Annotated in this window: 33 protein-coding genes; 12 read left to right on the forward strand and 21 right to left on the reverse strand. The window is 61.9% G+C overall.

Features of this window, described 5'->3' with window-relative positions; all coding sequences use genetic code 11:
- Positions 1 to 92: 92 nt before the first annotated feature.
- The 3 genes from ACX80E_RS13680 to ACX80E_RS13690 are packed head-to-tail and all read right to left on the reverse strand — an operon-like array spanning position 93 to position 7315.
- Positions 93 to 4967, reverse strand: a complete 4875-nt coding sequence (locus tag ACX80E_RS13680; protein ID WP_459302554.1) for an NAD-glutamate dehydrogenase — start codon at positions 4965 to 4967, stop codon at positions 93 to 95.
- Positions 4968 to 5024: 57 nt separating this feature from the next.
- The gene (locus tag ACX80E_RS13685; protein WP_459302555.1) at positions 5025 to 6668 is read right to left on the reverse strand and encodes an AAA family ATPase; all 1644 of its coding nucleotides are present in this window, start codon (positions 6666 to 6668) and stop codon (positions 5025 to 5027) included.
- A 5-nt stretch (positions 6669 to 6673) separates the two neighbouring features.
- Positions 6674 to 7315: a hypothetical protein gene (locus ACX80E_RS13690; RefSeq protein WP_459302556.1), complete on the reverse strand. Its 642-nt coding sequence runs from the start codon at positions 7313 to 7315 to the stop codon at positions 6674 to 6676.
- Positions 7316 to 7564: 249 nt separating this feature from the next.
- On the opposite strand from ACX80E_RS13690, the gene ACX80E_RS13695 reads away from it, so the two are divergent.
- A complete protein-coding gene (locus tag ACX80E_RS13695; RefSeq protein ID WP_459302557.1) occupies positions 7565 to 7786 on the forward strand; it encodes a helix-turn-helix domain-containing protein in 222 nt (73 codons plus the stop codon).
- 19 nt (positions 7787 to 7805) lie between these two features.
- Here ACX80E_RS13695 and ACX80E_RS13700 read toward each other — a convergent pair whose 3' ends face one another.
- Positions 7806 to 8366 carry a hypothetical protein gene (locus ACX80E_RS13700; RefSeq protein WP_459302558.1) on the reverse strand — a complete coding sequence of 187 codons (561 nt, stop codon included), beginning with the start codon at positions 8364 to 8366 and terminating at the stop codon, positions 7806 to 7808.
- Between the two features lie 155 nt (positions 8367 to 8521).
- On the opposite strand from ACX80E_RS13700, the gene ACX80E_RS13705 reads away from it, so the two are divergent.
- On the forward strand, positions 8522 to 9319 hold the full coding sequence (locus ACX80E_RS13705; protein WP_459302559.1) for a LysM peptidoglycan-binding domain-containing protein: 798 nt from the start codon (positions 8522 to 8524) through the stop codon (positions 9317 to 9319).
- Positions 9320 to 9433: 114 nt separating this feature from the next.
- A complete protein-coding gene (locus ACX80E_RS13710) occupies positions 9434 to 10009 on the forward strand; it encodes an Rv3235 family protein (protein ID WP_459302560.1) in 576 nt (191 codons plus the stop codon).
- A gap of 74 nt (positions 10010 to 10083) precedes the next feature.
- Here ACX80E_RS13710 and secA read toward each other — a convergent pair whose 3' ends face one another.
- The 7 genes from secA to mtrA all read right to left on the reverse strand — a co-directional run bounded on the left by secA (position 10084) and on the right by mtrA (position 20399).
- Positions 10084 to 12837: a preprotein translocase subunit SecA gene (gene secA / locus ACX80E_RS13715; protein ID WP_459302561.1), complete on the reverse strand. Its 2754-nt coding sequence runs from the start codon at positions 12835 to 12837 to the stop codon at positions 10084 to 10086.
- Between the two features lie 75 nt (positions 12838 to 12912).
- Positions 12913 to 14139 (reverse strand): winged helix-turn-helix domain-containing protein, encoded by a 1227-nt coding sequence (locus tag ACX80E_RS13720; protein WP_459302562.1) that lies wholly within the window; start codon positions 14137 to 14139, stop codon positions 12913 to 12915.
- Between the two features lie 72 nt (positions 14140 to 14211).
- Positions 14212 to 14907, reverse strand: coding sequence for a ribosome hibernation-promoting factor, HPF/YfiA family (gene hpf / locus ACX80E_RS13725; RefSeq protein WP_459302563.1), 696 nt, complete (start codon positions 14905 to 14907; stop codon positions 14212 to 14214).
- 154 nt (positions 14908 to 15061) lie between these two features.
- Positions 15062 to 15928 carry a ComF family protein gene (locus ACX80E_RS13730; RefSeq protein WP_459302564.1) on the reverse strand — a complete coding sequence of 289 codons (867 nt, stop codon included), beginning with the start codon at positions 15926 to 15928 and terminating at the stop codon, positions 15062 to 15064.
- Positions 15929 to 16052: 124 nt separating this feature from the next.
- On the reverse strand, positions 16053 to 17807 hold the full coding sequence (locus ACX80E_RS13735) for an LpqB family beta-propeller domain-containing protein (RefSeq protein WP_459302565.1): 1755 nt from the start codon (positions 17805 to 17807) through the stop codon (positions 16053 to 16055).
- The gene (mtrB, locus tag ACX80E_RS13740; RefSeq protein WP_459302567.1) at positions 17804 to 19690 is read right to left on the reverse strand and encodes an MtrAB system histidine kinase MtrB; all 1887 of its coding nucleotides are present in this window, start codon (positions 19688 to 19690) and stop codon (positions 17804 to 17806) included. Before mtrB ends, ACX80E_RS13735 begins: the two co-directional genes overlap by 4 nt.
- Positions 19691 to 19724: 34 nt before the next feature.
- The gene (gene mtrA, locus ACX80E_RS13745) at positions 19725 to 20399 is read right to left on the reverse strand and encodes an MtrAB system response regulator MtrA (protein ID WP_459302568.1); all 675 of its coding nucleotides are present in this window, start codon (positions 20397 to 20399) and stop codon (positions 19725 to 19727) included.
- Positions 20400 to 20791: 392 nt separating this feature from the next.
- Between mtrA and ACX80E_RS13750 the strand changes: the two genes are divergently transcribed.
- The 5 genes from ACX80E_RS13750 (at position 20792) to ACX80E_RS13770 (ending at position 26490) form a co-directional block, all read left to right on the forward strand.
- Complete coding sequence (locus ACX80E_RS13750) at positions 20792 to 22153, forward strand: hypothetical protein (protein ID WP_459302569.1); 1362 nt, start codon at positions 20792 to 20794, stop codon at positions 22151 to 22153.
- Positions 22154 to 22165: 12 nt separating this feature from the next.
- The gene (locus ACX80E_RS13755) at positions 22166 to 22834 is read left to right on the forward strand and encodes a DUF4129 domain-containing protein (protein WP_459302570.1); all 669 of its coding nucleotides are present in this window, start codon (positions 22166 to 22168) and stop codon (positions 22832 to 22834) included.
- Entirely contained in the window at positions 22831 to 24051 is a 1221-nt protein-coding gene (locus tag ACX80E_RS13760; protein WP_459302571.1) for a DUF4350 domain-containing protein, read from the forward strand. Before ACX80E_RS13755 ends, ACX80E_RS13760 begins: the two co-directional genes overlap by 4 nt.
- A gap of 179 nt (positions 24052 to 24230) precedes the next feature.
- On the forward strand, positions 24231 to 25181 hold the full coding sequence (locus ACX80E_RS13765) for an AAA family ATPase (RefSeq protein WP_459302589.1): 951 nt from the start codon (positions 24231 to 24233) through the stop codon (positions 25179 to 25181).
- A gap of 16 nt (positions 25182 to 25197) precedes the next feature.
- A complete protein-coding gene (locus ACX80E_RS13770; protein ID WP_459302572.1) occupies positions 25198 to 26490 on the forward strand; it encodes a DUF58 domain-containing protein in 1293 nt (430 codons plus the stop codon).
- Here ACX80E_RS13770 and ACX80E_RS13775 read toward each other — a convergent pair.
- The 9 genes from ACX80E_RS13775 to ACX80E_RS13815 all read right to left on the reverse strand — a co-directional run bounded on the left by ACX80E_RS13775 (position 26487) and on the right by ACX80E_RS13815 (position 36903).
- Positions 26487 to 27620 carry a uroporphyrinogen decarboxylase/cobalamine-independent methonine synthase family protein gene (locus ACX80E_RS13775; protein ID WP_459302573.1) on the reverse strand — a complete coding sequence of 378 codons (1134 nt, stop codon included), beginning with the start codon at positions 27618 to 27620 and terminating at the stop codon, positions 26487 to 26489. The genes ACX80E_RS13770 and ACX80E_RS13775 overlap by 4 nt on opposite strands.
- On the reverse strand, positions 27617 to 28111 hold the full coding sequence (locus ACX80E_RS13780; protein WP_459302574.1) for a chorismate mutase: 495 nt from the start codon (positions 28109 to 28111) through the stop codon (positions 27617 to 27619). Before ACX80E_RS13780 ends, ACX80E_RS13775 begins: the two co-directional genes overlap by 4 nt.
- Positions 28112 to 28178: 67 nt before the next feature.
- Entirely contained in the window at positions 28179 to 29876 is a 1698-nt protein-coding gene (locus ACX80E_RS13785; protein ID WP_459302576.1) for a dipeptide ABC transporter ATP-binding protein, read from the reverse strand.
- The gene (locus ACX80E_RS13790; RefSeq protein ID WP_459302577.1) at positions 29873 to 30811 is read right to left on the reverse strand and encodes an ABC transporter permease; all 939 of its coding nucleotides are present in this window, start codon (positions 30809 to 30811) and stop codon (positions 29873 to 29875) included. Before ACX80E_RS13790 ends, ACX80E_RS13785 begins: the two co-directional genes overlap by 4 nt.
- A 1-nt stretch (position 30812) precedes the next feature.
- Positions 30813 to 31907 carry an ABC transporter permease gene (locus tag ACX80E_RS13795; RefSeq protein ID WP_459302579.1) on the reverse strand — a complete coding sequence of 365 codons (1095 nt, stop codon included), beginning with the start codon at positions 31905 to 31907 and terminating at the stop codon, positions 30813 to 30815.
- A 120-nt stretch (positions 31908 to 32027) separates the two neighbouring features.
- Positions 32028 to 33662 (reverse strand): ABC transporter substrate-binding protein, encoded by a 1635-nt coding sequence (locus ACX80E_RS13800; protein ID WP_459302580.1) that lies wholly within the window; start codon positions 33660 to 33662, stop codon positions 32028 to 32030.
- A gap of 135 nt (positions 33663 to 33797) precedes the next feature.
- Positions 33798 to 34415, reverse strand: coding sequence for a TIGR03086 family metal-binding protein (locus tag ACX80E_RS13805; RefSeq protein ID WP_459302581.1), 618 nt, complete (start codon positions 34413 to 34415; stop codon positions 33798 to 33800).
- A 70-nt stretch (positions 34416 to 34485) separates the two neighbouring features.
- Positions 34486 to 35625 carry a tRNA 2-thiouridine(34) synthase MnmA gene (gene mnmA / locus ACX80E_RS13810; protein ID WP_459302582.1) on the reverse strand — a complete coding sequence of 380 codons (1140 nt, stop codon included), beginning with the start codon at positions 35623 to 35625 and terminating at the stop codon, positions 34486 to 34488.
- Positions 35626 to 35682: 57 nt separating this feature from the next.
- The gene (locus ACX80E_RS13815) at positions 35683 to 36903 is read right to left on the reverse strand and encodes a cysteine desulfurase family protein (RefSeq protein WP_459302583.1); all 1221 of its coding nucleotides are present in this window, start codon (positions 36901 to 36903) and stop codon (positions 35683 to 35685) included.
- A gap of 96 nt (positions 36904 to 36999) precedes the next feature.
- Here ACX80E_RS13815 and ACX80E_RS13820 point away from each other — a divergent pair, with 96 nt between their 5' ends.
- From ACX80E_RS13820 to ACX80E_RS13835, 4 genes are all read left to right on the forward strand, one after another.
- Positions 37000 to 38499, forward strand: coding sequence for a S8 family serine peptidase (locus tag ACX80E_RS13820; protein ID WP_459302584.1), 1500 nt, complete (start codon positions 37000 to 37002; stop codon positions 38497 to 38499).
- A gap of 151 nt (positions 38500 to 38650) precedes the next feature.
- The gene (locus tag ACX80E_RS13825; protein ID WP_459302585.1) at positions 38651 to 39922 is read left to right on the forward strand and encodes an NAD(P)/FAD-dependent oxidoreductase; all 1272 of its coding nucleotides are present in this window, start codon (positions 38651 to 38653) and stop codon (positions 39920 to 39922) included.
- 2 nt (positions 39923 to 39924) lie between these two features.
- Complete coding sequence (folP, locus tag ACX80E_RS13830) at positions 39925 to 40890, forward strand: dihydropteroate synthase (protein ID WP_459302586.1); 966 nt, start codon at positions 39925 to 39927, stop codon at positions 40888 to 40890.
- A 2-nt stretch (positions 40891 to 40892) separates the two neighbouring features.
- Positions 40893 to 41675, forward strand: a complete 783-nt coding sequence (locus ACX80E_RS13835) for a pyrimidine reductase family protein (protein WP_459302587.1) — start codon at positions 40893 to 40895, stop codon at positions 41673 to 41675.
- Between the two features lie 53 nt (positions 41676 to 41728).
- On the opposite strand, the gene ACX80E_RS13840 is transcribed toward ACX80E_RS13835, so the two are convergent.
- Positions 41729 to 42103 (reverse strand): IS30 family transposase (locus ACX80E_RS13840; RefSeq protein ID WP_459302588.1); only part of this gene is annotated, 375 nt, incomplete at its 5' end.

Raw genomic sequence — 42103 nt, forward strand, 5'->3', positions numbered from 1 at the left:
AAAGGGGGGGGGGGGGGGCTCCGAAAGGGGGGGGGGTTGTCCCTTCTCCCAACGCGGGGGGCACAGCACTGACGGTTGGACCGACGCGGTCTTTAGCGCCGCACGATCGAACGCAAGAGCCTCAATGCTACCGACAATGACGCCATATCGTCTTGTTCAAGTTCATTGACTTCTTCAAACATCCGAATAGCCCGGGTCAGTTGTTCCTGGTTTTGCGCTTCCCAGGCCTGGATCCGCTCCATGTAGGGAGTGCCACTCTCCGTGCTGGCCATGACGTTGCTGGTCATGTCCGCCGTTGTCGCGTAGAGGTCATCACGCAAGGCGGCGCGGGCCAGGGCCTGCCACCTGTCGTTGCGTGGCAACGCCGTGATGCGTTCGAGCAAGGCATCAATCGTGTACCTGTTGTACAACGCGTAGTACACGCTGGCCACAGCATCTTCGGGTTCCGTCAGGAACTCGCTGACCTTGGCCACATCGAGCAGCGCGAACGTCTCAAAGAGTTCGGCCCAGCGCCTGCCCAAGTCTGCCGGCATGTCAAAGGCCGCGGCACGGTCACGCCACGTCTGCACACGTTCCACATCAACACCTTGGAAGTAGTCGCCCATGTGCGTTCCCAGGGTGCTCACCACGGGCTTGAAACGGTTGACGACATCCTCGATATTGTGCGCCGTGATGCCTTCGTTGACCAGCCACCGGACGGCACGGTCCAGCAGGCGGCGCCTGTCCAGGTGTATCGCTGCCCACTGCTCGGTGGAAAAGCTCGGCGGCAATTCCCGCAGCGCATTGCTCATGGTGGCAAAGTCGAAGATCTCATGCAAGGCAACGAAGGCTTTCGCGACAACTACTTCCGTGGCTGAGGATTCCTCCATGGCGCGGAAGGCGAAGGTGATGCCACCCAAATTGACCATGTCGTTGGCCACCACTGTGGCAATGATTTCCTTGCGCAGCGGGTGCGTGTCCAGCTCGGCATCAAACCGTGCCGCCACTTCGGCAGGGAAGTAGCTGCGCAGCGTCTTCTTGAACCAAGGGTCATCAGCTAGATCGCTGTTGCTCAGCGCCTTGGCCAATTCCATCTTGGCGTAGGCCAGCAAAACAGCAAGCTCCGGAGAGGTCAGCCCCTGCCCGGTTGCCAACCGTTCGTGCAATTGGGCGTTGCTGGGCAAAGCCTCAAGCTCGCGGTCCAGCCCCGCATGCACGTCGAGCCAATCCATGAAGCGTTCAAAACTGGGGCTCCACTCCACCACACGCTGGCGGTCATTGAGCAGGACAATGTTCTGTTCAATGTTGTCTTCCAATACCAGATGCCCGATTTCGTCCGTCATGGACATCAGGAATTCAGTGCGCTCGGCCGGATCCAGTTTCCCTGCCGCCACCATGCGGTCAACAAAGATCTTGATGTTGACCTCGTGGTCGGAGCAATCAACGCCGGCAGAGTTGTCGATGGCGTCGGAGTTGAGGATGACACCGTGCAAGGCTGCCTCCACGCGTCCCCGCTGGGTCATGCCCAGGTTGCCACCCTCACCGATGACCTTGACCCGCAGATCTGCACCGTCAACACGGATGGGATCGTTGGCTTTGTCTCCCACGTCGGCATGGGTTTCGGTGCTGGCCTTGATATAGGTGCCAATGCCGCCGTTGTACAGCAGATCAGTGGGGGCCAGCAAGATGGCGCGCAGCAATTCCGGCGGGCTGAGTTTTACCGTGCCCTCGGGCAGGCCAAGCGCCAGGCACACCTGCTCGGTGATGGGGATTGACTTCAGCGTGCGTGAGTACACCCCACCGCCGTCGCTGATCAGCTCGGGGTTGTAGTCCTGCCAGGACGATCGGGGCAAGTCGTAGAGCCGCTGGCGTTCCTGGAAGGAACTGCCCGCATCAGGGTTGGGGTCAAGGAAAATGTCCCTGTGGTCAAAGGCCGCCACGAGCCGCACGTGGGGGGTGCGCAGCAGGCCGTTGCCAAACACGTCACCTGACATGTCTCCGACACCAACTGCCGTGAACTCCTGTGTTTGGGTGTCGACGCCGAACTCGCTGAAGTGCCGCTTGACCGACTCCCAGGCGCCGCGGGCGGTGATGCCCATGGCCTTGTGGTCGTAGCCCACCGAACCACCCGAGGCGAATGCGTCGCCCAGCCAGAAATTGTATTCGGCCGAGATGGCGTTGGCTGTGTCGGAGAAGGACGCCGTACCCTTGTCCGCCGCCACCACCAGGTAGGTGTCATCGGCGTCGTGGCGCACAACGTTGTGCGGCGGAACCACCACTTCACCGGCGACGGAGGTCACCAAGTTATCGGTGACATCCAGCAAGCCGCGGATGAAGGTTTTGTAGCTTTCCTGGCCTTCCACCATCCAGGCGCCACGGTCGATTGCCGGGTTGGGCAGTTGTTTGGCGAAGAATCCGCCCTTGGCGCCGGTGGGCACAATCACCGCGTTTTTGACTGTCTGCGCTTTCACCAGACCGAGCACTTCCGTGCGGAAGTCCTCACGGCGATCGGACCAGCGCAGGCCGCCACGGGCCACCTTGCCGAAGCGTAGGTGCGTGCCTTCCACGCGCGGGGAGTAAACCCAGATTTCGAACATGGGCCGTGGCGCCGGCAGGCCCTCAATGGTGGCCGGATTGAGCTTCATGCTCAAGAAATCACGGTTCCGGTAGTGGTTGGTGCGCAGGGTCGAATCGACCAAGTTGGTGAACGTGCGCAAAACACGGTCCGCATCCAGGGTTGGCACGTTCTCCAGCGCCGTGTTGAGCCTGGCGTGGATCTCCGTCAGCATGGCCGGGCGGGCTGCCTGGTCAATGGCTGGGTTGAAGCGGGCCTCAAACAACTCCACCAGGCCGCGTGTCACGTCGACGTTTTGCAAAAGGGTGGCGGCAATGAAGCCGTAGGAGTTGGCACTGCCCATCTGGCGCATGTATTTGGCGTAGGCGCGCAGAATCACGATTTGTCGCCATTGCATGCCCTCGGTCAGCACCAAACGGTCAAAGGGATCAGATTCGCTCTGGCCGGTGATGGCCGCCCCAAAGGCCGCCGTGAGCAGTTCCGCTGTTGCCCGCGGGTCCACCCCTGCCGGGTACTTCAGGCCCAAGTCGTAGAGGAAGAAGTCACGCTTATCAGCTGTTTCAATCTCAAAGGGCCGTTCGTCAAGGACTTCCAGCCCAAGGTTGTGGAAGAACGGCAAGATCTTGGTGAGGCTTTTAGGGTGTGCCATGAAGAGTTTGACGCGGGCGTCTTCCTCCAACAATTCCTCAGTTCCAGCGGGCAGGTACACCCGCATGCCGGGTGCACACAGGTCAGGGCTCAGGCCGGCGGCGACAACGTCCTTGTAGTTGGCGTCGAATTCCTCGAAGCTGGCAATGTCCGAGAGAGCGTCTTCCACCTCAAAGTCGATGCGGTAGCTGGCCGGGAAGGCGTCTGACCACTGCGGCACCAAGCGGTCAGCAACCTCCTGCGGCTGCGATTCGCGCAGCACCTGGGCAACACCTTCGGGCCAGGACCGTGCCGCGCGCACCAGGCGTTGTTCCAACTCAGCAACGTGCAGGTCCTCCGGCACCAGGTACGCCTTGGGCAACCTGATGCGGAAGAACAAACGGGCCAGCGCCGATTCGCTCATGCGCGCCTCAAAGTCAATGGCGACGGCGCTGAAGGTTCGGGTGAGTTCTTGCTCAATGCGGTGGCGCACAGCAGTCGTGTACCTGTCACGCGGGATATATACCAGCGCGGACATGAACCTGCCGTAGATGTCCGGGCGCAGGAACAACCGTGTTCGACGGCGTTCGGCCAGACGCAGGATGCCGTTGGCGATTACAATCAGGTCCGGGACCTCGATCTGGAACAGTTCATCGCGAGGGTAGGTTTCCAGCACGGCAAAAAGGTCCTTGCCGGAGTGGGAGTTGGGCGGGAAACCAAAGTGCCGGAGTACGGCATCCACTTTTTCGCGCACGACCGGGATGTTGCGGACAGAACCGGTGTAGACGGCTGAGGAGAACAACCCAATGAAGCGCTGCTCACCGTTGACGTTTCCCTGGGAGTCGAAGGACTTGATGCCAATGTAATCAAGGTACGCGCCGCGGTGCACGGTTGATCGGGAGTTGGCCTTGGTGATGACCAGGACTCGCTTTTCACGGGCCTTGCGCTGACCGGTGGTGGTCAGGTGCTGCACGGAAACGTGGTTGGCATCCTCGCGCAACAACCCCAAACCGCTGCCTTCACGGTTGACCAGGACATCTTCGCCATCTTGTTTGGTGAGGTCGTACTCGCGGTAACCCAAGAAGGTGAAGTTGTCGGCCTCCATCCAGTGCAGCAAATCTTCGGCCTCGCGAAGATCCGCCAGGGACTCCCCTGCCAACACTGTTGCCAAGATTTCGGCCCGGCTCAGCGCCTTTTCCCGCATGGCCGGCCAGTCCTCAACGGCCGATCGCACATTTGCCAACACTTTTGCCAGGCCGGCGAGCAGTTCCTGCTTGGCGGCGTCATCGGTTTTGGGGATTTCAATCGCTATCCACGACTCCAAGTACGAGGAGTTGTCCCCGTCCCCGAGAAGATGGGAAATATTGGGCATGGCGGAGGTGTCGCCGCTGGCAATGCCGGTGTGGGTGGGGACTTTTGTCACCGAAGCGAGCGCATGGCTGACCCTATCGCGTGACACCACAAAAACGGGGTGAGTGACCAGATGGATGGCCAGCTTCTGCCGTACCAGTTCGGCACTGACGGAGTCCACAAGGAAGGGCATGTCATCGGTAACGATGTACACAACACTGGCATCGTGCTCGTCAAGGACTTCCACGTTGGCATGGCTGGGTGCCCGCTGGGCCGCGAGGGCCTGGTGCGCGAGAGCCCGTGCCGCCAAAACAGCCGGCTCGTAGCGAGCAGCGTCCTCGGCTGAAAGCTGCACAAAGTAGTCATCAAAAAATGACTTGCCGCCAACCCGCGTCGAATCCTGCACAGGTTCGGGGCTGGATGAGTGCGATGACATAAAATAACGCCTCCGTGAAAGAGAAAAGACCGCCTCTTTGCGACCCTACAACTGAGCCTATCGCTGAACTTCGTGCTCTGCTGTGGCGTTTCTTACAGCACTTTCCGGGTTTCGCTGGGCAGCTGCACAACTGATGCCACGAATGGCCTCACGCAAGGGCGCATCAGGAGCAATCTCTTGCAAAAGCCTCCCCTCCAACAGTGCCTTGTCTGTCAGCTCCGGCTCCCACGGCAGGAAATGCTTGATGGCAAAGGGCGGACCAAAACGTTCCCAGGCCTGAGCAAGGGCTTTCTCCGGCGCACCTCCCACAGCCCTGCGGCGTACCTTGTTGACCACCACACGAACGTCGGCCGCGGGGCAATGCTGGGCCAGCTCCGCCAGTCCCCGAATCAGGCGCGGAATACCCACCGGGTCACTATTGCCCAATGCGTAGATGATGTCCGCCTCACTCAACACCGTCAAGGTGGCAGCGTTGCGCCGCGGCGCCACCGTGTCATAGCTGAGTTCTTCGTCGTTCTCCAGTGAAAAACCGCAGTCCACAATGACCAGCTCAGCCATTTCTTGAGCCAGGAAAAGCACCCGTTCCACGGCAGCAGCCCGCAATTCCGGCCACCTGTCCGCGCGGGTAAGCCCCGTCAAAAGTGAAAAAGTGCCACCGGAAAACACCACAGCAGTGGAAATCTTGGACAGCTGCGCAACGCTTAGCTGCCCTTGATCGGCCGCCCTGCAGGCTTGTGCAAAGGAGGCAGACTCATCCAGCAACCCCAACGCCGCAGCAATACTTGCCCCGAAACTGTCGGCGTCTATCAGCAGCACTGAGCGCCCCGACGCTGCTTGTTCAGCGGCTAAGTTGATGGCCACAGTTGTCCGCCCCGGTGAGCCGATGGGACCCCACACGGCCACAAGAGTGCTGCCGCCCCGCGGAGGCGAGGCGGGCGAACCCGACGCCTCGGTGGCAGTTCTGTGGTGGCTGCTGCGCTGCGGGGTTGTCTCCCGGTGCAACCGGGCCCTGACTTTGGCGGCGATCCCCCCACTGGCCCGTCGGGGATGGCTACCCGGTGACGCCGACGGGCCGGCGTGGGGCTGGGGCTTGTTTCCAGCACCTCGCGTGGGCGGCTGGCTGGATTCAGCAGGTTGGTTATCCCGGGGGTTCGCCGGTGACGGGCCGGCACCATCGGGGTGCGCCTTCCCGCCGGTCTCTGGAGACTCCACACTAAGTACTTCGGAAGCTTCCTGTGCAGCGCCGCCACCGGAGTCATCGATGGCGTCATCAGCCGGGGCGGACGCTGTGGCGCTGTTCGGCGCGAGCGGCCCGGAATCGTAGGCGGCCGGCACAGCAAAGCCTGTTGAGAGGTGGTGCCGCCTGCTCTCAACAGCTGCCAGCACAGCTGCGCTCAATGACTCGGCCGTGACCTGTCCCGACACCACCGAAGCACCCATGATGCGCAGGCGTAGGGCTTCCTCGGGGGAATCGGCAACAGCCACCACACCGACTCCCACAGCTGCGAGCCTGTCGACCAGTGTTGCCGTCAGGTCGCCGGCAAACTGGGCCACCACAGCAACCTGGGCCAAGCCGCTTTGACAGGCAGCCAGCAACTGCACCAGTTCCGGGCACCGACGAACAATGCTGAGTTTGCCCCGGCGTGCCGCCAGCTCGTCAATGACGCCATTCGCTGTGTCCCCCACTGAAACCACGCTCACACCATTCACTGCGCGGCCCCGGGATTCCACACCACCGAGACTTTAGCCTTATTGGCCACCGCCCCCAGGAACTTTGGCATCTGGGCGTCACTCACCAACACCATGAGCTGCATGTTCTTCCCGGATCCGAGCGACCCGGAGGCAACGTTGAGTGCGGCGACTTCGGCACCGGGGAGCATCAGGACGGGCGCCTGGTAGCCGTTGCGCTCATCCGGGAGGGCAACCCAAACGTCAACATAGGAGCCCACCACCACCTCCTTCGGCAACGGCTCACTGATGGTCACCGGCGCGGGTTTGCGATCAAGTGCGTCGGTCTGCCCAATGCTGGACCGGGCAACAAGTTCACCCTTGGCCACCATCCGCACCGCCACGCTATTTTCGCCCAGCACCACCCCCGGGTCCAGGTACTTCCCGCCCACATCGCCGAGTTGGACGTGGACTATGTTGAAGGACTCGGTCGTAATTTTCTGCCCCACCACCAGGGCATCCTTGGCGGCATACATGGGCACTGTCTTGCCGGCATTGCCCACGAGCGCCACAACGCCAGCCACGGAGGCCAGAACCAGCAGAATCCCTATCAGCAGCCGGGGATCCTTCCATGAGGGCTTAGTCAACCGCGAGGCTTGCCCCTGTGCTGCCAAAGCCATGGATCCTCCCGGTTGCGGAACGTTCCGCCAGGTGGTCGGTGCACGCAATGTTGGCGGCATGAACCCACGCCCCGAACGGACAGTCGTGTACTTAGTTCTACAACCGATGAGCCCGTGTTGAAAGCCCCTCTGCCAAAAAGCTCTGAATCTGTGGACAACATGCGGGCGAATGGTCCCCACACGAGGGGATCTCCGGGGATAACGTCAATCAACCTCGTCAAACATGACTAAAGGGGAGATAATGAGTGCATGCCTCGATTTCTAACTCTGGCGGATGTTGCCGAACAGCTGCAAATTTCTGCCGCTGCGTGTTACGCATTGGTGCACAGCGGCGAGCTGCCGGCCTTTCAAATTGGCGGGCGAGGGCAGTGGCGCGTGGATGAAGCCAAGTTTGAACAGTTCATCGATGATCGCCATGCAGCGGCCCGGGCCATGCTCGCCGCCGAGAACGCACCGTCAGACGCCGTCTAGTGCGTCCGCGCAGCCGTGGCTAAAACTCGTTGTCCGCAGTTGAGGCGACTGACACCAGGCTACTCAGGGGAACCACAACGGTGCCCTGCCGGTTCTCGCGGTCCCGGCTGACGCCGTCGGCCAATTGCATGAGCTGCACATAGTCAGCCCCCACCTGATCCAACACCCCGCGAATACCTGCAGGGTGTGCGGTGTCCAGATCAAGAACGACAACAGATCTGTTCCTTGCCAACACACGCAAGGCGGCGGCCAGAGAGTATTGGACCCGAGAGACTGTCCGTGCTCGTTCCGTTCCCAGGCCATGAACCCGCAATAGCTTCGCCAGCGGCAACAACACTGAACGGTTGTCCTCACTTAACAACATCCATTGCGGTTCAACCCTGTGCACAGCACCATGAAAAGCAGTCCCGTTGCACATGACCACCGAAATCTGTTGCCCCTTGGCGCCCCTCAATGCCTCGGCAACTGTCAGCTGTGAGGCCTCCACCCGTGCCAGTTCGTTGACGTGGCGCTCCAAGTCAAGCTGCGTGGCACCATGCCACTGAGTTTCCAGGTCACCAAATAGTAGTTCCCATCGCATGGCGTCACGGTAGGCGCAGGGCCGATGCGTCGTCAACTGGTTATTTGCCTTTTTTTCCGCAAGCTCTGGACACATGCCAATGAATGGGGTCAAAATGAGTCATACGCATTTATATGATGCCAAACAGTGTCAAAACAGTTCAAAGGGGAGCTTCGGTGCAACGGCAAACTCGAGCCGATCTGGCCATGACGGCGGCAATTCTCGTCCTCGGCGCATCGCTGGTGTATAGCGGGATCTCGCTTCTGCGCCTGCGCTGGCAGAACATTAGATCGGCACAACCCCTGGATCTTGCCGAACTGTTGGGCGTGGCCGGAGCCGGCGCGGGCGTCGCCTTGCTGTGTTGGTGGATCCTTGCCATGGCGTGCGCGTGCGTGTCGGCCGTGGCTCACGAGAAAGGTGCAGCAAAAGTCGCGGACTTCACGGCGTCGTGTTCGCCGGCTTTCATGCGGCGCGTTGTCATCGCCGTGCTTGGACTAAATCTCATGGCCACCCCACTACTTGCGGCGGCCCAGGCGCCCGGGCTTGACCCGCTCTGGCGTGCCGAAACGGTGGCCACCACCGCCACCGCGAGCACCACCGCGGACGTTCTCCCACCCAATTCGGCCGAGCCAGTTGACCCACAATGGCTCCCGCATGCCCCGGACACAGACCCCGATCTCTTGCTCCGCCCGGCTACCCGGCCGGCCCCGGCCGATGCTGAAAACAGTCCCGGGGGAACGGCGTCGGAAGTACCCTCACCAGGGGCGCCGCCCAGCACTAGTGCCGTGGAGGTGGTCGTGAAGAGCGGGGACAGCCTCTGGACAATCGTGGCTGCCGCGCTGGGTCCTTTTTGCACAGATGTGGAGGTGGCACAGGCCTGGCCACGGTGGTACAACGCCAATCGAGACACCATTGGTGAGGACCCGCATTACATTCTTCCCGGCCAAGTCTTGCACGCACCGTCAGGCTACTAGCCTTATCCTTCACAGCCAGGGCAAGCACGCAGTGCATGGCAATTTCCGTTCGTCACAGCAAGTTACTGCACAGCCCATTGCGGTGCAGGTGAGTTCACCCCAGAGGAGCGCATCATGAGTACAGCTGCCATCCCCCGAATCCCGGCAGAGTCCACAGTTCTGGTGGTCAAGCCGGCGCCCGTGCTGGGATCCCCGAACGATCGGGGCGGCACGGTTGTGAAGATGCCAAGCCGGATCAGGCCTAGCTCGGTTCAGCACTCTACCCAAGACACAGGGTCTCTGCGGACGGTGCAGGTCCTTGACCCGGAAGCTGCTGAGCGCGCCACGGTGACAGCCATGTCCGGGAAGATCGCCCGCTCAGCTCTGGAAGTACTCAACGGCGTCAGAAGTGTCCAACAACTCTCGCGCTGGCTCGATGCCCGTTGCATGAGTTCATTGGCAACCCGGGCCCGGCTCCACGCGGAGGCTTGCAAGGCCGCGTCCCGGCGCGGTAGCCATGAAGCCCACAAGGGCAACGTTCACCCGCTGCACCCCCAGCCGGTAGTTCATTCGGTCCATTGCAGTTGCATCTCGCCCGGGATCTTTGAAACAGCAGTAGTTATTGCCGACAGGAGCCGGTTCCGGGCCATGGCCATGCGCTTTGAACTCACCCGCGGACTATGGAAAGTCACGGCGCTTCGCATCGGCTAGCCGGTCCTGCTGCGGGGACAACAATGGCGGCCCGCACGCGAGCCGCCATTGAAAAAAGCATCTACTTCTTGGAGTTAGCGCTTCTTCTTGCCCTTGTTCTTATTGCCCGTGCGCTTGGCCGACGGCGGCAGGCCACCGGCGCTGCGGCGCTCAACATGCGTTTCCACGCCGCCTTGTTCGTCGGGGGCCGTGAATCGCAGCTGCGCAGGCTTCGCCGGTGCGGCCAGACCCGGAGCGGTGATGCGCGTTGCGCCTTCTGCCCCGGCCACCCGGTCCAGCAGGGCCGAGGGCTGGTCTGCGACGACGCCCACGGCCGTTGCCGGCGCGTTCTCCACCTGCACGTCCAGGTTGAATAGGAAGCCAACGCTTTCCTCGCGGATGGCAGCCATCATGGACTGGAACATCTCGTAGCCTTCACGCTGGTACTCCACCAAGGGATCACGCTGGGCCATGGCCCGCAAGCCAATGCCTTCCTTGAGGTAGTCCATCTCGTAGAGGTGTTCTTGCCATTTGCGCCCCACGACCGAGAGCACAACGCGGCGTTCCAGCTCACGCATGGTCTCCGCACCAAGAGTAGCTTCACGTTCCTGGTAGGCCACACGAGCATCCGAGAGCAGCTCAGTCTTGACGGTCTCGGGCGTAATACGGCCAATTCCGCCTGCCTCTTCGGCAATCTCGTCCACAGTCACAGTGACGGGGTAGATGGTGCGCAGGTTGGTCCACAAGGTTGGGAAGTCCCAATCACCCGGGTGGCCTTCGCCCAGTGAGGCTTCAATGATCTCGTTGACAGTGTCTTCAAGGAAGTGCTGGACCTTTTCGTGCAGGTCTCCACCTTCCAAGATCCTGCGGCGGTCGCTGTAGATGGCTTCGCGCTGGCGGTTCAGGACGTCGTCGTACTTGAGCACGTTCTTGCGCTGTTCAGCGTTGCGGCCCTCAACCTGGCCCTGTGCCGAGGCGATCGCCTTGGACACCAGTTTCGATTCCAGGGCTACATCGTCAGGCATCGAGGAACGGGACATGAGACGCTCGGCGGCACCGGAGTTGAACAAACGCATCAAATCATCTGTCAGCGACAGGTAGAAACGGGATTCGCCCGGGTCGCCCTGACGCCCTGACCGGCCCCGGAGCTGGTTGTCGATGCGGCGGGACTCGTGACGTTCTGTGCCCAAAACGTACAGGCCGCCAGCCTCCAGCACTGCCTCGTGTTCGTCTTTGACGGCCAGCTTGGCTTCCTCGAAGGCTTCATGCCAGGCCGCCTCGTACTCTTCCGGAGTGTCTTCCGGGTCAAGTCCGCGCGCGGCCAGTTCGGCAACAGCGTTGAACTCGGCGTTGCCGCCGAGCATGATGTCAGTGCCACGGCCAGCCATGTTGGTGGCCACGGTGACGGCCCCACGGCGGCCAGCCTGGGCCACGATGGCGGCCTCACGGGCATGGTTCTTGGCGTTCAAGACCTCGTGCTTGACACCGGCTTCCGCCAGCTTCTTGGAGAGGTACTCGCTCTTCTCCACGCTTGTGGTGCCGACCAGGACTGGCTGACCTGTTTCGTGGCGTTCGGCAATGTCGGCGACGACGGCGTCGAACTTCACCACCTCGTTCTTGTAGACCAGGTCGGGCTGGTCCGAGCGCAGCATGGGCTTGTTGGTGGGGATGGGAACAACACCCAGCGAGTACGTTCCCATGAACTCCGACGCCTCAGTCTCGGCGGTACCTGTCATGCCGGAGAGCTTGTCGTACAGGCGGAAGTAGTTCTGCAAGGTCACCGTGGCCAAGGTCTGGTTCTCAGCCTTGATCTCCACGCCTTCCTTGGCTTCGATGGCCTGGTGCATGCCCTCGTTGTAGCGGCGGCCGGCCAGAATACGGCCCGTGTGCTCATCAACAATGAGGACTTCGCCGTCCATGATGACGTAGTCTTTGTCGCGCTTGAACAGTTCCTTGGCCTTGATGGCGTTGTTCAAGAAGCCGATCAGCGGCGTGTTGGCCGATTCGTAGAGGTTGGTAATACCCAGGTAGTCCTCAACCTTTTCGATGCCCTCTTCAAGGACGCCAACTGTGCGCTTCTTCTCATCAACTTCGTAGTCGTCCTCGACGTTCAGTCGCAGCACCACCTTGGCGAACTCGCCGTACCACCGGTTGGCGTCTCCGGAGGCCGGACCGGAAATGATCAACGGTGTGCGGGCCTCATCGATGAGGATGGAGTCAACTTCATCGACAATGGCATAGTTGTGGCCGCGCTGGACCAGCTCGTCCTTGCTCCACGCCATGTTGTCGCGCAGGTAGTCAAAGCCAAACTCGTTATTTGTGCCGTAGGTGATGTCTGCGGCGTACTGGGCGCGGCGGACGGCAGGATCCTGATTGGAAATGATGCAACCACTGCTCTGGCCCAGGAACCTAAACACGCGACCCATGAGATCGGACTGGTACTGCGCCAGGTAGTCGTTGACGGTGACCACGTGGACGCCCTTGCCGGTGAGCGAGTTCAGGTAGGCCGGGGCTGTAGCCACCAGGGTTTTACCTTCACCAGTTTTCATTTCAGCAATGTTGCCCAGGTGCAGTGCCGCGCCGCCCATGAGCTGGACACGGAAGTGCCGCAGGCCCAAGGTGCGTGAGGATGCTTCGCGTACGGCGGCAAAGGCTTCCGGCAGCAGGTCATCGAGCGTCTCGCCGTCCTCGTGGCGTAGCTTGAGCTTGTCTGTCTCCTCGCGCAGCTCAGCGTCGGTGAAGGTCTGGAAGGGCTCCTCCAGAGAATCAATGGCGTCGGCAAGCACATTGAGTCGTTTCAGCGTTTTGCGATCGCCTGTACGAAGAACCCGTTCAAGAAGTGATGGCACGAAATTGCTCCCAATCTATTGCACCTAAAAGTGGCGTGTTCAGTCTACGTGAGAAGATGTGCAGCGCACTGCCAGTTATTGCAGTGCGCTGCGCAGTGTTGGTGCCAGGTCCCCGTGGTCAAGGACGACGACGGCGCCCAGCCCCAGCCAACGCGCCATCAGTTCCAGCTCGGTGGCCAAGTGAATGGCGGTATCTGCTGGCGCATGGGGCTCCGCATAGGCGCCACGGACCAGAAGAACAGCGGCGTGTCGATCGGCTTTCAGATCCACGCGCGCCACAATGTTCTCGCCCAGCAGAAACGGCAGCACGTAATATCCGAATTTTCGTTTGTGTTCGGGAGTGTAGATTTCCAGCCTGTAGTGAAAATTGAAGAGTTTCTCCAATCTTCTGCGCTCAAAGACCAACGAATCGAAGGGGCTCACCAGGGCCTGGCCGGTTGCCTTGCGCGGTGTTGTTGCCGTGGCGTGCAGATAGGTGGGCTCCGGCCACCCCACAACCGTGACGGGTGTCAGCTCGTTGGTGGCGAGAAGTTTGTTCACCGCTTGCGCGGCCGCCTTGGGTGGGAGCCGGAAGTAGTCGGCGAAGCACCTGGTGGTTCCGATGCCGTGGGCCTGGGCCGCTGCGGAAATCAGCCGGGTGAGAGATTCGTCCTTGGCGGCAGCATCCATCGTCTCCCCCGGACCCAACAGGCCACGCTGTGACGGTGGCAGGATCTTCTCAACCAGTGAGTAGCGGCGTTCGAATTGTTCGTTGCGGGAGGCTGCGCCAACAATTCCGCGTTCGAAGAGGCCTTCAACGGCACGTTTGACTGCGCTCCAGTTCCAGCCCCAGCCGTCGGTGCTGACAGTTTCCTGATGGCCAATTCTGGCCTTGATTTCCCGGGCGGTCAGTGGTTTGCTGTGGGCCAGGACGCCCAGAATGCTTTCCTCCAGCGATTCCCGAAGCCCTGATTCCATGGCGTCGGAACCCACCCAGCGGCGGTTCTGCCATTGCCGCAAATCATGAAAATGTTCCGGGCGGATGAAGCTTGCCTCATGGGCCCAGTACTCCATCAGCTTCCGCGGGGATTTGCCGGCAAGGGTGGTGACCAGCGACGTGTCGTAGGGTCCCAGCCTTGAAAAGAACGGCAGGTAGTGACTGCGTGATAGGACGTTGACGGAGTCAATTTGAACCAATTGCAGTTGCGCAAAGGTCCGGCCCACCTCCCGTGCTGTGACGGGTTTGGCGGGCCGGACTGTTGCAAGTCCCTGAGCTTTGAGTGCAATGCGCCGGGCCTGTGACAGGCTCAGACTTGCACCCATATGTGTTGCTCCTTGACTTTGTGCGGGGAATTCAGTGCAGTTTTCCGGTCATGGTGTGCCCGAAGGGATTGCCTAGACGCGGGCTGGCTCATCTGGTGAATGGTAGGCGGTGATTTCTTCGACAACGTCTGCGTTGTCATCCAGGGAGATGACACCGTACGTCCATCCCTTCCGGCGGTACACCACTGAGGGGATGCCCGTTGAGGAATCGATGAACAGGTAGAAGTCGTGACCCACCATTTCCATGTTGTCCACGGCATCATCGAGGGACAAAGCCGTGGCGGGGAAAACCTTGCGACGGATCAGCACCGGCGAATCGCCAGCGGGGATGTCGTTTTCGATCTCGTACGGCAGCTTTTCCGGAACCGACTCAGGCACGCTCTGCGCGTAGATGGGCTCGGAACTGCTGACAGGAGTCAGGGAGCCAATGGCTTCCTTGACTGCGACGGGGGCGTGCCGGCCGTGGTGGACCTTCTTCTTGTCCTTGGCGCGGCGGAGACGCTCCAGCAACTTTCCGTAAGCCAGATCAAAAGCTGCGAACTTGTCGGATGCGGCGGCTTCAGCACGGATCACGGGGCCTCGGCCCAGAACCGTCAACTCAACAGTGAGAGGGGTGTCTGCTGTGCGGGCCTTGCTCTCCTTGGAAACCTTCACATCGACTCGCTGGACCTTGTTGGCCAGCTGTTCGATCTTCGTGAGCTTCTCGCCAGCATATTCGCGGAATCGGTCCGAAACGCTCAAGTTGCGACCGGTGATCATGAACTCCATGGTGCCCTCCAAATATCTTCGGTGACACGGCGGCCGGCTAGCATTTGGCGCTACATTCCAGACCGCCGACGGGCGGTTTCCTCTCGAAAGAGGTACCCGTTTACTCACGTTAGTTCACTGCATGGTTTTATTCATCTTTTGCGCAAGAAAACTTTCAGTCGAGTCGAGTCCGGGGGCTTATTTCGTGACCACCCTCGGGTGCTCGAGCGGCCGCCAGGACCACCCCGGCACACACCCTCAGACCAGCATTTTCAAGTGTTTTGGCGGCTTCTTGCAGTGTTGATCCAGTGGTGAGGACGTCATCAACCAGCACCACCAGCGCCTGGCGGCGGTTCGCTCTGAGCCAAACACGGTGATGGTATTTACGCCGGATTTTCATAGTGTTACGTACGTTGCGCCGCCGGGCCGCCCGGCCCAGACCTTTTTGGTGGTGCCTGCGCCACGGCGGCCTAGCCTTGATGCCCAGGAGTGGGACTATGGCCACCCCCGGTGGCAGCCGAGCTTCCCGTACTAACGCCCGCAGGATCATGGCTACGGGGTCGTAGCCGCGACGGCGCCAGCCGCTTGAGGTGCTGGGCACCGGCACCACAATGACCTGCCCGGAGTTCGCCGGAACCACGGATGCTGTCACCGTGCCCAGGCCGCGGGCCAGGCAGCGGCTCAGGGGCGCTGACAGTTCGGTGCGTCCATGGTTCTTGAATGCCAGGATCGTTTCGGCCAACGAGTCCCGATACACACCGGCCGCGACGACCGGCAGCAGCGAATACCCCCTAACCCCCACCAGCGCATCGGCGGATTGTTCTGCCCGGAAGGGTGCTGACGTTTGCTGGCGCAGCGCGGCGGAGCAAGCGGGGCAGAGCGCGTGATCCTCGCGGCCACACACCACGCAGTCGGCAGGCAGAATCAGGTACAGGAAGTCCCGGAAGGCCGATTCGCCCCACAACCACAGCGCCAGCCACAGACTGGCAACCGGCGCCCTGTGCGAGCCGGGCCGGCGTCGCTGATCGCTAAGCTCGTCCATGCCTCTAGTGTGGACCCTAGCCGAGGCCGCGCGCACGGTTTGCGGCCCCGCGTGTGGGCATTGACGGACCTGGCGATGGCTGTGAACTAATCAATCGCCGCGGCCAGCTCCGACCGTTGAACCCCTAGCCGGCATATGAGGCTTGTTGCAGCTCTTTGGCCGTCACTTGCCAATTATTGCCCACATTGCTGGAAATCTCGGTGGCTGTTTGGGCATGCACGTTGCGCACACCGGAGCCGGCGCTGAGCCATTGGACACCCTTGAGCGGCTCCAATTGAACCGGGCTGCGCACCAAATCCAAAATCTCCACGGTGACCAGTTCGGTGGCCGAAGGTGCCATGACAGCCATGCTTGACTCCCCCGTCCACACGCCAAGGGTTACTGTTCCGCTGTGCGCGATGGTGATGGGTTCGGTGAGTTCCTTGGGCATCTCACCGGCCTTAATGATCCCCGTCACGGACACCGTGCTCACACCGTTGTCCTGAGAAATCACCATGGCTCGTGCGCCGTCCCGGGAAACCCGCAACGTGGTGACAGTCTTCCCCACCAGCCACGGCACGTTTAAGACAACTGGCTTGCCCATTTTGCCGTCGTCGTTCGGGTTGATGGCCGTCACCACACCCGAACCGTCGCCGGCGGCCGTCCACACCCACCCGTTGGGGGCGAACGACGGCGGCGTGAGGGAGCCGCCCGCCACCGCCAGCATGGCCGCCTGTCCCGGGGTGATCGTGTAGATCTGGTTGCCGGCACCTGACAGGAAAGCAAAATTGCTGCCCGAGTATGACATTGCAGGGGCTGAGGGCAGCAAATTGGCTATAGATGCCATCTTGGCGATGGGAGCAATCTTGGTGCCGTCATAGGTGACCAGCTCGTTCTTGGCCAGCGCAATCTGGCTCGTCGGCACTGGCCTGTCAATGATCATCGGCAGCACAGGCTCCTCCGAACCACCCATGTCCACCTCACGATCGTCAGCCAGCAGTTGCAGTACGTTGACGGTGTTCAGGCCCTTTTGAAAGGTCATCAGCAGTTGGGCGTGCATTTGCTGACGCTGCGCCACACTTGTCCCCAGCAGGAGTTGCGCCGTCAACCCCACCTTGGCAATGCCGTCGTTGTTGACGGGCACCGAGTCACGTTCCAGGGCAATCCCCGGGGGGAAGGCACTCACCACCGCCCCTTGCAAATACGGCGCCGGGCCATTGAGCATGGCCTTGACAATGGCCGTTGCCGTCCGCGATGAGCCAGCAGCCAGCCACCGTGCATCCGGGACCCCGTAGGTGAAGGTTGGGTCATAAAAATACAAGGAGACGGGGCTGAAAAGTGTCTGGAAGTTGGCTTCAGTCAGCAACACGCCGTCGGGCGCTTCGGAAATACGCCATTGCCCATCGACTTGAACCATTTTGACCTCAACGGTCTCGGTGGCGCCCTCCAAGGCGGGGGTGAGAACACCTGACGCATCCACCGTTGAGACCACATCGAAGGTCAAGCGGAAGCTGTCCTTCACCGGCCCCGGGGATATCGAGAACGTGTCCTTAAAAACGACCGTTCTCTTATCAGGTGCCCACGATTGCGCCAGGCCGGCCGTCAAGTACTGCCTGCCCACCTGAAAATTGTCAGCAACTCCAGTGCCCGTATCAATAAACCCGCGCAGGATACTCTCCTGTGACGCCCCGGCAATGGGTTCAAACTGCTGAAAGTCGATATTGACCGAATTGTCTCGCGGCGACAGGGGATCACTCTTGCCCACCGGACCGTCCGTGGGAATGGTGGCACACCCGGCAACGGCAAGGAGGACGACGACGGCCATCGCCCACACTGTCATGACCAGTTTTCGAGGTGCCTGGGTCAGGTGACGCCTTGTGCCGGCCGATGTGCTGCTCACTGTTCCGCCTTCTCCGCGTTGTTCCCTGAATCGTGCACCGTGACGGACTTGATGCCGCCCAGGGCGCCCACCACACCTATGGAACCAGTGTGGGTCATGACGGGGCCTGTGGACAGTGATGGTGAACTGCCGGCCCGCCCACCACCGTCGGGCGGGAGCGGAACAGGTGAGTGCGTAAGCACGATTCCGCGTTTGCGCGGCAGGGTCAAGCGGAAGCACGATCCTTCCCCTGGTACCCCCCACGCCTCGAGCCAGCCGTCATGCAGGCGGGCGTCCTCCATGGCAATGGACAGACCCAACCCGCTGCCGCCCGTGGTGCGGGCCCGGGCAGAGTCGGCACGCCAGAACCTGTCAAAGACGTGGCCCAGGGCCGACGGGGACATGCCGATGCCGTAGTCGCGCACCGCCACCGCCACAGCTGTCTCATCCGCCGAGACAAAGATCTTTACGGGCTTGCCTTCACTGTGCTCGACGGCGTTCAGGACCAAGTTGCGCAAAATCCTGTCAATCCGGCGCGAATCCATCTCCACAACGCACTTATGGTTACGCAGCCGGGTCACCACCGAAAGCTCGCTTGAGTTGGCGTCCGCAACGGGGGTTGCGCCGTCGATCACCGAGTGAATGACCGAGAAAATGTCCAACGATTCCGCATCCAGGTCAGCAACGCCGGCATCAAAACGGGAAATCTCCAGCAAGTCGGCCAACAGCAACTCGAAGCGTTCCACCTGATGGAAGAGCAGTTCCGAGGAACGCTTGTTGATGGCGTCAAAGTCGCCACGGGCATCGTACAAGACTTCGGCGGCCATCCGCACAGTGGTGAGCGGGGTGCGCAGCTCGTGGGACACATCCGAGACGAATCGCTGCTGCATCTCAGAGAGCGTGGCCAGGGCCGTGATCTGGTCTTGCAACGAGGTGGCCATCTTGTTGAACGAGGTGGCCAGCCTTGCCATCTCGTCCTCTCCCTTAACTTGCATGCGTTCTTCAAGCTCGCCGGCAGCGAGTTTCTCCGAAACGGCCGCCGCCTGACTCACCGGATTCACCACCGTCCGGGTGACGTACCAAACGATGGCGCCAATGAGCAACAACAGGATCCCGCCAGCAATCCACAACACCGACTGGATATAGTCCAAGGTCAGTTGTGCGCTGCTGAGGTCATAGATCATGTACAACTCATAGTTAGTGTTGAGCAACTCAACCTGACTGCCAATCACCACCGCCGGATGGACACCTGCACTGCCCGTGGGCAGGGCTATGGACTGCCAAAACTGGCTGTCGGCATCCTTTTGGACGGCCTTGCGCAGCTCACTGGGAATGATGGCTGTGGTGACGCCACCGGAATCTGCAGAACTGACGGCCAACGTGCTGGTTTGGCCCGGAATCTTGACCATGAGGTACCTGCGGTTGTCGTCCTCACCGCCCACTTCGAGCAGCCGCAGGGTGTCCTCAACATAGGTGGACAGTCGTTGCTGATCGCTGAGGCTCGCATTGGAGAAGTCAGCTTGGATCTGGGTGGCGCCCCGCGCTGATTCCTGCTGCGCCTGAACCAGGCGCTCCTTGAAGAGGCCGTTGGAAATTTGGCCGGCCAAATAACCGCCAACACCCACCACCGCCACCGCCGCGATCAGCAGGGTGGTCACAACCGTGCGGAACTGCAACGAGGTGCGCCAGCGCCTGACCCAGGAGCCGCGAACCCAATTGGCGCCGCGAACGAGCCATGCTCCAGCTTTCCGCAGGCCGTGGCCCACCCTGCCCAGAACGACTGTCCAGAAGTTTGCCGGGGCAGGCTTGTGGACGGTGGCAGGATCAGTTCCGGCCGTGGAATCGCCGTTGTCCATGGCAGGCTTGTCTGAACTGCTACTGCCAACAGCGTTGTGGTTGCTCATTGTGTCTTCACCGGTGATGCTCTGCGATTGGCGCTTACTGCCCGGCCTTGTAGCCAACGCCGCGGACAGTCAGGACAACCTCGGGCGCTTCGGGATCCCGTTCGATCTTCGAACGCAGACGCTGGACGTGCACGTTGACCAGGCGGGTGTCGGCGGCATGGCGGTAGCCCCACACCTGCTCCAGGAGGAGTTCGCGGGAAAACACCTGCCACGGTTTGCGGGCCAGAGCCACCAGGAGGTCGAATTCCAGGGGTGTGAGCAGGATCCGCTCACCGGCGCGGCGAACGGCATGCCCGGCCACGTCAATGGTGATCTCACCGATGAAGAGCGTCTCGGGTGCCTTGACATCGCCGGGACGCAGACGGGCCCGAACACGGGCCACCAGCTCGGCCGGCTTGAACGGCTTGGCCACGTAGTCGTCGGCACCCGATTCGAGGCCGCGAACCACATCTGAGGTGTCCGACTTGGCGGTAAGCATGACAATGGGAACATCCGACTCGGCGCGGATCAGCCGGCAAATCTCAATCCCGTCAACTCCGGGCAGCATCAAGTCCAAGAGGACCAAATCCGGTCTATTGGACTGGAAAACCTCAAGTGCCTTCGCGCCGTCAGCGCAAAAAACGGGGTCGAAACCGTCATTGCGAAGCACGATCCCGATCATCTCGGCCAGTGCTTCATCATCGTCAACAACTAAAATGCGTGCCTTCATAGTTCTATATTTACCTATTACCACCATATTGTCCCTATCGACGCTCCACAGCGAGTGCCCCAGCCTTAGTTTTCGGCCAAAATGGCGACAAACTGAGGGTTTGGGGCCCTTGCGGGTCTCCGCAGCTGGCAGCCGTGGATCGCGTGGGGAGGAATTAGCGGGTTGTGCGTGGGCACCAGTAACCGTATTCGGGGCGGCCGCAGCGGAATGCTGTAAATCTTTGGCCAATTCCCGCCCTATTCACAGGCAAAGGTGGTTCTTCCCGATAGGGTTTGAAGATAGTCACTGGAGCATTGCAGGTGTCTAGGCTGCGCCACCATTACCAGCTGGTGCACAGCCGCCGCCGCTACAGCGGTGCATGATTTTTACTGGGGTACATTTCAGGGAGCACAATGACGCATGAACCGCAGCAGCCACCGGTGGAACCACAGGGCGACGGGCAGGATCAGCCTGGGCAGCAGCCGCAGTGGGGCCAGTACGCCCAACCCGGTCCTGCGCAGCCGCCGTACGGCCAACCCCGGTACGGCCAGTCACAGTACAACCAGCCCCAGTACCCGGGACAGCCTCCCTATGGCCAGCAGCCCCAGTGGGGGCAGTACGGTCAACCCGGACCACAGCCGGGTGGCTACAACAACTACATGGCGCCCCCCAAGCCCGGCGTTATCCCCCTGCGCCCCTTGGGTGTTGGCGAAATTCTCGACGGCGCTTTTCAAGCTGCCAGGCGTAACGGCAAGGCCATGTTTGGCTCGGCCCTGATCTTCCAGCTCTTAACGGCCGCGGCAACCCTGTTGGTCATGTTCGTTACCCTGGGCCAGTTCATGACGGTGATCACGGACAGCACCTTCATCGTTGATGGCACTGATCAAGAAGCATTTGAGTCGATGGTTGGCCCGCTTGTCACCTTCTCCGTCTCCATCCTGGTGACAGCGTTCCTCTCAACGTTGATTCAAATGGTTTTGCAGGGCGCCCTGGTGGTTCCCGTGATCCGTGCCGTGTTGAACCGCAAGACCTCGTTTGGCCAGATGTGGCGCCTGACCCAACCGCGCATTGGTTCCTTGCTGCTGTTGGCCCTGCTGTACGCGGCGGCCATGCTGGTGGCAATACTGGTGTACACAGGCATAGCTGTGGCCTTGGTGCTCGGCTTCGGCGCCAACAGTCCAGGCGCCGCGGTGGGCTTTTCCGTGTTGGCAATCCTGCCGTTTGTGGCCGTCGCCGTCTGGATTGGCACCAAAGTTCTTCTGGCCCCTGCGGCGATTATTGTGGAAAATGTTGGCGTCTTCAGGAGCATCCAACGCTCCTGGACCCTGACGAACGGGAATTGGTGGCGGACCTTTGGCACGTCACTGCTGGCAGGTGTCATCGCGGCCGTGATCAGCGGCGTCATCACCACGCCCGTGAGCTTCATCATCTCCATGGTGATGACCATGATGACCCTGGATCCCACGCCTGAACAAATGCTCACCAGCACGCTCATTTCCCAGTCCATCGCCGGGCTCGTCGGCGCCTTGGTGGGTGCTGTGACCCTCGCCTTCCAAACAGGTGTCATGGCGTTGATCTACGTTGACTTGAGGATGCGCCGCGACGGTTTCGACATCACCTTGCTCAAGGAATCCGAGTCGGGCAAGGACGACGGCGGGATCCCCGGCGCGCCTGCCCCGGCCGCCTTGGTCCCCGGGAGCTATGCGACGGGCACCCCCGGCGCCAACCCGCACGACGGCGGCCAGGTCCCGCCGCCGGGAAACTACGGACAGTAGGTCGTTCGCGGTATGGCATTGCAGCTCGTGCGGGCGGCCCTGCGCACAGACGGCGTCCCGGTCGTCCCGGATGCCGATGAGGCGCGCCGCTGGGCGAGCGACGAGCTTGCCCAGAAGGCGTATCAAGATGCCAAACCAGGTTTGGCTGAGCTTGTGGTGGACTTTCTCAAGAGAGCACTCGATGATTTCCTCAGCGGGTTAAACGTGGCCGACGGCGGTATTGGTCTTGGCATTGTGGTGGGGCTGGCCGTCATAGCCATCCTTGTCATCATTTTCATCCTCCGGCCCGCACTCAACCGGAAGAAGGCAACAACGGCGCCCGTGTTCGAGGGTGAACAGTTCCTCTCGAGCGCCCAGCACAGCAAGCTGGCCAGGGCAGCTGCCCAAGCCGGTGACTTTGGCACTGCCGTCAGCGAACAATTCCGTGCCCTCGTGCGCGCCGGTGAGGAACGAGACATTAGCGTCATGGCCCCCGGCCGCACAGCGGTTGAGGTGGTTACCGAGCTGCAACTCGCATTCCCCGCACACGTGCCCGCGCTGCGCCACGCTGCTGAACTCTTCAATGCCGTGCGGTACGGCCAAGTGCCCCCCACGCACGCCATGTATGCCGAACTTGTCGCCACAGACAGTGCTCTGGCCGCCACCAAAGCTGTCTATGCGCAGGATTTGATGTCCCTATGAGCGGCTCTGAGCAGACGTTCCGGGCAGAAGCGCACAGCCCAGCCGAAAACGTCACCCGGTGGTGGAAGCGCTACAGATTCTGGCTGATCTGTGTTGGCGCGTTTGTTGCGATTTCGCTGCTGGGATTCTTCCTCGGCGGCGGCACAGCTAGGCCGGTTGAACCACTGTCCATCACCAATCCGGCGCCGGCAGGCGCCCAGGCTGCCGCCTCCGTTCTACGCAATCAAGGTGTCACCGTGACGGCAGCAGATTCACTGGCCGCCACCACTGAGGCCTTGGCCGCGAATGGTCAGGGCGCCAGCACAGTGCTCTTCTACGACCCCAAAAATCTGCTCTCCGCCTCACAGGTGACTGACTTCTCGGCCAGGGTCAAAGAAGCTGGGGCCACAATTGTGGCCATCACCCCTGCCCCGCTGGCGTTGAAGGGTCTCAGCACCGATATTTCCAGTACCGGAACGGCGGCGGGCAAGCACACGGTTGCTGCCCAGTGCACCCACCCGGATGCGGCGGCCGCGGCGACGCTCGACGGCGGAGTGCAGGGCACGTCTAGGGCTCCCCTTTACCTCTACAAGGGTGCCCAAACGTGTTTCCGCCCGTCGGCGGCAGCCGGTGGCTACTTGGCCGTCAATGCGGCCGGCAGCGTTGTGGCGCTCGGCAATGCTGGCATTCTCAGCAACCAGAATCTGGCCAGTGAAGGCAATGCGGCTCTGACGTTCAGGCTTTTGGGTGGCGCCCCGAACCTCATCTGGTACACAGCGTCACTGAAGGACATTCCCGTCGCGGAAAAGCCGCCCACGTTGGCGGAGTTCACGCCCGAATGGATCTTCCCGGCGTCGGCCTGGCTGTTGCTAGTCGCCGTGCTGGGCATGCTGTGGAAGGGGCGCCGCAACGGTCCCTTGGTGACCGAGCCACTCCCTGTCGTGGTGAAGTCCGCCGAGACGTTGACGGGAAGGGCACGGCTGTATCAGGATGCGCGGGCTGTAGAGACGGCTACCCGAACATTGCAGCATGCTGCCCTCACTCGTTTGGCGCACACCTTGCGGTTGGGACATGCCGCTCCCCCGGCGGCCGTGGTGGAGGCCGTGGCAGCAGCCACCGGCCAGAAGCAGCACCACGTGCACGCCTTGTTGTTGGGCGAGGCACCAAAATCTGAAAAAGACATGTTGACCGTGGCCGCACAACTGGCGGCACTAGAGGAAGAAGTGGCACAGCGATGAGCATGCCCCACCCAGAGTCGAGCTACCCCGAGTCGGCAACTAAAGCACCCGTGCCAGCAACGCCGGGTTGGGACCAGCCTTACGACCCGACCAGCCAGCAGCAGTATGCCGCACAGGGCACCGCCGCAGCGGCGCCCCACCACGCCCCGGCACCCTATGCGGCGCCCGCACAGCTGGCCATGAGCCCGTCTGCCCAGGCATTGTTAGCTGTGCGCGGCGAAGTTGCCAAGGCTGTTGTGGGCCAGGAATCCACCGTGACGGGGCTGCTCATTGCCTTGTTGGCCGGCGGCCACGTTTTGCTCGAGGGTGTGCCCGGAGTGGCGAAGACGCTGCTGGTGCGTGCACTGTCCACGGCTTTGAGCCTGGATACCAAGCGTGTGCAGTTCACCCCTGACCTGATGCCCGGGGATGTGACAGGCTCGTTGATCTACGACGCCAGCACCTCGGCCTTCACCTTCCGTGAAGGGCCCGTATTCACCAATATTTTGCTCGCTGATGAGATCAACAGGACACCGCCGAAGACCCAGGCGTCGCTCTTGGAGGCCATGGAGGAACACCAAGTCTCCGTGGATGGCGTTTCTCGCAAGCTGCCCGCCCCGTTCATGGTGGCGGCAACCCAGAACCCGGTGGAGTACGAGGGCACCTATCCCCTGCCCGAGGCGCAGTTGGACAGGTTCCTGCTCAAACTCACCATGGAGCTACCCAACCGTGACGATGAGATTGAGGTCATTCGTCGGCACAGTCTAGGTTTTGATCCGCAGGATTTGCACGCTGCCGGCGTCCGTGCGGTGGCAGGGGCCGCGGAACTGAGTCAAGCCCGCGAAGAGGTGTTCCAGGTCAGCGTCGCCGGTGAAGTCCTGGCCTACGTGGTGGATTTGGTCCGCGCAACCCGTACGGCGCCGTCGTTCCAACTGGGCGTCTCACCCCGTGGCGCAACAGCGATCTTGAAGTCCGCTCGCGCCTATGCGTGGTTGTCTGGCCGCGCCTTCGTCACACCCGACGACGTCAAGGCTCTGGCGCTGCCCACCCTGCGGCACCGTGTTGCCCTGCGGCCCGAGGCCGAGATGGATGGCGTCGCCGTGGACGATATTTTGCTCTCCATACTGGCCACAGTGCCGGTACCTCGCTGATCAGGGGAGGCAGACAATGGCGATTTCGGGCAGGTTCTTCTTTTTGGCGTTGGCTGCCCTGGTGCCCATCATTGCCGTGCCGGGACCTATGACCTGGCTGTTGGCGCTGGGTGTTTTGCTTCTGGTGGTGATGCTTGACCTGTCCCTCGCAGCATCCCCACGCCAAACAGTATGGCGGCGCGTGATCCCCTCGGGGGTGCGTCTGGGCGAACGCGCCACCGCCGTGCTGCGCCTGGCCAACGAATCCTCGAGGCCGCTGACAGCTGTTATCAAGGACGGCTGGCAGCCGTCGGCCGGTGCCAGCAACGCCGTGCAAACTGTGCGGGTTCGCCCCGGCGAGCGGGCCGCGCTGAGCGTTGCCCTGTTGCCCACGCGCCGTGGCGATCTCCGCACCCACCATGTGACCCTGCGGTCCTTTGGCCCCCTGGGCATGGCTGCACGGCAAAAAACCATCGAGGCGCCAGGCACCTTGCGGGTGTTGCCGGCATTCCATGCCAAGCGCCATTTGCCCTCCAAGTTGCGCAAATTGCGCGAATTGGATGGCAAGGCTGCCGTGCAGATTCGTGGCGCGGGAACAGAATTTGATTCGCTGCGCGACTACGTCCGCGGCGACGATGTCCGCTCCATCGATTGGCGCGCCACGGCCCGGCGCCGTGATGTGGTGGTCCGCACGTGGCGGCCCGAACGTGACCGCCGTGTGGTGATTGTTTTGGACACCTCACGCACCTCGGCGGCCCGCATTGAGGATGAGACGGCCCTTGATACTGGTATTGAGGCGTCATTGTTGCTGGCTGTTTTGGCAGAGCGCGGCGGGGACAGGGTCAGCCTGATAGCTTTTGACCGCCGCGTCCGTACCCGCGTTTCCTCCACCGGCAAGGGCAATATGCTCAACGCCATGGTGCAAGGCCTTGCCCCGATTGAACCGGAACTGATTGAGCTGAACACCTCGGCCATCCCCGGGCAGATTCGGGCCGTCACGGCCCACCGTTCCTTGGTGGTGCTGGTGACGTCCTTGGATGCCGGGGCAGCCGAGGAAGGGCTCATCCCGCTGGTGACATCCTTGGCGCAAAACCACGTTGTGGTGGTGGCGTCGGTGCGTGACCCGGCCGTGGATGCTGCCCGCAGGGAGCGCACCACCACCACGTTGACTTACCGTGCTGCTGCTGCCGAACACGCTCTGAACCGCCGCTCGGCCATCACTGCCGTCCTCAAGCAGGCCGGCGCCTCGGTGGTGGACGCGCCGCCGATGGAGCTTCCCCCGCAACTGGCGGACATGTACATCAGGCTCAAAGCCGCCGGGCGGCTCTAGCTGTTGCGGATCTCACTGAGCGCGTCGGCCACTTCCAGTGTCCTGTTCACCACGGACCGGGCTTCCTGAGGGGTCAACTGGGCCAGACCGCCCTCCGGCGTGATGCGCAGCTGATTGAGCACGTTACTGGGCAGTCCCAATCCCTGCCAGGGCCGGGTGATCCGTGCCACCAGGGCCGAGTACGACGGCGGCAGCTGGCCTGCGTTGGCCGGGACAGTCCCAGCCCACACCTGCAGGCCCGATTCGATGGCACCGGCCAACAGTTCCCAGTGTCCGGTATCTAAGGTGTTCAGCGGCAAGGCCACTGCGTCAATCCCACAGTCAAGGGCGATCTCAAGCGCCTTGCGCCATGCTGCTGATTCAGCACGCTGCGACTCTGGGAGCCGTTCACCCGCGATGGACACCTGGTCCGGGGCAAGGTTGATGGCCACCTTCGCGAAGCCGGCCTCCCGTGCAGCTTGGACCAACGCGGTCCAGGTGGCGCGCAGCTCCGCGGCCGGGATAGACCGCAAGGTCCTGTAGCCCGAGGCTGTGGGGATGGTGCCGGCAAGGGCCGGAGCAATCTCCGGCTCATCAATCTGCAGGGTCAGGAGCGCTTCCGGCACGGCGGCCCGGAGCTTTTCTGCATGTACCGCCAGCCCCGCAGCCAACGACTGGGCAATGTCGCGCCGGGCACCATAGTCACGCAATGCACGCTCGCCATAGTGTAAGTGGATGGAGGCGGCAAGGGACAACGGACCGCGCACATGAATTTTCAGGTCATCGGGGTAGATCTCGCCAGCGCCGGCAACATCAGCGAGGACGTTGATGTCGGTGGACAGTGCGGAGGTGGCGCGGCGCAGATCCTGACCGGCCCGGTCCACGAATCGCCACCCGTAGGGCTGGACATCAACGGGGAGTTCCACCAGCAGGGCCGCCGTACGCCCCACCGGGTCCGAGCCAACACCGCGGGCAGGCAGATCTACCAACACCGGCAGATGAGGACTCGTGAACAGGCCCAGCGAAACCTTGGCGGCCTCCACCGGGTCGGTACCGGGCCAGGGGCCTAGGGCCGTGGCCGTCACCGTGGCCGGTGGTTTCTGGGGCGCATCCGCCAAGGAACTTGCTAGACGCTCAGCTGAGGGGCTCACCGGGTTTGGGCGCCGCCGTCGGATGCTTCCTCGGACAAGCCCGTGGGGCTGTCGGGGGAAGCGACGAACCGTTGGCCGTCAACACTGACCACCGGAACAACTCCCGTTGCGGCCACGGCGGAGTGGCTCTCGGAGATCGCCTGGTGGTGGTGGATGACCTCACTGATAATGAAGTTCAGGAACTTTTCAGCAAAGGCTGGGTCCAAGTGGGCCGACTCGGCCAAGGCTCGCAGCCGCTGAATCTGGGCAAATTCACGGTTCGGGTCCCCTGCCGGCAGCTGGTGCTTGGCCTTGAGTACGCCAACACGCTGGGTGGCCTTGAACCGCTCGGCCAGCAGATACACCAAGGTGGCATCGAAGTTGTCAATGCTGGAGCGGATGGACAGCAGCTCGGCCATGACGGCCGGGTCAACGGCGCCCGTGAGGGAACTGGCGCCTGGATCGAATGCTCCAGCGGACAGGTTCGCAGAGGCGTGAATCGGTTCGGTCATAAAAACAGTTTAGGTGGTGTGCCGCGGGGACAAAACCGCTGTCCACACAGCACACCACCTAAGAACGCTACCCCGCAGCCAGCAACGCCCGATGGACGGCCCGACGCTCGGCTTGCTCCACCGGGTTGGGCACGGGCAGGGAGGCAATCAGGCGCCTGGTGTAGTCATTTTGGGGATTTCCCATGATCTGATTGCCGATGCCCTGCTCCACCAATTTGCCCTTGTACAGGACGCCCACCCACTCGGCCAGAATATCCACCACGGCCAGGTCGTGGCTGATGAATAAGGCGGCAAAACCCTGTTCGGCCTGGATTTCCCGGAACAGCTCCAGCACCTTCGCCTGCACCGAAACATCCAGGGCGGAGGTCGGCTCGTCGGCGATCAACAGTTTCGGTTTCAACGCCAACGACCGTGCCAGGGAGGCCCGCTGCCGTTGCCCTCCGGATAGCTCGTGCGGGAACCTGCTGGCATAGGATTGCGGCAACTGCACCGACTCCAACAGCTCCGCCACCTTCTTGGTGACGGCCGGTCCGGAAAGATCTGTATGGATGAGCAAGGGCTCGGCCACACATTCGCCAATGCTCAGGTGCGGGTTGAAGGAGGCGGCAGGATCCTGGAACACAAAGCCGATGTCCTTCCGGTGCGGGCGGAAGGTGCGTTCCTTAAAGCCGCGCATCTCATAGCCCAACACTTGCAACGAGCCGCCAGTTGTTTTGTTCAGCCCGGCAATGGCCCGCCCAATGGTTGTTTTGCCGGAGCCGGACTCCCCCACCAGGCCAAACACCTCACCGGCGCTGATGGTGAATGAAACCTTATCCACGGCACGGAATGCGGGACTGCCCAGACGGCCGGGATACTCAATTTCCAGTTCCGTGGCCCGGACCAGTACCTCCGTGTCCTGGAACGCCCGCTCGGTGAAGCCTGCGGAGGCGGAGTTTCGGCCCAAATGCGGCACAGCGGCCAACAACTTCTGGGTGTACGCCTGCTGGGGTGCGGCAAAAAGCGTCTCGGCTGAGGCCTCCTCCACCACGTCACCTTCGAACATGACCACCACCCTGTCCGCCAGATCAGCCACCACACCCATATTGTGGGTGATCAACACCATGGAGGTGCCGTAGCGCCCGCGCAGATCCCTGAGCAGTTCAAGGATTTCTGCCTGGACCGTCACATCCAACGCCGTGGTGGGCTCATCAGCCACAATCAGCCCCGGGTTCAGTGCCAGCGCTGCGGCAATGACCACACGCTGTTTCTGCCCGCCGGAGAACTGGTGCGGGTAATAGTCCACCCGCTTTTCCGGTTCCGGGATGCCCACCTTGTCCAACGCCTCAATGGCTAGCTGGCGGGCTTCCTTCTTGCCCACACGTTTGCCCTGCGGCCGGTGCGCACGCAACCCCTCGGCGATCTGCCAGCCCACCGTGTACACCGGGTTGAGCGCCGTGGAGGGTTCCTGAAACACCATGGCCACGTCCCTGCCCCGGATCTGCCGAAGCTGGTGCGCACTGACCGAGACAATGTTGTTGCCGCTGATGATCACCGCCCCGCTGCTCGTGGCAGTCTCCGGCAACAATCCCAGAATGGCTTTGGCCGTGACCGTCTTGCCGGAACCGGATTCACCGACGATCGCAACAATCTCGCCCGGGGCGACACTGAAGCTGACGTCCTTGACAGCGTTAACATCCCCCGCATCCGTGGCGAACGTGACCTTTAGCTCCGCAATGTCTAAGACGGGGCGCAAGGCATTGCCGTCTTTTTGATCCGTGCTCATGCGTTCACCTTGTCTTTCTTCTTGCCGGCCCGTTTGCGGCCTCGCAGGCGGGGGTCGTTCAGGTCATTCATGGACTCGCCCAACAGGGTCAGTCCCAGCACAGTCAACACAATGGCCGATCCCGGGAACACGCCTGTCCACCAGATCCCGGCGGTCGCATCCGACTGTGCCCGGTTCAGGTCATAGCCCCATTCGGCCGCGTACGTCGGTTCAATGCCAAAGCCAAGGAAGCCCAGGGCTGCCAGCGTCAAAATGGCCTCGGAGGCGTTGAGCGTGAAAATGAGCGGCAGCGTCCGGGTTGCGTTTTTGTAGATGTGTCTGGCCATGATGCGCACGCTTGAGGCGCCCACAACGATTGCCGACTCAACAAAGGGTTCTGCCTTCAGGCGGATGGTTTCTGCACGGATCACCCGGAAGTACTGCGGAATGAACACGACGGTGATGGAGATTGCGGCCGAAAAGATGCCACCCCACAAGCTGGAACTGCCCCGGGTGATGGTGATCGACATGACGATCGCCAGCAGCAAGGTTGGAAACGCATAGATCGCATCACTGACCACCACCAGGATTCTGTCCACCCAGCCGCCAAAGTATCCCGACACCAAACCGAGAATGACACCTGCGAAGATGGAAAGGAACACGGCGATGACCACCACCAGGAACGCCGTTTGGGCCCCCCAAATGGTGCGGGAAAAGACGTCGTAGCCACCCACCGTCGTGCCCCACAGGTGCGTGGGCGACGGCGGAGACTGGGTTTCGCTGAACCCCTGGCTAAAGCCGTAGGGGGCAATCAGCGGCGCGAAGGCAGCTGTCAGCAAGAAGACGGCCGTGATGACAATACCGGCCACCAGCATGCCTCGCTGCAGCCCCACACTCTTTCGCAGATGCATCACCACGGGCAGTCGACTGAACAAGGACTCTTTCGTTCCGGCCATGTCAGTACCTCACCCTCGGGTCGATGAGCGCCGCTATGACGTCAACAATGAAGTTGCTCAGCGCAACGATCACCGCCAGCAGGACAACGATGCCCTGGACTGCCACAAAGTCCCGGGCGGTCAAATAGGCGGCCAGCTGGAAACCAAGACCCTTCCACTCAAAAGTTGTCTCGGTCAGCACGGCGCCGCCGAGCAGCAGGGCTATTTGCAAGCCCATGACGGTGATAATGGGGATGAGTGCAGGCTTGTAGGCGTGCTTGGTCAGCAAACGGTACTCGCTGACACCGCGGGACCTCCCGGCTTCCACATAGTCCTTGCCCAAGGTGCCAATCACGTTGGTGCGGACCAGGCGCAAGAAAATGCCCGCTGTCAACAGTCCCAGGGCCATGGCGGGGAGCACCGAGTGCTGGACAACATCCCAAAAGGCGGCCATATTGCCGCTGCGCAGGGCATCCAACCAGTAAATCCCGGTGGGTGCCGAAAGTTCTGTCATGGCCAGTTCGGTGGCGGTGCCTGAACGTCCGGCCACCGGCAACCAGCCAAGCCAGACAGCAAACACCAGTTTCAGCAGCAGCCCGGCAAAAAAGACTGGTGTCGCGTAAAACAAAATGGCTGCCACACGCAGCAGCGCATCGTGCCATTTGTCCCGCTTGTAGGCGGCCAGCATGCCCAGCGGGATGCCCACGGCCAGCGCCACAATGAGGGAGTTGATGGCAAGCTCTAGTGTGGCGGTGCCGTAGGTGGCCAGCATGTCCGTGACCAGGAGGTTATCGGAGATGGTGCGGCCAAAGTTGCCGGTCAACAGTTGTCCCAGGTACTCGAAATACTGGACCAGGATGGGCCTGTCGTAGCCTGCCTCATGAATGCGTTGGGCCAGTTGTTCCGGTGGCAGGCGCCCGCCAAGCGCCGCCGTAATGGGATCGCCGGTGATCCGCATCAGGAAAAAAACCATGGTGACGAGTATCAAGATGGTGGGGAAGATCAGCAGGAACCTGATCAGAAGGTATTTGCCAAGGCTGCCCCCGGACTTGTTCTTTCGTGGAGGGGTCAGCGGCGAGGCGGAGTTGGCCTCGGGCATCTCAATCATTGCTGTCATGGAAGCTCACAGTTCGTCAATGCCGTGGTGGGTGGGCGAGCAGTGAAGGCGGGGCATCCTGGGAGGCCCCGCCTTCTAAGCTTCGCTGGGTTCTAGTTCTTGGCGCGTGAGGTGCTCAGGCTACTTCGACAGCACGCCCAAACGGAACTTGAACGAGGGATCAAGGGTGTCCTTGACGCCCTTGACGTCCTTGCCCGAGACGGCCACCTGGGCGCCCTGGAGCAGCGGCAGCGTCGGAACATCCTCGGCGACAGCCTTCTGGATGTCCTCGATCAGCTTGGTCCGGGCGGCGGGGTCGGTCGTGGTGCGCTGCTCCTCGATCTTGGCCTGGACGTCCTTGTCCTCATAATGGTTCTTCAGGAAGTTGTTCGCGCTAAAGAACGGGCTCAGGTAGTTGTCGGCATCGGAGTAGTCGGGGAACCAGCCCAGCTGGTACAGCGGGAAGGTGTCCTTGACACGCTCCTTTTGGTAGGTGACCCACTCGGTTGACTGCAGGTTGACCTTGAACAGTCCGCCCTCTTCCAGCTGCTCCTTGATCAACGCGTATTCATCGGCAGATGAAGGACCATAGTGGTCTGGGTTGTACTGCAAGTCAAGGGTGACAGGGGTCTGGATGCCCGCGTCAGCCAAGGTCTTCTTGGCCTTCTCCGCATCGGGTCCGCCCTGGCCGTCACCGTAGGCGTCCTTCATGGGCTCGATCGCACCGGTGAAGCCCTGCGGAACCCAGGAGAACGCCGGTAGGTAGGTGCCCTTGTAGACCCTGTCGGCAATGGCCTGCCTGTCGATCATGTCAGCGGTTGCCTGCCGGACGGCCAGCGACTTGGCGGCATCCGGGGTGGCTGTTTTGGCACCAAAGGGCATGGTGTTGAAGTTGAAAACAATGTAGCGCAGCTCGCCACCGGGGCCAATGTCGACCTGGACCTTGTCATCCTTTTTCAGGCTGTCAATGTCGGTGGCCGTCATGCTGCGCCAGGCAACATCAATGTTGCCCTGTTGCACGTCCAGTTTCAGGTTGTTGGAGTTCGCGTAATACTTGATGGTGGCGGAGTCTGATTTGGCCGCACCCAGCATGCCCTTGTAGTCGGCGTTGGCCTTAAACGCGATGAGCTCGTTTTTCTTGTACGACTCAATCGTGTACTGGCCGGCGAAGGACTTCCCGGCAACGATCGCAGCATCCTCGGTGGCCTTGTCGGCGCTGAACACCGAATCATCGACGATGGGGCCGACGGGGCTTGTCAGGACCTGGGCGAAGGTCTGGTCGTTGGGCGACTTGAGCTTGAACACCACGGTGGTGGCATCGGGGGCGCTGACACTGTCAAGGTTAGCCAGCAAGGTGGCCGGACCGTTGGCATCATTGATCTTTTGTTGGCGGTCAAAGCTGAACTTCACATCCTTGGAGTCAAGGTCTGTACCGTTGGCCCACGTCAACCCCGGCTTGAGTTTGACTGTGTACTCGGTGGGTGAGGTGAACGACGCCGACTCGGCCATGTCCGGTTTCGGATCGGCGCTGCCTGGTGCTGAATTCATCAGGAAGGGGTAGATCTGGTTCATGACCATGAACGATCCATTGTCATAGGAAAACGCCGGATCAAGGAAGGTGACCTTGTCCGTGGTTCCCAAGGCCACAGGGCCGCCGGATGAGCCGCCCTCGGTGGAGGTTCCGCCGCCACTGGGGCCCGTGCACGCGGTTAGTGCCAAAACGGATACGCCAGCCACAGCGATCACCGACCGCAAACCAAACATGTTCTTAGTCATCAGCAAACTTTCTCTAGTGCTTCTCAGGAAGCAGGCCACACATCGTTGTGTGATCTAACCCACTTGCTTGACGATCCCTTTGTATCAGAGTTTGTCAAGCAAATGGTCACATAAAGTAAAGTTGAAGCCAGATGGTTATGGAAGGGCGTCCACCCGGGGACCGGCCTTGAAATGGGAACTGCGACCAAACCAGCCGGCCAGTTTCGTATAGGAATCGGCGGCCAGGGGAACCCTCACCTCGGGGCCAATGCCGCGCTCCGCCCCGCGATGCTCGGGTTTCAACATCCGTTGAGCCCAGACCAGGGATTGATCCGCCAGTACCGGGTCCAAGACGACGGGGACACCTGTGGCCTTGGCCAAGTCCCAGCCGTGGACAGTAAATTCCGCTATTTGCAGGCCAATCCGGCTGCGCAGGGGCGCCTCACCTCCGCCGGGCAGGGCCACCTGGGCGTTCAAGTCCGCCGCGTGCCAGGTTCTCATCAGCAACGCGGCCCCGTCACTAAACCGCGTGGACCAGTCGGCCCCGACGGTGGCTTGGGAGGCCAGCGGGTCAATATTGTGACCACGGGCCATGACCGTGTACTTGTGCAGATCGCACACCACCAGATGGTGCAGCAGGTCCTGCACGGTCCAGTCCCCGCACGGCGTAGGCCACTCTGCCTGATTCGCCGAAATGGCGCCAATAACTTCCGCGCACTGGTTCAGGGCGCCTTCTAAATGCTGGAGCGGGTTGGGAATTGTATGCGGGGGCATCATGTAAACCTTCCGTGAGCCAAGTCACCTGTAGTGGAAGTTTACGCCTGCTTGGGCCGTGATGGAGCCGCTAGGGAATTTCGGGCCGCGCCAAGGACCTGGCCGAATCGATTGTTGCCTGCCCCAACACGCGTGAACCTTGGTACAAAACAACCGTCTGGCCCGGTGCCACACCGCGCAGCGGCTCGGCCAAGGCGACGTTCAGGCTTTGGCGGGCGACGCCGTCGTCCATCAATTCCCGCACAAAAGCTCGGGCCGGAACGGGGTCACCGTGCGCGCGGACCTGGGCGTAACAATCGAACTCTTCCCCCGTGGCCACCTCGGCGATGGGCAGCCCGGCCCAAGAAACCTTGATGCCCTTAAGCTCGTCGATGGCCAGCAGGGCGTGCGGTCCAACAACGACCTTGTTTTCCTTGGGCCTGATTTCCAGCACGAAGCGGGGCTTGCCGTCGGCGGCGGGCGTGCCAAGCTTCAGGCCGCGACGCTGGCCCACAGTGAACTGGTTGGCACCGGTGTGCCCGCCCACAGTTGCACCGGATTCGTCGACGATCTCGCCGTCGGTCATCTTGATTTTCTCGGCCAACCAGCCCGCGGTGTCACCGTCGGAGATGAAGCAAATGTCATGGCTGTCAGGCTTCTTGGCCACCGACAGGCCGCGGGCTTCCGCCTCGGCGCGAACTTCAGCCTTGGACGGGGTGTCGGCGAGCGGGAACATGGAGTGCTTGAGCTGCTCGTGGGTCAGCACGCCCAGCACGTAGCTTTGGTCCTTGGCCCAGTCGGCTGCGCGGTGCAGCTCGGGGTTGCCGTCGGCGTCGGTGATGACCTTGGCGTAGTGGCCCGTGCAGACGGCGTCGAATCCCAGCGCGATGGCCTTTTCCAGCAGCGCAGCGAACTTGATGCGCTCGTTGCAGCGCATGCATGGGTTGGGCGTGCGCCCGGCCGCGTATTCGTCGATGAAGTCCTGGACCACGTCCTCCTTGAACCGTTCGGAGAAGTCCCAGACGTAGTACGGAATACCAAGTTTGTCGCAGGCACGCCACGCGTCGTTGGAATCCTCCACGGTGCAGCAGCCGCGGCTGCCGGTGCGCAGGGTTCCGGGCATGCGCGAAAGTGCCAGGTGAACGCCGACGACGTCGTGCCCGGCATCCACTGCGCGGGCTGCGGCGACGGCTGAGTCAACTCCACCACTCATGGCGGCCAATACTCGCATTACGTACCTTTCAGTTGGTGCAAAAAAATCTGTTCGTGCAGCGTGCCCGCCCGGCAGCTAGCGCGTGCTCGCGGTTTGAATGGACGATTGATGCCCGGCCATGCCGGCTGCTTTTGCTCGGGCGTGAGCGAGCGGCAAGGCCGCCACAAAGGCGTCAACGTCTTCATGGGTGGATGTATGCCCCAAACTAAAGCGTTGTGCGCCACGTGCCGTGTCTTCCCCCAGCCCCATGGCCAGCAGCACATGGGAGGGGCGGGGCACTCCGGCCGTGCAGGCCGACCCTGTGGAGGATTCGACCCCGGCCATGTCCAGCAGGAACAGCAGTGAGTCGCCTTCGCAGCCGGGGAAGGTGAAGTGGACGTTGCCGGGCAGCCTTTTGCCCGGGTCTTGGGCAGGATCCACCCCGCGCAGCACAGCCTCCGGAACTGTTTGGCGAACGGCGGCAATGATCGCATCCCGCAATGCTGCGATCCGGCTGCTTTCGGCCGCAAGATTTTCCGTGACGTCCTGTGCGGCCGCGGCGAAGGCAGCCAGCCCGGCCGTGTCCAGCGTTCCGGAGCGGACGGTGCGTTCCTGGCCGCCACCGTGTTGCACGGGCGTCAGTTGCACGGCCCGGCCCAGCAGGAGTGCCCCCACACCGACGGTGCCGCCAATCTTGTGGGCGCTGATGGACATGGCGGCAAGCCCTGACTGCCTGAAGTTCACGGCAAGGGAACCGAAAGCCTGGACAGCGTCCGAATGCACGGGGATCCCATACGGCTCCGCCAGCGCCACGATCTCGGCGATGGGCTGCACAGTGCCCACCTCATTGTTCGCCCACATGCAGGTGACCAGGGCTACTGTGTCGGCGCCGCCGTCGGCCAGTTCCTTTTTCAGCGCGGCCAGGCTCACGGTGCCGTGCGCGTCGACGGGCAGCCAGACAGCTTCAGCACCTTCATGCTGCTCAAGCCATTCGACAGTGTCTTGCACGGCGGCGTGCTCAACGCTGGAGACCAGGATGCGGGTGCGCGCAGCATCGGCGTCGTGGCGGGCCCAGAACAAGCCCTTGACAGCAAGGTTGTCGGCCTCGGTGCCGCCGGAGGTGAAAATGACTTCAGTGGGGTGGGCGCCGGCAGCACGGGCCACAGTTTCGCGGGCGGCTTCGACGGTGGCGCGGGCGCGACGGCCCGATCCGTGGAGCGAGGACGGATTGCCGCTACGGGTAATAACGGAGGTGAGTGCGGCGAGGGCCGGGGCCGAAAGTGGCGTGGTCGCCGCGTGATCTAGATACACGGGCACTCGGCAATTCTACGGCATCGGCCTTGTCAATGCCTGCCCTCAATGGCAGGATCGGGGTGTCCCACATCACACAATGATCCCGGGGGGATTAAATCCATGCAGAAAGCACTCTTCCGCCGTACAACGGCTGCTGCCCTATGCGCAGTCGCCATGGCAGCAACCACCTTGATAGGTGGCAGCGCCATGGCCGCACCGGCTACGCCTCAATCCACGCCCATTGACTTTCCCGCAGCCGACGGCCAGCTCATGAGCTACGTGGTCAATGCAAAGGCCGCCAACGCCAACAAGACTAAAGACGCTGTGCGGGCCATTGAGGCCGCCGGCGGCGTCGCAGTACAGCAATGGCCCGAGATCGGCGTTGTCATTGTCCAATCCGATCGGGCCAATTTCCGCACAGAGGTTCTCAAGCGAGGGAAGTCGGCGGTGGAATCGGTGGGCGCAACCCGCACCATCCCGGTTGCCGAAGGCACGCCGTCGGGCATCGCCACCCCGTGGCAGAAGGCGCCGGCGCTGCGCAACAAACAGCTGGCCAACACCGACTTGCTCTACGGTGACGCCACGTTCGAGGGCGCTGCGGCGGACCCCCGCGAAGCCGAGCAGTGGAGCCAGGTTCAGATCAAGGCGGACCAAGCGCAACAGATCACCAATGGTTCACCCGATGTGCTGGTTGGTGTTTTGGACAGCGGCATCGACCCGAAGCACCCGGATCTTGCGGCCAACATCGACGTGGCCAGCTCGGTCAACTGCACCAACGCCGGACGCCCGGACACCTCGCCCACAGGCTGGTTCCCCACAACGTCATCCCACGGCACCCACGTGGCCGGCATCATCGGCGCAGCCCGTAACGGCGTTGGCATTGTTGGCGTGGCACCGAACGTGCGCATGTCCTCGGTCAAGGTCGTCAACGACGCCGGCTCGATCTACCCCGAATACGCTATCTGCGGTTTCATGTGGGCGGGCATGAAGGGCATGGATGTCACCAACAACAGCTACTACGTTGACCCGGTGCAGTTCTGGTGTGGCGATCAGCCCGATCAGAAGGCAGTACTGGATGCCGTGGGGCGCGCAGTGAATTGGTCCACGAAACGCGGTGTGGTGCATGCTGCCGCCGCCGGTAACGCCTCCTATGACTTGGCAAACAAGACCACCGACAACGTCAGCCCGAACGACGTCGCCGGGATTGAGCGTGACATCAACAACGGGTGTAAGGACATCCCCACCGAGCTGGAGGGGGTCGTGACGGTGGCCTCCACGGATCAGGCTGGGAAGTTGTCATCCTTCTCCAACCGCGGGCTGAACGTCATTGACGTGGCAGCACCGGGTTCACGCATCCTGTCCACGTTGCCGAACAACACGTACGGCCTGCTCAGCGGCACGTCGATGGCTTCTCCGCAGGTTGCCGGTGTGCTGGCCCTGATGAAGTCCGCGCACCCCGGGTGGAAGCCCGATCAGTTGATTTCTCAGTTGCGCAAGCAAGCCGAGGATCATGTGTGCATGCCATCTGCGACACCGAAAGGTTCCGAGTGCGTCGGCACCCTGCGCAATAACAGCTACTACGGCGAAGGTATTGTGGACGCCTTGCAAGCAATCCTCTAAACCTTAGCTCTCCCTTTTCCGGCGGCCACCTTCCCACGGTGCCCGCCGGAATTGTTTCCGGGACCTTGGAACCGGCCGGGCTCCTGCCCGGGCCCCGCACGGGCTCCCGCCCCAACAAGTGATGTGATTTCCACGGGAAAGAGTTTGGATCATGAACGCGTCAAACAGCACAACAGGTCCTGGCAGCACCGGCACTTCAGTAACCCCCGGCATGGTCATCATTGGTGGCGGTCTGTCGGGAGCCACGGCGGCGGAGACATTGCGCAAGCAGGGCTATGCCGGCGCGGTCACCATTGTGGCGCAGGAGGCTGAAATCCCGTACCAGCGGCCACCGTTGTCCAAGGGATTCCTGGCCGGCAAGGAGGGTGAGGACGCCCTCCTGCCCCTACCCGCCAGCTGGTACCCGGAGCACAATGTCACACTCCTCACCGGTATCTCCGCCACGGCGCTGGATCCTCGCAGCCACACTGTCACCTTGAGCAACGGCGGCACGTTGTCGTATGCCAAGGTGCTCCTCGCAACAGGTGCCGCTGCGCGCCGCATCTCCTGTCCCGGCGTCGACCTTCAAGGGGTGCACACGTTCCGGACCAAGGCCGACAGTCTTGCGCTGAGGGGACTGCTGTCAGGCGGCGGCAAGAACGTTGTCATGATCGGCTCGGGCTGGATTGGCATGGAAATCGCCGCCACGGCCACTGAATTGGGCAACCATGTGGCCGTGCTGGGTGTTGCGGAGGTGCCTCTTTCGGCGGCCCTTGGCACTGAACTCGGCACAGTTTTCACCGAACGGCACCAGGAGGCTGGTGTGCGGTTTGTGCTCCCTGCGAGCGCCGCCGAGATCCGAGGCACTGACGGGCACGTCACCTCCGTGCTGACCACCACCGGGGTGACGCTGCCAGCGGATGTGGTGATCGTGGCTGTGGGTGTTGTCCCTAATATTGGGCTGGCCCAGGCTGCCGGGCTGACCATCAACAACGGCATCGAGGTTTCCGCCTCCCTGCAGACCTCCCACGCTGACGTGTTCGCGGCCGGGGATGTGGCAAATTCCTGGCACCCCTTCACCGGCGCCCACGCCCGCTCCGAGCACTGGGCCAACGCCATTGCCAGCGGGAAGGTCGCCGCACAGTCCATGGTGGGTCAGGACGCTGCACTCGATGCTATCCCGTACTTTTACACCGACCAGTTTGATCTGGGCATGGAGTACTCCGGCTTCGGGGAGCTCACCAGGGACGCCGAGCTGGTGATTCGCGGCAGCCTGAAAAAACGCGAGTTCATAGCCTTCTGGGTCGCCGAAGGACGCGTGGTGGCTGGCATGAACGTCAACATTTGGGATGTTCAGGATGCCATCCGGGCGTTGATCCTCTCACGCCGGATTGTCGACACGCGGGCCTTGGCTGAGCCACAAACCCCACTGGAGGATATTTGATGATGAGTATGATGACTTCGGACCGGACCTCTGCAGCCCCGTTTTACACGCCACCGCTCCTGCACCCCAGGCACCACTTTGGCACCCGGTCGCTGGACTTTAGCCGGCACGTTGCGCTCATGGCCATCATCAACCGCACCCCTGATTCCTTTTACGACGGCGGGGCCAACTATGCCCTTGACGCTGCAGTTGCCGCTTCACTGGCGGCCGTGGCTCAGGGGGCTGACTGGGTGGACATTGGCGGTGTGCCCTTTGCGCCCGGGCCTGCCTTAAGCGTGGCCGAAGAAAGCGACCGCGTGGTGCCGGTCATCGCCGCCGTTGCGGCGGCCAGTGATGTCATCATTTCCGTCGACACGTTTCTGCCCGAGGTGGCGGCCAGCAGTATTGCCGCCGGGGCCACAGTCATCAACGACACCACGGGGCTGGCCAACCCCGAGATGGCCTCGGTGGTGGCCGAATCCGGTGCCCACCTGGTGATCACGCATTCACTGGCTAAACCGCGCACCGCGTATCCTCGGCCCCACTACGACGACGTGGTGGCCGAGGTGGCGGCGTTTTTGGCGCAGAAGGTGGAACTGGCTATCTCGCTCGGAGTCCCGGCCGAGAAGATCATCATTGATCCCGGCCACGACTTAAACAAAAACACCCTGCACACCCTGGCAATCACTAAGCGCTTCAACGAGATTGCGGCATTGGGTTTCCCCACACTGGCAGCGGTATCGAACAAGGACTTCATTGGCGAGACCCTCGACCAAAACAAATCCGAACGGTTGGCAGGCTCCCTGGCCACGGCAGTCATTTGTATCCTCGGTGGCGCCCGAATTCTGCGCATGCACAATGTGGCCGCAGCCAACTCTGCTATTCGCATGACGGAGGCAGTACTGGGCTGGCGGGAACCTGCCTACCTGCTTCACAACATGGGCGAGGTCAACCTGCCAGCTCACCCGGACAAGCCGGCGGGTTCCTGACCATGGCTGCCCCCACGGAGAACACCATGATTGAGCGGATCTTCCCCGATCCTGCCATCCTTTCCGACACCGAGCTGGCGGCGGAGCTCCTTGCTGCGCCCGTCGGGTCCAGCGCCGCCCCGTGGGTGAGCTTCAATTTCGTCTCCAGCATTGACGGCGCAGCCACGGTGGACGGACTCTCGGGACAACTGGGCAATAGCGTTGACCAACGTATTTTCACACAGCTGCGCCAAAACGCGCACGTGATCCTGGTGGGTGCACAAACGGTCAGGGCTGAAGGCTACGGCGGCGAACTACTCAGCCCACAAGCCCAGCAGGCGCGTATCCGGCAAGGGCTGCCCGCACACCCGCCGCTGGCCATCGTCTCCGGTTCGCTGGCATTGGATCCCGGGCTAGACGTTTTCACCAATGCCCCCGTCAGGCCTCTCATTTTGACTGTGGAGTCCGCCCCGGAAGCTTCCCGCACGGCGCTTGCCCGGGTGGCTGACATAGTCACTGTCGGTAAGGATTCACTCGACGTTGGCCTCCTGATAGCCGCACTCGGTGCCCGTGGCCTTCTCCGGATCCACTCCGAGGGCGGCCCAACCCTGCTGGGCACCTTTGCCGCTGCCAACAAAGTGGATGAGTTGCGCTTGACGGTATCGCCGCTGCTGGTGGGCGGCGCTGCGGGGCGCATAGCGCACGGCCCCAGCGGACAGCTGCCCCGGAGCATGTCATTGGTGAGCATCCTGAAGGCGGATTCCATGCTGTTCCTGCGCTACACCCGCCCCCGCCCAGATCTATGATCCAGTTGTTGGACGACATCTTGAATTTTAGGGGTGGTTGCAACACTGGGTGGTTAGCTTGGTATCAGTAGATCACGGAATACTTCGGCTGGTGTTTTCCAGCCGAGTGACTTGCGGGGGCGTGCGTTGAGTTCGTTCGCGACGTACTCGAGGTCCTCGGCGCTGTAGATGCTCAGGTCGGTGCCTTTGGGGAAGTATTGACGCAGGAGCCCGTTGGTGTTCTCGTTGGATCCGCGTTGCCAGGGGCTGGCAGGGTCGCAGAAGTAGACGTCGATGCCGGTTGCCATGCTGAAGCCCTTGTGCTTGGCCATTTCGGCTCCTTGGTCCCAGGTCAAGGAGCCGCGCAGGTGGTCGGGGAGTTTACCCATGGCTTCGATCAGCCCGTCGCGGACGGACTCGGCGGTGTGGTCATTGGGCAGGTGGATGAG

This window comes from Arthrobacter sp. TMN-49 (genome assembly GCF_054511095.1).

What these genes read in the sequence shown, in the direction of transcription:
- ACX80E_RS13680 (WP_459302554.1), bottom strand. Translation starts at nt 4,967, where the DNA reads ATGTCATCGCACTCATCCAGCCCCGAACCTGTGCAGGATTCGACGCGG.
- ACX80E_RS13690 (WP_459302556.1), bottom strand. Translation starts at nt 7,315, where the DNA reads ATGGCTTTGGCAGCACAGGGGCAAGCCTCGCGGTTGACTAAGCCCTCA.
- ACX80E_RS13695 (WP_459302557.1), top strand. Translation starts at nt 7,565, where the DNA reads ATGCCTCGATTTCTAACTCTGGCGGATGTTGCCGAACAGCTGCAAATT.
- ACX80E_RS13700 (WP_459302558.1), bottom strand. Translation starts at nt 8,366, where the DNA reads ATGCGATGGGAACTACTATTTGGTGACCTGGAAACTCAGTGGCATGGT.
- ACX80E_RS13710 (WP_459302560.1), top strand. Translation starts at nt 9,434, where the DNA reads ATGAGTACAGCTGCCATCCCCCGAATCCCGGCAGAGTCCACAGTTCTG.
- ACX80E_RS13720 (WP_459302562.1), bottom strand. Translation starts at nt 14,139, where the DNA reads ATGGGTGCAAGTCTGAGCCTGTCACAGGCCCGGCGCATTGCACTCAAA.
- hpf (WP_459302563.1), bottom strand. Translation starts at nt 14,907, where the DNA reads ATGGAGTTCATGATCACCGGTCGCAACTTGAGCGTTTCGGACCGATTC.
- ACX80E_RS13730 (WP_459302564.1), bottom strand. Translation starts at nt 15,928, where the DNA reads ATGGACGAGCTTAGCGATCAGCGACGCCGGCCCGGCTCGCACAGGGCG.
- mtrB (WP_459302567.1), bottom strand. Translation starts at nt 19,690, where the DNA reads ATGAGCAACCACAACGCTGTTGGCAGTAGCAGTTCAGACAAGCCTGCC.
- mtrA (WP_459302568.1), bottom strand. Translation starts at nt 20,399, where the DNA reads ATGAAGGCACGCATTTTAGTTGTTGACGATGATGAAGCACTGGCCGAG.
- ACX80E_RS13750 (WP_459302569.1), top strand. Translation starts at nt 20,792, where the DNA reads ATGACGCATGAACCGCAGCAGCCACCGGTGGAACCACAGGGCGACGGG.
- ACX80E_RS13755 (WP_459302570.1), top strand. Translation starts at nt 22,166, where the DNA reads ATGGCATTGCAGCTCGTGCGGGCGGCCCTGCGCACAGACGGCGTCCCG.
- ACX80E_RS13760 (WP_459302571.1), top strand. Translation starts at nt 22,831, where the DNA reads ATGAGCGGCTCTGAGCAGACGTTCCGGGCAGAAGCGCACAGCCCAGCC.
- ACX80E_RS13765 (WP_459302589.1), top strand. Translation starts at nt 24,231, where the DNA reads ATGAGCCCGTCTGCCCAGGCATTGTTAGCTGTGCGCGGCGAAGTTGCC.
- ACX80E_RS13770 (WP_459302572.1), top strand. Translation starts at nt 25,198, where the DNA reads ATGGCGATTTCGGGCAGGTTCTTCTTTTTGGCGTTGGCTGCCCTGGTG.
- ACX80E_RS13780 (WP_459302574.1), bottom strand. Translation starts at nt 28,111, where the DNA reads ATGACCGAACCGATTCACGCCTCTGCGAACCTGTCCGCTGGAGCATTC.
- ACX80E_RS13785 (WP_459302576.1), bottom strand. Translation starts at nt 29,876, where the DNA reads ATGAGCACGGATCAAAAAGACGGCAATGCCTTGCGCCCCGTCTTAGAC.
- ACX80E_RS13790 (WP_459302577.1), bottom strand. Translation starts at nt 30,811, where the DNA reads ATGGCCGGAACGAAAGAGTCCTTGTTCAGTCGACTGCCCGTGGTGATG.
- ACX80E_RS13795 (WP_459302579.1), bottom strand. Translation starts at nt 31,907, where the DNA reads ATGACAGCAATGATTGAGATGCCCGAGGCCAACTCCGCCTCGCCGCTG.
- ACX80E_RS13800 (WP_459302580.1), bottom strand. Translation starts at nt 33,662, where the DNA reads ATGACTAAGAACATGTTTGGTTTGCGGTCGGTGATCGCTGTGGCTGGC.
- ACX80E_RS13805 (WP_459302581.1), bottom strand. Translation starts at nt 34,415, where the DNA reads ATGCCCCCGCATACAATTCCCAACCCGCTCCAGCATTTAGAAGGCGCC.
- mnmA (WP_459302582.1), bottom strand. Translation starts at nt 35,625, where the DNA reads ATGCGAGTATTGGCCGCCATGAGTGGTGGAGTTGACTCAGCCGTCGCC.
- ACX80E_RS13820 (WP_459302584.1), top strand. Translation starts at nt 37,000, where the DNA reads ATGCAGAAAGCACTCTTCCGCCGTACAACGGCTGCTGCCCTATGCGCA.
- ACX80E_RS13825 (WP_459302585.1), top strand. Translation starts at nt 38,651, where the DNA reads ATGAACGCGTCAAACAGCACAACAGGTCCTGGCAGCACCGGCACTTCA.
- folP (WP_459302586.1), top strand. Translation starts at nt 39,925, where the DNA reads ATGAGTATGATGACTTCGGACCGGACCTCTGCAGCCCCGTTTTACACG.
- ACX80E_RS13835 (WP_459302587.1), top strand. Translation starts at nt 40,893, where the DNA reads ATGGCTGCCCCCACGGAGAACACCATGATTGAGCGGATCTTCCCCGAT.